This window comes from Pseudomonas sp. NFACC02 (assembly GCF_900110765.1).
Taxonomy (GTDB): domain Bacteria; phylum Pseudomonadota; class Gammaproteobacteria; order Pseudomonadales; family Pseudomonadaceae; genus Aquipseudomonas.
In genome coordinates, this window is sequence record NZ_FOEO01000012.1 from 57,672 (window position 1) to 113,323 (window position 55,652).

Sequence of the window (55,652 nt, forward strand, 5' to 3'; positions counted from 1 at the left end):
CGCCACTGCCGGTTTCCGCACTGGCGCTCCATACCGGCTGGCCGCTGCGGGCATCGAACATGCTAATGCGTACCACCACCACTTGCTCCTGATAGGTCCGGACAATCGGCACACTGGCGTAGCCGCCGTAACCGTTGCGGTAGCCGTTGTAGTAACCCAGACCGGCGCCGCCGTAATACGGGTCGTAATAATCGTCCCGGACTTGCCGGATGCGGGTTTCCGTTCGGGTGTCAGCGGTGACGCGCAAATCGGCAGTCTGGGGATTCTGCGAAGGCCGCAGACCGCGCTGATCCAGTCCATTGCTCACCGCTTCGGCCACTTGCGCCGAGTCAGCCCATGGCGTACCGGGCGGCAGCTGGCCGTTCAGCCAGGTCCAGTTGCGGTAACGCCCGAAGTCACGCGGCGCCGCCGGGTAGGCACTCATGTCGATTGCGTTGGCGGCTTGCGGTGGCGCTGGCGGGATGGCGGCGGACACGGCGCTATAGGGATTGGGGCTCTGACAGGCAGCGAGTCCCAGGCAGAGGGAAAGCAAAGCAAGGCGGCGTTTCATGATGGTCTCCGCAGATAGCCTCAGGCAGGTCGGCACATCCAGTGCAGATAACGTCCCAGTCCGGCGAAGCTCGGGTGACGTCGATGCGCGAGCTCCATTTCCAGTAAATCCGCGAGTTCGGCTTTCGCCTGAAACTCCACCGGCATGTAATCGTGGAAAACCCGAACGCCACTCTGGGTTTCGACCTGCCACCTACCTTCAAGTTGCGCCGCTAATTCGCGGGGATCAAGGGGTTGTTGCGGGGTCAGGCTCTGTTTTTCACCGGCCAGTGTGTTTCGGCGCATTTTCTTGAAATGGCCCTTGAGCAGATTGCGGTAGATCAGCGCGTCGCGGTTGTAAAACGCCAGCGACAACCAGCCATCGGCTTTGGTCAGTTGATGCAGTGCAGGCAGGATGGTGTGGGGCTCGGCCAGCCACTCCAGCACCGCATGGCAGAGCACCAGATCATAGGGCTCGTTCAACTGGCCGGGGAGGTCTTGCCATGGCGCCTGAATGAACGTGCCCGACTGGCCCGCGTCGGCGAAGCGCTGGCGAGCGCCCTCAAGCATGGGCTCGGCAGGTTCCGCCAGGGTGACGTCATGGCCACGCTCGGCCAGCCACAACGACATGTGGCCCAGCCCCGCGCCGATATCCAGTACACGCAAGGGCCGATCCGGCAGGCTTTCTTTAAGGTCCGCCTGCAATACCGCCAGACGAATCGCGCCCTTTGCGCCGCCGTAGATCTTCTCGGCAAAGCGCGTCGCCAACTGGTCGAAATGCCGATCACTCATTTGCTGAACCGCCGCTCGCTGTCCGCCAGTTTGGCGCGAACCACGTCGTTCATGTCCAGGCCCAGTTCGCTGCACATCAGCAGCAAATAAAGCACGATATCGCCGACTTCCTGACCCGCATGCTCAAGCTCGTCCGCTGACAGTTGCCGCGACTGATCTTCGGTTTTCCACTGGAATATTTCCACCAGCTCGGCCATCTCCACACTGGCCGCCATCGCCAGGTTCTTCGGGCTGTGAAATTGCCGCCAGTCGTTGTTATCGCGGATGCGGTGCAGGCGTTGAGTGAGTTCGTCGAGGTTCATGTGCGGGTCTCCTGAAGGTGCGTAGCTTCAGGGGGATGTCCGGCGGAATCAAGTGGAGCGGGTGTGAAACTGTAGGAGCGTGGCTTGTCCCGCGATCGGCGGGGAACCCGTCGCAAAACCATTCGGCTTGGCAACACCAGACAAGCCGCATTTACAGATTCGCGGCGGGGAGCCCACTGGTCGCGGGACAAGCCAAGCTCCTACAAAAATAACCCTCTCACTCCGACGCCGGCTGCCAACTCCCCACCATGTGTACGATGCCTTCCTTGCCCTCGACCTTCAGTTGCCCATGCGAGCCTGCCGCGCTGGCCGATAGCGTCAACTCGCTGGGTAAGCGCACCGGTTTCTGAAACTCCACGCAGATCTCCACATTCGACGCGGGCAAGTGGTCATCCAGTGCCGCCAGCGTCCGGCTTTTTATCCACAGGCCGTGGGCGATGGCCTTGGGGAAACCAAACAATTTTGCGCTGGTATCGCTCAAGTGAATCGGGTTGTAGTCGCCGCTGACCTTGGCGTACTGACGGCCAATGTCCGACGGTGCGTACCAGGTCGCCAGTTCGGTCATCGGCAACGGTGCAGGCTCATATGCGCCTTCCACTTCGCCTTCCAGGTGCACGCCTCGACAGAGCATGGTGCTGTCTTCTTCCCACAACAGCCCCAATGCGTCCTCGATCTGCGTAATCAGACTGAATGTCGCGCCCTTGGCATGGGGCTTGAGGTGGGCGACGCGCACGCTCACCTGAGCCTTGATCACGCTGCCCAGCGGGCGACGGATGCTGATGCGGTTTTGCAGGTGTACCAGTCCCAGCAACGGGAAAGGAAAATCCTTGTCGGTCAGCAGCTTCATTTGAAGTGGAAACGCGAGCACATGGGGATACGTCGGCGGTAACAGGCTGCTGGGGACAAACCCACAGACCTTGGAAAACGCATTCACCTTCTCGGGATCGACCGACACCCAGCAGCGCAAGCCCTGATCGGGCAGATGCGTGCCGCTGACCTTGCGTCGCAGAGCCGCCTGCACGAACAGACCAGGCAGCGCCGGTGGAGCGTCCAGATAACGCCAATGTGAACTCATTGAAACTCTCCCGTTTTCAGCACCGCGTGCGCATTCCCGTTGAGGCCGGTCAAGCCCCGCCAAGCATAGACGGCTCAGGCACCGATGACGCTCTGTCCACAGACGCGCAGCACCTGACCGCTGACCGAGCCTGTTCCGGGCTGGCTCAACCATGCGACTGCCTCGGCGACGTCCTGAGGCAGGCCGCCCTGGCCCAGCGAACTCATTCGCCGACCTGCTTCGCGCAGGGCGAAGGGCATGTGGGCTGTCATGCTGGTTTCGATGAACCCCGGCGCGACCGCATTAATGCTGATGCCACGCTCCTTCAGCGACGGTGCCCATGCACGGGCCAGGCCGATCAGACCGGCCTTGCTGGTGGTGTAGTTGGTTTGCCCACGATTGCCCGCCAGGCCGCTGATCGATGCCATGAGAATCACACGGCCGTTGTCGTGCAGCGCGCCAGCCTCGATCAAGGCTTGCGTCAGGACTTGCGGTGCATTGAGGTTGACGTTCAGCACCGAATCCCAGAAGTCCGGCGTCATGTTGGCCAGGGTTTTATCGCGCGTGATGCCCGCGTTGTGGACCACGATGTCGAGTCCGTCCGGAATCCGATCTATCAACTGGGCCGCGGCGTCGGGCGCGCAGATATCCAGCACCACGGCCTGACCGCCCAGACGTGCGGCCAGGGCTTCAAGGTCAGACTTGGCCTGTGGCACGTCCAGGAGCACGATGTCGGCGCCGTCGCGTGCAAGGGTCTCGGCGATGGCCGCACCAATCCCGCGTGCGGCCCCGGTGACCAGCGCCTTGCGTCCGGCCAGCGGACGACTCCAGTCCTGAACCTTGGCTTCACACGCGCTGAGGCGAATCACCTGCCCGGAAATGAACGCGCTTTTTGGCGACAGGAAGAACCGCAGCGCACCTTCCAGTTGGTCCTCGGCACCTTCCTCGACCTGCAGCAGCTGGACGGTACCGCCGTTGCGCATTTCCTTGGCCAGCGAGCGGCTGAACCCTTCGATGGCTTGTTGCGTGCTGGCGGCCAGCGGATCGCTCATTGAGTCCGGGGCACGCGCCAGGATCACCAGGTGCGCACTGTGATCCAGATGGCGCAGGACGGGCTGAAAGAACTCCCGAAGTTGACCCAGTTGATCGGTGTGCACCAGTGCGCTGGCGTCGAACACAACGGCTTTGATCCTCGAGCCTTGGTCGCTGGTCCACGGGTGCGCGCCACTGACGTCACTGCCGAAACTGAACAGCAGGTCGGTCATGCGTGGCGCAAATTCGCTGACGCGCTCGGCAAGGGGACCGCCACTCAACAGCAACGCGCCTTCGACCGGGCGCAAACGGCCCGCTTGCCAGCGCTCCAGCCGAACGGGTGCTGGCAGACCTACCGCTCCGATCAGACGGCGGCCGATGTCCGAGTTGGCGAAGTCAATGTAGCGATCAGATGCCATGGAACACTCTCCTTGAGTCGGGGTTCAAAGCAGTTGACCACACTCGCCTGCAGAAAGTCCTACGCTCTTCAGTTGAGCACCCACACCAGAAAGGGAGATTTCAATGAGTCAGACACGTCGCGTGGCCATCATCGGGGGGAATCGGATTCCGTTCGCCCGTTCCAACGGGGCGTACGCCACGGCCAGCAATCAGGACATGCTGACCGCCGCGCTGGAGGGCCTGATCGAGCGCTTCAACCTGCATGGCCTGCGCCTGGGGGAAGTGGCGGCGGGCGCGGTACTCAAACATTCCCGGGACTTCAACCTGACCCGCGAATGCGTGCTGGGCTCCCGGTTGTCCCCACAAACGCCAGCTTATGACATACAGCAGGCCTGCGGCACTGGCCTTGAAGCGGCATTACTGGTCGCCAACAAAATTGCGCTGGGACAAATCGAATGCGGCATCGCCGGAGGCGTCGATACAACCTCTGACGCGCCGATCGGGGTCAACGAAGATCTGCGGCAGATCCTGCTGCAGGTCAATCGCAGCAAAACCACGGCCGACAAGCTGAAGGCGTTGACGCAGTTGCGTCCGCATAACCTCAAACCCGAATTGCCGCGCAATGGTGAGCCTCGCACGGGATTGTCGATGGGGCAGCATTGCGAACTGATGGCGCAGACCTGGCAGATTCCCCGGGAGGCTCAGGATCAGTTGGCGCTGGAGAGCCATCAAAAGATGGCCGCCGCGTATGCGGAAGGTTGGCAGAGCGATCTGATCACCCCGTTTCTGGGACTGACCCGCGACAACAACCTGCGGGTCGATGCCAGCCTGGAAAAGCTTGCATCGCTCAAGCCTGCGTACGAACGCAGTGCCAAGGGCACTCTGACAGCTGGCAATTCCACGCCGCTGACAGACGGCGCATCGCTGGTCCTGCTGGCGAGTGAAGAGTGGGCGCGTGAACGCGGTCTTCCGGTCCTGGCGTACTGGCGCGATGGTGAGTCAGCGGCAGTGGATTTCGTGCGCGGAGAGGAAGGATTGTTGATGGCGCCGGTGTATGCGGTGCCGCGTCTCCTGGCCCGCAACGGACTGACCTTACAGGACTTCGATTACTACGAAATTCATGAAGCCTTCGCGGCACAGGTGCTGTGTACCTTGGAGGCGTGGGAAGACGCAGATTACTGCAAAACCCGGTTGGGACTCGATGCGCCACTCGGTTCGATTGATCGCAGCAAACTCAACGTCAAAGGCAGTTCGCTCGCGGCAGGGCATCCGTTTGCCGCCACTGGCGGACGCATTGTCGCCAACCTGGCGAAGCTGCTGAGTGTGGCCGGGCAGGGACGAGGGCTGATCTCGATTTGTGCCGCGGGCGGGCAGGGCGTCACGGCCATCATCGAGCGGTGATGATGGCTAGCGGTAGTTGCGCCTGCCGGGATTGAGGCAGGCGTGACTGGCAGGACGTCCGCGCTGCAACGTAAACTGCCGCTTCACGACACAAGGCGCGCTCATGCCGACCAACGGACATCGCCCATACCGCAACGCGAGCACCCAGCGCCTCATTCCGACGCTGACACATCTGCCCAGCCCGCTTTATGCGCGGGCCGAGAGTCTGAACGCAGGATCATGGACGCCGACGCATCGTCATGACTGGGTGCAATTCTCCTACGCGATCAGCGGCGTGCTGGGCGTACACACCGCGCAGGGCAGCTTCTTCGCACCGCCGCAGTGGGGCGTCTGGATTCCTGCGGGGCTGGATCATGAAGTGGTCACTTCGATGCGTGCGGAAATGCGCAGCCTGTACGTGCGCACGCAGGATGCTCAGTGGGCGCCGAACCGGTGTCGGGTCCTGGAGGTCACGCCGCTGGCCCGCGAGTTAATCAAGGCCTTCTGCCTGCTTCCCGCCGATTACCCCCAGCACGACAGCCAGGAATCACGCCTCGTCAACGTGTTGCTCGATCAGTTGGCGAGCTTGCCGGAAGTCGGCTTCTCCCTTCCGTTGCCGCGTCATGCCCGTTTGTTGGCGCTGTGCAATGAACTGGTGGATGACCCTGGGCAGCCTGTCACGCTGACCGAGTGGTCGTCTCGCCTGAACATGTCGGAAAAAACGCTGATGCGCCTGTTCCAGCGCGAGACAGGATTGAGCTTCCGGGGTTGGCGTCAGCGCGCCAGGCTGTTGGCTTCGCTCAACGCTTTGGAAGAGGGCGAAAGCGTGACGAGTACCGCGCTCAATTGTGGTTACGATTCTACGTCGGCATTCATTGCGGCTTTCAAGGGGCTGTTTGGCTTCACCCCGGGCGAACTGTTCAGAAACTGAGGGCCTCGGTCTCTCATTCGTCGGGCCGTTCGTCGATCTGTCCGAAAGGGGAATGCAGGCGACATTGAGGGCGCCGGGGTCATGCTGCGGCCCGGCATGAAAGGTGCTTGGATGAACGCGGGGAACGTATGGTTTGCAATTGAATCCATGACTGCATTCCAGATGCCCCTACTCGCTGGCAGAGGATTGCCGTATAACGAGCAACAATCGCGTGTTTGGCAACGAAGGACCCACAAAAAAAGCTGATGAAGACTCCAAAACGCATTGAACCCCTGATCGAAGACGGTCTGGTAGACGAGGTGCTGCGTCCGCTGATGAGCGGCAAAGAGGCAGCTGTTTATGTGGTGCGCTGTGGCAACGAGCTGCGGTGCGCGAAGGTTTACAAGGAGGCAAACAAACGTAGTTTCCGACAGGCTGCGGAGTACCAGGAAGGCCGTAAGGTCCGTAACAGTCGCCAGGCTCGCGCCATGGCAAAAGGCTCTAAATTCGGTCGCAAGGAAACCGAGGACGCCTGGCAGAACGCCGAGGTGGCGGCCTTGTTTCGGTTGGCCAATGCGGGAGTCAGGGTGCCCAAGCCGTACGACTTCCTTGAAGGCGTGCTGTTGATGGAGATGGTCTCTGACGAGTACGGCGATGCGGCGCCGCGTCTGAACGACGTCACGATGGAGCCCGATCAGGCCCGCGAGTATCACGCGTTCCTGATTCAGCAAATCGTGCTCATGTTGTGTACCGGACTGGTGCACGGTGACCTTTCCGAGTTCAACGTGCTGCTTTCGCCAGACGGCCCGGTCATCATCGACTTGCCTCAGGCGGTCGACGCGGCCGGTAACAATCACGCGTTCAGCATGCTGGAGCGTGACGTGGGCAACATGGCTTCCTATTTCGGTCGCTTCGCGCCGGAATTGAAGAAGACGCGCTATGCCAAAGAAATGTGGGCGTACTACGAGGCCGGCACTTTGTCGCCTGCCACGGTATTGACCGGCGAGTTCGCCGATCCGGACGACGTGGCCGATGTGAACAGCGTGTTGCGCGAAATCGAAGCGGCGCAACGGGATGAAGCACGACGCCAGGCTGCACGCACGGCAGACGATGCGCCGCCCAACAAGGCCGAAGAACCGCCTCCGCCCTGGATGCAGTGACCGGTTACACGGAAACCCGGCTCATGCCGGGTTTTCCGTTATTGGCGCCTGGGCTTAATGGCAACACCCACCCGATTCCAGATCCCTGAGAATCGGACAGTCCGGTCGGTCGTTGCCCTGACAGTGCGTGACCAGATCCTGCAAGGTATCCCTCAGTCCCGCCAGTTCTTCGATCTTCTGATTCAGCTCGATGATGTGTTTGTTCGCCAGCGCTTTCACATCGGCACTGGCGCGGCCTCGGTCCTGCCACAAGGTCAACAGTTTGCCGACTTCTTCCAGTGAAAAGCCCAGATCTCGTGAGCGTTTGATAAACGCCAACGTGTGCAGGTCGTTGGCGCTGTAGACGCGATAGCCGCTGTCGGTGCGGGTCGCGGCCTGCAGCAGGCCGATCGACTCGTAGTAACGAATCATCTTGGCGCTCAGGCCGCTGTTTTTTGCCGCTTGACCAATGTTCATTACGCGTCTCCCTGATCCATCGGATCCTCAGGCATTTTCCAGGTTTTCAACAGCAGGGCGTTGCTGACCACACTTACGCTCGACAGCGCCATGGCCGCGCCTGCCAGTACCGGATTCAACAGGCCGAACGCGGCCAGTGGAATGCCGATCAGGTTGTAGACGAACGCCCAGAACAGGTTCTGACGAATCTTGGCGTAAGTCCTGCGGCTGATGTCGAGTGCTGCGGGAATAAGGCGCGGATCGCCACGCATCAAGGTAATGCCCGAGGCGTGCATCGCCACATCGGTGCCCCCGCCCATTGCGATGCCGATGTCGGCGGCCGCGAGCGCAGGCGCGTCGTTGATGCCATCGCCGACCATCGCCACCACACCTGTTTTCTTCAGGGCGACAACGGCAGCGGCTTTGTCGGCGGGCAAGACTTCGGCGTGAACATCGGTGATGCCCAGCGTGTCGGCCACGGCGTTGGCACTGCCCCAGTTATCGCCGGTCAACAAGTGGCTGCTGATATGGCGCTTGCTCAGTTGCTCGATGGCGCGTGCTGCGCCTGGCTTGACGGTGTCGCCAAACGCAAGCAGGCCAACCACCTGCCGTTGCGGGGCCAGTTCGATCAACCACGACAGCGTGCGACCTTCGGCCTCCCACGCCATGGCCTTGTCAGCGAGCGATCCTGGATTCAGGCCGCTTTCTTCCAACAGGCGTCGGTTGCCTAGCGCCAGCTCCCGACCGTGAAGCGTACCGGCGATGCCACGCCCCGCCAGCGAGCGGCTGTGGGTCACGTCTTCGGGTGTCAGGCCGCGATCACTGCAAACGTCGAGTACGGCTTTTGCCAGCGGGTGTTCACTCCCACGCTGCAACGTGCCGGCCATCTGTAGCAACTCGCTTTCATCGCCATTGAGCGCCACCATGTGGGCGATCCGAGGTGTGCCTGAGGTTAGCGTGCCTGTTTTGTCGAATACGACGGTGGTGACTTCGTGAGCGCGTTCGAGGGCTTCAGCGTCTTTGATCAGGATGCCGTAGCGAGCCGCGACGCCGGTTCCGGCCATGATTGCGGTCGGGGTCGCCAGCCCCAGCGCACAAGGGCAGGCGATGACCAGTACCGCGACAGCGTTGATCAAAGCGACTTCCAGTGAGGCCCCGGCGAACAGCCATCCGGCCAGTGTCGCCATCGCGATCAGAAGGACGGCCGGTACAAATACCTGACTGACCTTATCCACCAGCTTCTGGATGGGCGCCTTGGCGGACTGAGCGTCTTCAACAAGGCGGATGATTCGCGCCAGCACGGTTTCCGCGCCTAGCGCCTGAGTGCTGACCAGCAGTCGGCCCTCGCCATTGATCGCGCCGCCGGTCACCTTGTCGCCCGGTTGTTTGGGGATCGGCAGGCTTTCGCCACTGATCAGGGCTTCGTCGGCATGGCTATGGCCTTCGACGACTTGTCCGTCGACCGGAAAACGTTCACCGGGTTTGACCCGTACAAGGTCGCCGACTTTCAGCGCGCTGATGGCGACGTCGTGTTCCTGCCCGTCAATGACCTGAATCGCGCGTTCGGGGCGCAACGCCTCGAGCGCCCGGATCGCGCTGGCGGTCTGGCGCTTGGCACTGCTTTCCAGGTATTTGCCGAGCAGTACGAGGGCGATGACCACCGCCGACGCCTCGAAGTACAAATGCGGCATGCTGCCCGGCGCGGCCGTCAGCCACTGATACACGCTCAAGCCATAGCCCGCACTGGTACCCAGGGCAACCAGCAGGTCCATGTTTCCGGCACCGGCGCGGACGGCCTTCCACGCCGCGACATAGAAGCGCGCACCCAGGAAAAACTGAACCGGTGTCGCCAGCAGAAACTGCGCCCACCCGGGCAGCATCCAGTGCACGCCCAGAGGCTGCAGCAACATCGGCAGCACCAGCGGCACCGCCAGCACGATGGCCAGCATCAAGCGCCAGCGTTCGCTGTCATGGCGTTTTTGCTGGTCGGCTTCCTGAACGGAAGTATCCTGCTCCAGACTCGCGCCATAACCGGCTTTGTCGACGGCGGCGATCAGCGTCGCCGGATCGATCGGCCCGGCGACTTCCACGTGAGCGCGTTCATTGGCGAGGTTAACGGTAGCGTTGGTAACGCCGGGGACTTTACGCAAGGCGCGTTCGACACGGCCTGAGCAGCTGGCGCAGGTCATGCCGGTGATCGGCAGGTCAAACGTATCGGGACTGGGCATGGTCGGGCACTCCTTGAAGGCGATTGCCAGCAAGGATCAACCTTGCCACGTTGGCAAGGTCAAGTCCTGAGTTGCATCAATAATTCAGATCGGCTTTTTTGAGATACATGCCGTTCGGGCCGGAGGCAATCCGGTATTTCAGGACATCGCCTGCATTGATATGAATGCGGGTATTGTTCTGCGCTTCAATGCCGGGCGAGCAACCTGGCGTCTGGCCAGGCAGCACGCGCAGACGCAGTGACACATCGCCTGCGGGCAGGTTGTAAGAGCGTGACTCTTCCTGGAACAGGCGACCGACCAGTTGATCCTGCATGTAAATGCCAATCTCGCAGGACGTGGCCACTTCCAGCCGCTCGCGGGAAATGATGAGTACGCCGTAGTCCTGATCGGCCTGAGCCCAGGATGCGGAAGCCAACAGGCCGATAAAACCTGCGATGCGAAAGGCTGACCAGCGCATTGCCGATTCTCCTGATGTTCGATGATGAAACACTTTGGCTCAGGACATCGCGGAACACCAGCCCGGCAGATGCACGAGAAACTTGACCTTGCCACGGTGGGAAGGTCGAACATGGCGACGTTCAGCTGTTTCACCCCGTGAGCAGCCACTCAACCGAGGAGTCATCACATGCAGGTATTCAACGTTCAAGGCATGACCTGTGGACACTGCGTCCGCGCCGTTACCAACGCGATCAAGGCTCAAGACCCGGCCGCCGACGTGCAGATCGACCTGGCCAAAGGCGAGGTCAAGGTGCAGAGCCAGTTGGCGAGCGAGCAGGTGATCGGGCTGATCGAGGAGGAAGGGTACAGCGCGAAGGTTGCATAAGGCTGCAGAGCAGCATTTGTAGGCGCGCGCTTGCCCGCGAAGGGGATCCATCATTCACCGATGATATGCCTGATCCAATGCATTCGTCGGAATGCCGCCCAGACCAAGCGCGCGCCTAAAAAATTGCGTTCCTAATAGTGATACCACTTCAACTCAAGCATCACTTCGTTCACGGGCGACGTCAGTTGGCTGAATTCCCGTTGTGCGCTGAGCCGCAGGCCCAGGTTTCGCGAAAGCTCCCACTGCTGATTCAAGCTGATGTTGCGACGGACTTCGCCGTTGATGAAGTAATCGCCTTTGGTTTCCAGGCTGAAATTGCCCAGTGGATTACGCCACAGAACCCCGGTATTGAAGCCGGCGGCGGGTGACACGAGCGCGTCGAAGTCATTATTGTGTTCGATCCGCACCGTGCCCAGCGCAAAGCCCAGCACGTCGTCCCCCAGCTTCCAGGTCCCGCCCGCGCCGCCGTTCACGTGGCTGACCAGATTCTCGTCGCCATGCTTGCCCAGCACACGCTCCAGACCGCCCGCCACTTGCCACGACCATGGCTGCAGCAGCTCGTTGCGAGGGGTCAACGAGCGAATGGTCGCCAGGTCCAGTTGCTGAACCTGCCAGCGACTGTCTTCGTACTGACGCAGCTTGAGCTGAAGGATCTCGATCTGCGCGCCCAACGGGAAGCCATAGGCATTGTCGTTGAGGTCGTGATACGCCATGCGCAAGCCATATTCGGCGAACGCTTTGTCATCCCGCGTGCCGGCGCCCAGTTGCCAGGTGCGCGATTCATGGCCGTCTTCCGGCAAGCCAGGGCGCTCGATTTCCAGTGCCGGCGGGGGATTGGTGCTGATTGCACGCAGCAGGTCATAGCTGCGCTGCGAGCGGACCGGGTCGCGTTCCAGGCCGTTGGCACGGTAGCGCTCCAGTCGATACGCCGCGTCCTGAATCAACGCCCGTCGCTCCTTCGGAACCTCCAGGTATTCAGGGCTCTGCATTTGCTGCTGATCCGCGCTGACCTTCAGCACCCATTGCTTTTCATCATGGTTCAGGGGCTCGGCGCGGCTGAGCAGTTCACGCTCCTTGGAAGGCCGATAATCGATTTTCTCCACCAACCCCGCGTCCTTGACGGCACGCACGGTATCGGTGGGGATCGCCGTCAGGCGGAATTGCGGCGTCAGGTTCAGGCTCGGCCGTGCAACCTGCAACAGTTCGAGAAGACGATAAGAGCAGTTTTCGTCGAAAAAGAAATAGCCGAAGCGAATCTGTTTGAGTTCCCACACGTGCTCGACCATGCGCCGGGTTTCTTCCGGCGTCAGGTTCAGCCGGTATTCCCACAGATCGCGGTTTTCCAGGCTGCGGTACTCAGAGAGTTTTTCCTGATAGGGCACCAGCGCGAACAGCCCCGGATAGCCGCCCATCAGGCCTTTCCAGGCGTACAGGATGCTGTTGTCGGAGCCTTCGATGTAGGCGCCGAAGTTGATCGCGTAGCTGAGCAAGGCGGTCTTGTTCGCCTCGACCCCGGCCTGATCGATGCGCAACAAGGTATGGCCGAACATCGACGACGGGCTGTTGAGGTACGCGGCGGGGAAAATCATCACCGTGCTGTCGGGCGCGACGTCGGAGAACCACTTGTTGAATTCCTTGCAGTCGACGGCGGGCAGGTCAGTCAGCTTCAGCTGATCACGTAAAAATCGCGTGCGAGAGGGGTAGACGCACTGTGGGTGTTCGTCTTCCTTGCCCTGGACGACGGGGCGATAGATCGCCTCGAGCGTGGCGGCCAGCTCGGCTTTGGGATCGTGGGCGCCGTTGACGGCGAGGAAGAATTTCGGGTCGTCGACATAGCTGCGCCAGCCACCGAGTTTCCCGGCTTCATAATGGCCTATCGCGACCCAGAATCTGGAATTGGCCAATTGCTGCAAACGATCATCATCGATGTGAGGCGCGGCATACAGCGGGGCGCAGACACAGAGCGCCAGCCAGGCAAGGCGTTTGAGCATAGATTGGCAACTAATCAGGTAGACGGAAGCTGAACGAGAGCAGTGGGAGCCTGCCTTCCGAAGAAGGCAGGTGAAGCGTATTTAAGCCTGAGTTGCGTATTTAGCCAACGTCGGATCGTTCTTCAGAACGTCGAGGGTGTTGGTGTGCACGTCTTCAGCGGTGGCGTCTGCCTTGTTGAAGATCTGCTGGTAGTGGTCATGGGTGACTGCGGCGAAATGCGCACGGTCTTCCGGTGCAACGCCCAGTACGACCGCATAGGTCGTCAGTGCCTCGCCTTGGCCCATCGCCATGTCTTTGGAAAGCTCGTCCATCATGCCGTTCATGGCAAACCAGGACTTACCGCCGTAAGTCAGGGCGCTGTTGGTGGAGCAGCCGTTGGTGCCTGAGGTCATGCCGAACGTGGCGTTACCGGAGGTGCCGTTGGTGGTGGAAGCGAGGAAGTGAGCGGGGGTACCGCGTTGACCTTCGAACAGCATGTTGCCCCAGCCGCAGTCTGGGCCGCCAGGCGCTTGAGCCATGGCGTTGATGGACACAGCGGCGAAGAGAGTACCAAGAAGAATCCGTTTCATAGCTTTAGTCTCTGTTTGTTTCAACCAAGGGTCGGATCCTGGCCGATACGGGCGCCAGGGAGGGCCGGTTATTTAATTTGTTACCGGCCGCGCAGCTTGGAGTTTAGGCACGATCTGAACGTTCCGTCAGCTATTACACTTTGTTGTATGCAGTTCGGGTCCGGAAAAGCTGTAGGAAAGTTCTCTGATCAAAAAAGGCACTCTGGTGGTTCTTGCCTTGCCAGTCTGGTGCGGCGAGCGCCAGAATGCGCCCATCTGCCCCGCCTGATGTAAGGATGTCCGATGCCCGATCCTGTTGCTGCCAGCTTGCGACTTGCGCCTGAGGCGCTGACCCGTCCCTTTTCCGCTGAACAGTTCAGCTTCACGACAACCAACGATCTGGAACCCTTTCGCGGCGTGCTCGGCCAGGAACGAGCCGTCGAGGCTTTACAGTTCGGGGTCGCCATGCCGCGCCCCGGTTACAATGTGTTTGTCATGGGAGAGCCCGGCACCGGCCGCTTCTCTTTCGTCAAGCGGTACCTCAAGGCCGAAGGCAAGCGCATGCAGACCCCGTCCGACTGGGTCTACGTCAATAATTTCGATGAGGCACGAGAGCCGCGGGCACTGGAGTTGCCGCCGGGCAGTGCCAGTGCGTTCATTGCTGACATCAACGGACTGATCGACAACTTGCTGTCGACCTTTCCTGCTGTGTTCGAGCATCCGTCCTACCAGCAGAAAAAAAGCGCCATCGACCGCGCCTTCAATCAGCGTTATGACCGGGCACTGGACGTGATCGAACGCCTTGCCCTGGAAAAAGACATTGCGCTGTACCGCGACAGCAGCAACATCGCGTTCACGCCCATGCTGGACGGCAAGGCGCTGGACGAGGCCGAATTTTCGCAGTTGCCAGAGGCTGACCGTGAACGCTTTCACACCGATATCTCGGCTCTGGAGGAGCGTCTCAACGAAGAGCTCGCCAGCCTGCCGCAGTGGAAGCGCGAGTCCAATAACCAGATGCGCCAGTTGAATGAAGAAACCATCATTCTGGCCTTGCAGCCCTTGCTGGCGCCGTTGTCCGAACAGTACGCGGAAAACGCCGCGGTCTGCGCGTATCTGCAGGCGATGCAGGTCAATCTGCTGAAAACCGTGGTCGAGCAGCTGGTCGATGACAGCAAGACCGACGCCCAGGCGCGCAAGCTCCTGGAAGAGCAATACTGCCCAAGCCTGGTGGTCGGCCACTCGGCCAGCGGCGGAGCGCCGGTGGTGTTCGAGCCTCACCCGACCTACGACAATCTGTTCGGCCGTATCGAATACAGCACCGATCAAGGTGCGCTGTACACCACGTATCGCCAACTGCGCCCAGGTGCGTTTCACCGGGCCAACGGTGGCTTCCTGATTCTGGAAGCTGAAAAAATGCTCAGTGAGCCGTTCGTATGGGACGCGCTTAAGCGTTCGCTGCAATCGCGCAAGCTGAAGATGGAGTCGCCGTTGGGCGAACTGGGCCGTATCGCCACGGTGACGCTGACGCCGCAGACCATCCCGTTGCACGTCAAAGTCATCATCATCGGCGCCCGTTCGCTGTACTACACGCTGCAGGACCTGGATCCGGACTTCCAGGAGATGTTTCGGGTGCTGGTCGATTTCGATGAAGACATTCCGATGGTCGACGAGAGCCTGGAGCAGTTTGCCCAGTTGCTCAAAACCCGGACTTCGGAAGAAGGCATGGCGCCGCTGACCGCCGATGCGGTGGCGCGTCTGGCGACCTACAGCGCGCGCCTGGCCGAACACCAGGGACGTCTGTCGGCCCGTATTGGCGATCTGTTCCAGTTGGTCAGCGAGGCAGACTTCATTCGCAGCCTGGCCAACGACGAGCGCACCGACGCCGGTCATATCGAGCGGGCGCTGAAAGCCAAGGCCACGCGCACCGGCCGCGTGTCGGCACGCATTCTGGACGACATGCTCGCCGGGATCATCCTGATCGACACCGCAGGCGCGGCGGTCGGCAAGTGCAACGGCCTGACGGTGCTGGAAGTCGGCGATTCGGCGTTCGGGGTCCCGGCGCGGATTTCTGCCACGGTGTACCCGGGTGGCAGCGGCATCGTCGACATCGAACGTGAGGTCAACCTCGGTCAGCCGATCCACTCCAAAGGCGTGATGATTCTCACGGGGTACCTGGGCAGTCGGTATGCACAGGAATTCCCGCTGGCGATTTCCGCTAGCATCGCGCTGGAGCAGTCCTACGGTTATGTGGATGGCGACAGTGCGTCGCTGGGTGAGGTCTGCACGTTGATTTCCGCGTTGTCAAAGACACCGCTCAAGCAGTGTTTCGCGATCACCGGTTCGATCAACCAGTTCGGTGAAGTCCAGGCAGTCGGCGGGGTCAACGAGAAGATCGAAGGTTTCTTCCGGCTGTGTGAAGCCCGTGGCCTGACCGGTGATCAGGGCGCGATCATTCCGCAGGCAAACGTCGCCACGTTGATGCTCGATGAAAAGGTCCTGCAGGCCGTGCGTGCCGGACAATTCCATGTCTATGCCGTGCGCCAGGTCGATGAGGCGTTGAGTCTGCTGGTCGGCGAACCGGTGGGTGAGGCGGACGAAGAGGGTCAATTCCCGGAAAACTCGGTCAACGGCCGGGTGGTGGACCGCCTTCGCGACATTGCTGAAATGCTCAGCGACGAGGACCTCAAGGAGCTCGAAAAAGAGGCGCCACAATTACAGCCTGAGCTGAAAAGTTGATGATTTGACGTCAACTAAACAGGGCGTCTGATGGCAAAATGACCATTCGGCGCCCTTTTTGTTTTCACCCTTTTCCTTAAGGGTATTTGTTCGATATTGTCGGGTTGCAGCAGTGGTCAAAGGGACTGACGCATTTCCGAAAAGCGGTTCGAGGGAATGAATACTGCAATCAATGAGGAGCTCGCCATGCCGCGCAGCCTCTGTCTTACTCGCCAATGCCTGGGTCTGGTGACCCGTATCGAATGTGTGATTCGCCCGCTGTCCGGCGATAACGGTATGTGGACCTTGCTGTTCGCTGCCGGGATGTCCGGTGAACAACCTTCTGCGCTCAAGGCTCAAGGGCCTTTCCATGGTCCGGTTGCCGCCGAGTCGGTACTGGATGCGATTGCCGAGAGTCTTGCGCTACACGGCTATCAGACCGCAGAAGAGTTACCGATCTGGAGCCTTCATCTGCAAGGTGAGTTACGACGCATCAATGGTGATTTATCCCACAGCCAGCGAACTTCCCCGGTTAGCTGAGCAAGCACCGTCGTCTCGACGAACGTCGCGTCTGTTTTCCTGGAGTCCAGAGGCGTAGCACGGCATTCGTCGAGGCTGTTTCATCGGGTTAATTGTTTCAAGTCTTGTCGTAAAGGGTTGTGCCGGAACGGCTTCGCCCTATACTCGCGAGCTTTCAATGACCTGTGAGCTTCAATGGAACGTTTTATCGAAAATGCCATGTACGCGTCGCGCTGGTTGCTGGCGCCGATCTACTTTGGCTTGTCTCTGGGATTGCTGGCGCTGGCGCTCAAGTTTTTCCAGGAAATCTTTCATGTCCTTCCCAACGTGTTTTCGCTGGCCGAGTCGGACCTGATTCTCGTCTTGCTGTCGCTGATCGACATGGCGCTGGTGGGCGGTCTGCTGGTGATGGTCATGATCTCCGGCTACGAAAACTTCGTCTCTCAGCTGGACATCGACGAAGACAAGGAAAAGCTCAACTGGCTGGGCAAAATGGACTCGTCTTCGTTGAAGATGAAAGTCGCCGCGTCCATCGTCGCGATTTCTTCCATTCATCTGCTACGGGTGTTCATGGACGCCAAGAACATCGAGCCGCAATACCTGATGTGGTATGTGATCATCCACATGACATTTGTGGTGTCGGCGTTTGCGATGGGCTATCTGGACAAGCTGACCAAGCATTGATATCGGCCGGGTAGTTTATGACTGCGTTTATCCGGTTGTGCTAGGCTGCTCGGCCTTTTAGATCAGGGCGCCCGCGGGCGCTCTTCAGCGGAGCAGCGTTATGTCCGAAGTCAATCTGTCCACCGACGAAACCCGCGTCAGCTACGGCATCGGCCGCCAGTTGGGCGACCAACTGCGCGACAACCCGCCGCCGGGCGTCAATCTGGATGCCATTCTGGCCGGTCTGACCGACGCTTTCGGTGGCCAGCCAAGCCGTGTTGGCCAGGAAGAAATGGCTGCCAGCTTCAAAGTCATTCGTGAAATCATGCAGGCCGAAGCCGCTGCCAAGGCCGAAGCCGCCGCGGGTGCGGGCAAGCAATACCTGGCCGAAAACGCCAAGCGCGAAGGTGTCACCACGCTGGAGTCGGGTTTGCAGTTCGAAGTCATCACAGCGGGCGAGGGCGCTCAGCCAACCCGCGAAAGCAACGTGCGCACCCATTACCACGGCATGCTGATCGACGGCACCGTGTTCGACAGCTCCTACGATCGCGGCGAACCTGCCGAGTTTCCGGTCGGTGGTGTGATTGCAGGCTGGACCGAAGCACTGCAACTGATGAAAGCCGGCAGCAAGTGGCGTCTGCACGTTCCTAGCGAACTGGCTTACGGCGCACAAGGCGTGGGCAGCATTCCACCGCACAGCGTTCTGGTATTCGACGTAGAACTGCTCGACGTTCTCTAAGGCTGTTGCCGTAGCCTCAAGCTTTAGGCTCAGGCAGATCGTTGCCGGGTGGACAATACGTGTCCACTCGGCAACGTCGGATTCAGGCGTGGCATCAGTGCAGTTCGCAGGCCGGGCGCAAGGCCCGGGCGTAGCAGAACAGAAACAGGCTGCGCACCATCTCCTTTTGAACACCGGGTTCACATGAGCTCAGGCTGTTGACGTCCAGATCCCCTTGATCCCGTAACTCGTCCAGCGCGTCTTCTTCCAGCACTGCACATACCTCGCCTGTCTCGCGATGCAGGATGCGCAGGTAAGGGTGTGGCCGATCCAGCCAGGCGTCGATCAAATAGGTCATGTTCGTTCTCCTTGAAAGTCTTCAATGAGAATAATTCTTATCTGTGAAATAGCAAGGATCTATTTGAGATTTATTCGCATTATGCGCCGCTGGCGCATCAAGGCCATACGCCTGTGGATAATCGCGGGCAACAAAAAACCCGTCACGCGGACGGGCTTTCGGTGTAGCGAGCTGCTGATCAGTGGGTGCGAGCGACCGCAAACTCACTCAGCTCGATCAGGGCGTCGCGGTATTCGCTAGGGGGCAGGGCGTCCAGGCAGGCGATGGCGCGTGCCACGTAGTCACGAGCCAGTTGAGCGGTGTAATCCAGTGACCCCGACTGTTCGACGGCATCACGGATACTCTCCAGATCCTCGAGGCCGCCCTTTTGAATGGCCTGACGCACTAGCGCCGCCTGTTCAGGCGTGCCTTCGCGCATCGTGTAGATCAGCGGAAGGGTAGGTTTGCCTTCTGCAAGGTCATCGCCGATGTTCTTGCCCATGGTTTCGGCGTCGCCACGGTAATCGAGCAGATCGTCGACCAGTTGGAATGCGATGCCGAGGTGATCGCCAAAGGTGCGCAGTGCTTCGCTCTGTTCCGTACCGGCCTTGGCCAGGGCGGCGGCACTGTGAGTCGAGGCTTCGAACAGCATGGCTGTCTTGCCGCGGATCACTTCCATGTACGTTTCTTCGGTGGTGCTGGCGTCACGAATTTTCGAGAGTTGTAGAACTTCGCCCTCGGCGATGACGCGGGTGGCCTTGGACAGGATCTGCATGACCGGCATCGAACCGAGCTCGACCATCATTTCGAACGAGCGCGAGTAAAGGAAATCACCCACCAGTACGCTCGGCGCGTTGCCCCACATGGCGTTCGCGGTCGAGCGGCCACGGCGCATGCCGGACATGTCGACCACGTCGTCGTGCAGCAGGGTCGCGGTGTGCAGGAATTCGATGGTGGCGGCCAGCAGACGAAGGTCGTCACCGCCGCTGCCCAGTGCCTTGCCGCACAGAAGCACCAGTAATGGACGCAGTCGTTTACCGCCGGCGGAGGTAATGTAGTCGCCGATTTTCGAGACCAGCGGCACGCGCGATGTCAGCTGCTTCTTGATAATGTGGTCGACGGCTGTAAAGTCGTCCGCCACAGCGCGGTAGAAGGCTTGGGGTTGCATCAGCGAGACGTGCTCCAGAAGGGTTGCGCGGCATGCTAGGTTGCAGGCCCCACCCTGTCAAGGCGTGAAGTAACGCCGCTTGCAAGGCGTTCGTGGCTTGCGTACAATCGCGCACCCTAACTTTCCTGGGCAGCACCTGCCTTACGCAATTGCACATGGGCCTTTCCAGCCCCGTGCAGCCATGCCAGCCAATACCTCTTCCTATAAAGAGCTGGGTGAGCAGGATTTTCGGAGAAATACCATGTCTTATGCAGTAATCGTTACTGGCGGCAAGCAATACAAGGTTGCCCCAGGTGAATACCTGAAGATCGAAAAGCTGGAAGTCGCTACTGGCGAATCCGTTACTTTTGATCGCGTTCTGTTGGTCGCCAATGGCGACGACGTGAACATCGGCGCTCCAGTTGTTGCCGGCGCTACCGTTGTGGCTGAAGTGATCTCCCAAGGTCGTCACGATAAAGTCCGCATCATCAAGTTCCGTCGCCGTAAGCACCACATGAAGCGTATGGGCCACCGCCAGTGGTACACCGAGATCAAAATCACCGGTATTCAGGCTTAATTTCAGCCTAATTCCTCACTAGGAGAATTGAACTCATGGCACACAAAAAAGCTGGTGGTAGTACTCGTAACGGTCGCGACTCAGAAGCCAAACGCCTTGGCGTGAAGATGTATGGCGGCCAGGTCATCGTTCCGGGCAACATCATCGTGCGTCAGCGCGGCACCCAGTTCCACGCTGGCTACGGCGTTGGCATGGGCAAAGATCACACTCTGTTCGCTAAAGTCGAAGGCGTGATCAAGTTCCAGGTTAAAGGCGCCTTCGGTCGCCGTTATGTAAGCATCGTGCCGAAAGCAGAAGTCGCGGCGTGATCTTGCGTTCAGGCTGTGTGAAGGCGTAGCGAAAGCCACGGCCTGCACATTGCCTGAGCTGAAAAGCCCTGTCGTTGACAGGGCTTTTTCGTTTGTAAAAGGTCTGGTTTTGGTGAGTCTCTTGCAAAGCTGTTTGTGTGGGCCGTTGTGGTGTGAAGTCGCTGGTTTTTGATCGGTATCGCAACGCTCATCTTTGCAAGAGCCTTATGAATTTATGTTGTTTGCTCGTCTTTGTGACGGGAGGCGTGCGTTATGAAATTTGTTGATGAAGTATCCATTCGGGTGAAGGCCGGTGACGGCGGAAACGGTTGCATGAGCTTCCGTCGCGAAAAATTCATCGAAAACGGTGGTCCTAACGGTGGTGATGGGGGGGACGGCGGCTCGATCTACATGATCGCCGACGAGAACCTCAACACCCTGGTCGATTATCGCTATACCCGTCACTTCGATGCCGAGCGTGGTTCCAATGGCGGCAGTACGGATTGCACTGGTCGCAAAGGCGAGGATCTGGTGTTGCGTGTGCCGGTCGGTACCACGGTGATCGATGCGAGCACTCAGGAAATCATCGGCGACCTGACCAAGGCCGGTCAGCGCCTGTTGGTGGCTCATGGCGGCTGGCATGGTCTGGGCAACACCCGGTTCAAATCCAGTACCAACCGTGCACCGCGTCAAACTACGCCAGGCAAGCCGGGTGAGCAGCGTGACCTGAAGCTGGAGCTGAAAGTGCTGGCTGACGTCGGTCTGCTGGGTTTGCCAAATGCTGGCAAGAGCACCTTCATTCGTTCCGTTTCGGCTGCCAAGCCGAAAGTTGCCGACTACCCGTTCACCACGCTGGTGCCCAACCTGGGTGTGGTGAGTGTCGATCGCTGGAAAAGCTTCGTCATTGCCGATATTCCGGGTCTGATCGAAGGCGCGTCGGACGGTGCCGGTCTGGGTATCCGTTTCCTCAAGCACCTGGCGCGTACTCGTCTGTTGCTGCACCTCGTCGATATGGCGCCGCTGGACGAAAGCAGTGCGCCGGATGCCGCCGAAGTCATCGTCAATGAGTTGATCAAGTTCAGCCCTGCGCTGGCGGATCGTGATCGCTGGCTGGTGCTGAACAAGTGCGACCAGATCCTGGAAGAAGAACACGAGCAGCGCAAGCAGGAGATCGTTGATCGCCTTGGCTGGACCGGTCCTGTCTACGTGATCTCGGCCATTGCAAAAGAAGGGACTGATCGCCTCAGTCACGACATCATGCGGTATCTGGAAGATCGTGCCGATCGTCTGGCGAGCGACCCGGCATATGCCGAGGAACTGGCCGAGCTGGATCAGCGTATCGAAGACGAGGCGCGTGCCCAGTTGCAGGCGCTGGACGATCAGCGTGCCCTGCGTCGCAGCGGTGTGAAGAGCGTGCATGACATCGGCGATGACGACTGGGATGAAGATGATGTGGACGATGAAGACGGTCCGGAAATCATTTACGTCCGTGAGTGATCGACTGAAGTAAACTACAACGCCGCTAAATTAGCGGCGTTTTAGTATCTTGAATGTGTACCTCTGGCTTAGGGTTGAACGATCATGCGGAGCAAGGTGACAGGTGCCCAGCGTTGGGTTGTGAAGATCGGAAGTGCGCTGCTGACGGCGGACGGCAAGGGTCTTGATCGCAACGCAATGGGTGTTTGGGTCGAGCAGATGGTGGCGCTGCATGAGGCGGGCGTCGAACTGGTTCTGGTTTCGTCCGGCGCAGTGGCTGCCGGCATGAGTCGCCTGGGCTGGACTGTGCGACCGAGCGCCATGCATGAGCTTCAAGCGGCGGCGGCGATTGGTCAGATGGGGTTGGTTCAGGCCTGGGAATCCAGTTTCGCGGAGCATGGTCGGCATACGGCGCAGATTCTGCTGACTCATGATGATCTGTCTGACCGCAAGCGCTACCTGAACGCCCGCAGTACATTGCGCACCCTCGTAGATCTGGGCGTAGTGCCGGTCATCAACGAAAACGACACCGTCGTGACGGATGAAATCCGTTTCGGCGATAACGACACCCTGGCGGCGTTGGTGGCAAACCTTGTGGAGGCCGATCTTCTGGTCATCCTCACCGATCGCGACGGCATGTTCGACGCTGACCCGCGTAATAACCCTGAAGCTCAACTGATTTATGAAGCCCGTGCCGACGATCCGGCGCTGGACGCTGTGGCGGGTGGTACCGGCGGCGCCTTGGGGCGTGGTGGCATGCAGACCAAGTTGCGTGCGGCACGTCTGGCGGCGCGTTCTGGCGCACATACCGTGATTGTGGGTGGTCGCATCGAGCGTGTACTGGCGCGTCTGAAGGCGGGTGAGCGACTTGGAACGTTGCTCTCGCCTGAGCGCGGCATGCTGGCGGCCCGCAAGCAGTGGCTGGCAGGGCATCTGCAGACGCGCGGCACACTCGTGCTGGATGATGGAGCAGTAAAAGCACTGACCGAGAGCAATAAGAGCCTGCTACCGGTAGGTGTAAAGCTCGTCCAGGGCAGCTTTCGTCGTGGGGAGATGGTGGTGTGTGTGGCAGCAAACGGTCGCGAAGTGGCGCGGGGGCTCAGCAACTACAGTGCACTTGAAGCGCAGAAGATCATTGGTCAGCCCTCCGACGCGATCGTGAAGGAGTTGGGCTACATGGCTGAACCTGAACTGGTTCATCGCGATAATCTGATCCTGGTCTGATTTCGGGCAGGGTCGGTTTTTTCTTATAAGGAAGCACAGATGCGCGTTCTGAAAGGCATTCTGGGGGCGGCGTTGATGTTGCCTCTGCTGGCTTCGGCTGAAGAGATTGGTCAGGTGTCGACGGTGTTCAAATTCGTCGGCCCCAATGACCGGATCGTCGTCGAGGCGTTCGATGATCCAAAGGTGGACGGCGTCACCTGCTATCTGTCACGGGCCAAGACCGGTGGTTTGAAGGGTGGTTTGGGTCTGGCGGAGGACCGTGCCGAGGCTTCCATCGCGTGTCGTCAGGTAGGGCCGATCCATTTCAAGGAAGAGCTGAAGGATGGCGACGAGGTTTTCAGGGAGCGTACTTCGTTGGTGTTCAAGACCATGCAGGTGGTTCGCTTCCTGGACAAGAAGCGCAACACCTTGGTGTATCTGGTTTACAGCGATCGCGTGATTGAAGGCAGTCCGCAGAATGCGGTAACGGCTATCCCGATTTTGCCGTGGGCGCCAGCACCGTCTCCCGGCCCTTGATGGGCCGCACCAAGCGAAATTGCAGGCAATAAAAAACCGACCCTGGGGTCGGTTTTTTAACAAGCGGGTCGCTTAGGCTGCAGCAGCAAGGTTCAGAGCCTTGATGTGGCCATTCAGGCGGCCTTTATGGCGAGCAGCTTTGTTCTTATGGATGATGCCTTTATCGGCCATACGGTCGATAACTGGCACAGCCAGAACATAAGCAGCTTGCGCTTTTTCAGCGTCTTTTGCGTCGATGGCTTTCACTACGTTCTTGATGTAGGTACGAACCATGGAACGCAGGCTGGCGTTGTGGCTGCGACGCTTCTCAGCCTGTTTTGCACGTTTTTTGGCGGAAGGTGAGTTGGCCACCGTCGAGCTCCTCGAAAGACTTGGGAAATAGCTAACAAAATAGGCCGCGAATCATGCCGATGAGTTTGACGCTTGTCAAGGGCAGTTGATGCGTTCCGCTGAGTGGTCGCCGTGTGATGCCGTGGTTATTTCATTCCGGCGTGCGACCTGTAAACTCGCGGGTTTTGGCTCTGAGCTGTTTTGCGGCGCGGAGTATCGCATAAATGGATCGCGCTTTGGCGCTTCCTTTGGTCAGGCGCACACACTTTAGATGAACCTACTCAAATCGCTTGCCGCCGTCAGCTCTATCACCATGCTGTCGCGGGTCCTGGGTTTTATCCGTGACACCATCATCGCCCGCGCATTTGGTGCCGGAATGGCAACGGATGCCTTCTTCATTGCGTTCAAACTGCCCAATCTGTTGCGAAGAATCTTCGCAGAAGGCGCCTTCTCCCAGGCCTTCGTGCCAATCCTGGCGGAATATAAAAGCCAGCAAGGCGAGGAGGCGACACGCACCTTTGTCGCCTATGTCACCGGGCTGCTGACGCTGGCGTTGGCGGTGGTCACTGTTCTTGGCATCCTTTTCGCGCCATGGGTCATCTGGGCCACGGCCCCAGGCTTCGCCGATACGCCGGAAAAATTCCAGCTGACCTCTGACCTGCTGCGGGTGACCTTTCCTTATATATTGCTGATTTCGCTGTCCTCGCTGGCGGGCGCCATTCTCAATACCTGGAACCGTTTCTCCGTGCCGGCCTTCGTGCCGACGCTGCTCAACCTCGCGATGATTTTTTTCGCGCTGTTCCTCACGCCGTACTTCAATCCGCCGGTCATGGCGCTGGGTTGGGCCGTGCTGGCAGGTGGTTTGCTGCAACTGCTGTATCAACTGCCACACCTGAAAAAAATCGGCATGCTGGTGTTGCCGCGGCTGAATCTGCGGGATACCGGCGTCTGGCGGGTGATGAGGCAGATGCTGCCCGCGATGTTGGGCGTTTCGGTCAGTCAGATCTCGCTGATCATTAACACCATATTTGCTTCTTTTCTGGCAGCGGGCTCGGTGTCGTGGATGTACTACGCCGACCGGTTGATGGAACTGCCCTCGGGCGTGCTCGGCGTTGCGCTGGGGACAATTCTGCTGCCGATCCTGTCGAAAACCTACGCCAGCAAGGATCGCCACGAATATTCACGCATTCTCGACTGGGGTCTGCGGCTCTGCTTTGTACTGGTCCTGCCCTGCACATTGGCCCTTGGGCTGCTGGCGGAGCCGTTGACGGTCTCTCTGTTTCAGTACGGCAAGTTTGATGCGACTGATGCTGTGAAGACACAAGGCGCTTTGGTCGGCTATGCCGTGGGGCTGTTGGGCATCATCGTCATCAAGGTGCTGGCGCCCGGCTTCTATGCGCAACAGAATATTCGTACCCCGGTGAAAATCGCGGTGTTCACCCTCGTCGTGACTCAGTTGTTCAACGTGCTGTTCGTCTACGTCGTGCACCTGGCCCATGTGGGGTTGGCGCTGGCGATCAGCATGGGTGCCTGTCTGAATGCGCTGCTTCTGTTCTGGCAACTGCGTAAACAGGATCTTTATCAGCCTCAACCTGGCTGGCCGGTGTTTCTGACCAAGTTGCTGGTGTCTGTGGCGGTGATGTCAGGTGTGCTGTTGGGCTTGATGCACGTGATGCCGGCCTGGTCCGACGGGCAGATGCTTGAGCGCTTCATCCGGCTAGGGGGGCTGGTCGTGGCCGGGGTGGTGGCGTATTTCGGGATGTTGCTGTTGCTGGGCTTCCGCCTGAGAGATTTCGCCCGCAAGGCGATCATGTAGGATCAGTCGTCGGTTTTTGCCGGTTACCGCCGATTGTTGCGCTTTGCCTCACTGTGTCGCCTGTCGTTGAAGGCAGTGTGTGGTTATAATCGGCCACTTTATGAGCAAGAAGCGCGTTATGCAGCTGGTTCGAGGCCTTCAAAATCTGCGCCCCCAGCATCGGGGCTGCGTCGCCACCATTGGCAATTTCGACGGTGTTCACCGTGGTCACCAGGCTATCCTGGCGCGACTGCGTGAGCGTGCCGTCGAGTTGGGCCTGCCCAGCTGTGTGGTGATTTTCGAACCGCAGCCGCGCGAGTTCTTTGCCCCGGAAACCGCTCCGGCCCGGCTGGCACGTCTGCGCGACAAGCTTGATCTGCTGGCCAGCGAGGGTATAGATCTGGTGCTCTGCCTGGCGTTCAACCAGCGCCTGAGCCACCTGAGCGCCGCCGGATTTGTCGACACCGTGTTGGTCGAAGGGCTTGGCGTTAAACACCTTGAGGTCGGTGACGATTTCCGTTTCGGTTGTGACCGGATGGGTGACTTCGACTTTCTTCAGAAAGTCGGCGCAGAAAAAGGATTCTCGGTAGAGGCTGCGCAGACCGTGGAAATCAACGGCGTACGCGTCAGCAGCACCAAGGTGCGCGATGCTCTGGCCAATAGTGATTTCGCCTTGGCCGAGCACTTGTTGGGTCGGCCCTTCGCGATTTCTGGACGCGTTCTGCATGGTCAGAAGCTGGCCCGTCAGTTGGGAACGCCCACCGCCAACGTGCAACTCAAACGTCGTCGCGTGCCATTGACCGGTGTCTATCTGGTCAGTGCCGAGATCGATGGCAAGGTATGGCCTGGCGTCGCCAACATCGGCGTACGACCGACCGTGGCGGGCGATGGGCGTCCGCACCTTGAGATTCACCTCCTGGATTTTGCCGGCGATATCTATGGCCGGCGTTTGACGGTGGTATTCCACCAAAAGCTGCGTGATGAGCAGCGTTTCGCCTCTCTTGAGGCGCTTAAGACGGCGATCGATGCGGATGTCGCTGCCGCCCGTGCCCATTGGGGCATGGTCAACCGCTAACTTAGAGCCTGAAATGACCGACTACAAAGCCACGCTTAATCTTCCGGACACCGCCTTCCCGATGAAGGCCGGCCTGCCCCAGCGCGAGCCGCAAACTCTGCAGCGCTGGGACAGCATTGGCCTGTACCAGAAGCTGCGCGAAATTGGCAAGGATCGTCCAAAGTTCGTTCTGCACGACGGTCCTCCGTACGCCAACGGCAATATTCACATCGGTCATGCGGTCAACAAGATTCTCAAGGACATGATCGTCCGTTCGAAGACCCTGTCGGGCTTCGACGCGCCTTATGTTCCGGGCTGGGACTGCCACGGTCTGCCGATCGAGCACAAGGTCGAGGTTACCCACGGCAAGAACCTGCCTGCGGACAAGACCCGCGAGCTGTGCCGTGCCTATGCGGCCGAGCAGATCGAAGGTCAGAAAGCCGAATTCATTCGTCTGGGTGTGCTGGGCGACTGGGCCAATCCGTACCGGACCATGGACTTCGCCAACGAAGCCGGAGAAATCCGTGCGCTGGCGGAAATGGTCAAGAACGGTTTCGTGTTCAAGGGCCTGAAGCCGGTCAACTGGTGTTTCGATTGCGGCTCGGCCCTGGCGGAAGCGGAAGTCGAATACCAGGACAAGAAGTCGTCGACCATCGACGTCGCCTTCCCTGTGGCTGACGCCGACAAACTGGCCGCAGCTTTCAGCCTGCCGAGCCTGAGCAAACCTGCAGCGATCGTGATCTGGACCACCACCCCGTGGACCATCCCGGCGAACCAGGCGCTCAACGTTCACCCGGAATTCAATTACGCGCTGGTAGACACCGGCGACCGCCTGCTGGTCCTCGCTGAAGAGCTGGTCGAGGCATGCCTCCAGCGCTGGAATCTCGAAGGTTCGGTGCTGGCCACCGTCCCTGGTTCGGCGCTTGAGCTGATCAACTTCCGTCACCCGTTCTATGACCGTATGTCGCCGGTTTATCTGGCCGAGTACGTCGAGCTGGGCGCCGGTACGGGCGTGGTTCACTCCGCGCCAGCCTATGGCGAAGACGACTTCGTGACCTGCAAGCGCTATGGCATGGTCAACGACGACATCCTCACCCCGGTTCAGAGCAACGGTGTGTACGCCCAGTCGCTGGAGTTCTTCGGTGGCCAGTTCATCTGGAAAGCCAACCCGGCCATCGTCGACAAGCTGCAGGAAGTCGGTGCGCTGCTGCACACCGAAACCATCACTCACAGCTACATGCATTGCTGGCGTCACAAGACGCCGCTGATCTACCGCGCCACGGCGCAGTGGTTCGTGGGCATGGACAAGCAGCCAGCCGCTGGCAATACCCTGCGCAACCGCGCGATCAAAGCCATCGAAGACACTAAGTTCGTCCCTGCCTGGGGCCAAGCGCGTCTGCACTCGATGATCGCCAATCGTCCTGACTGGTGCATCTCCCGTCAGCGTAACTGGGGCGTGCCGATCCCGTTCTTCCTGAACAAGGAAAGCGGAGAGTTGCACCCACGCACCGTCGAGCTGATGGAAGAGGTTGCACTGCGCGTCGAGAAAGAAGGCATCGAAGCCTGGTTCAAGATGGACGCGGCTGAGCTGCTGGGCGACGAAGCGCCGCAGTACGACAAGATCTCCGACACGCTGGATGTCTGGTTCGACTCGGGTACCACGCACTGGCACGTTCTGCGCGGCTCTCACCCGATGGGCCATGAAACCGGTCCGCGCGCCGACCTGTACCTGGAAGGCTCCGACCAGCACCGTGGCTGGTTCCACTCCTCGCTGCTCACCGGCTGCGCGATCGATAATCACGCGCCGTACCGCGAGCTGCTGACCCACGGTTTCACCGTGGACGAGAATGGCCGCAAGATGTCCAAATCGTTGGGCAACGTCATCGCGCCGCAGAAAGTCAACGACACCCTGGGCGCCGACATCATGCGTCTGTGGGTTTCCGCCACCGATTACTCGGGCGAGATGGCCGTTTCGGAAACCATCCTGCAGCGCAGCGCCGATGCTTACCGCCGTATCCGCAACACCGCGCGTTTCCTGCTCTCCAACCTGAGCGGCTTCAACCCGGCCACCGACCTCCTGCCTGCTGATGAAATGCTGGCGCTGGACCGTTGGGCCGTGGATCGCACGCTGTTGCTGCAGCGTGAGCTGGAAGAGCATTACGGTGAGTACCGCTTCTGGAACGTCTACTCCAAGGTGCATAACTTCTGCGTGCAGGAGCTGGGCGGTTTCTACCTGGACATCATCAAGGATCGCCAGTACACCACCGGCGCCAACAGCAAGGCACGCCGTTCCTGCCAGACCGCGCTGTTTCACATCTCCGAAGCGCTGGTTCGCTGGATCGCGCCGATCCTGGCGTTCACGGCAGACGAGCTGTGGCAGTACATGCCGGGCGAGCGTAACGAGTCGGTGATGCTCAATACCTGGTACGAAGGTCTGAGCGAGCTGCCGGAAGGCTTCGAGCTCGACCGCGCCTACTGGGAGCGGATCATGGCGGTCAAGACGGCCGTCAACAAGGAACTGGAGAACCAGCGTGCGGCGAAAGCCATCGGTGGCAACCTGCAGGCCGAAGTGACGCTGTACACCGAAGACGATCTGACCGGCGACTTGAACAAGCTCGGCGATGAGCTGCGTTTTGTGCTGATCACGTCCAAAGCAGGTCTGGCGCCGTTCGCCAGCGCGCCTGCCGATGCCGTGGTCACTGAAGTCGCGGGCCTCAAGCTGAAAGTGGTGAAGTCCGGCTACACCAAGTGCGCACGTTGCTGGCACTTCCGCGAAGACGTCGGCGTGCACGCTGAGCATCCGGAAATCTGCGGTCGTTGTGTCGATAACATCAGCGGCGCGGGCGAGGTTCGTCACTATGCCTAATGCGTCGGCTGGTCGTATGGGTCGTCTTGGCTGGCTGTGGTTGAGCGTGCTGGTCGTGGTCATTGACCAGGCCAGCAAGTTCTACTTCGAGAACGCGTTGAGCCTGTATCAACAGATCGTGGTCATCCCCAGCTATTTCAGCTGGACGCTGGCCTACAACACGGGCGCGGCGTTCAGCTTCCTGGCTGACAGCTCCGGCTGGCAGCGCTGGCTGTTTGCGTTGATCGCCGTGGTGGTCAGCGCGGTGCTGGTGGTCTGGCTCAAGCGCCTTGGGCGCAATGAGACCTGGCTCGCGGTTGCCCTGGCACTCGTGCTGGGTGGCGCGCTAGGCAACCTGTACGACCGCATCGCGATTGGCCACGTGATCGACTTCATTCTGGTGCACTGGGACACTCGCTGGTATTTCCCGGCGTTCAATTTTGCCGACAGTGCGATCACTGTAGGCGCGATCATGCTTGCTCTGGATATGTTCAAGAGCAAGAAAACCGGAGAGCCCGTTCATGACTGAACACGCTACATCGGAAACACGCATCGGTCAGAACACGGAAGTCACCCTGCATTTCGCGTTGCATCTGGAGAACGGCGACACTGTCGACAGCACGTTCGATAAAGCCCCGGCGACCTTCAAGGTGGGCGACGGCAGTTTGTTGCCCGGTTTTGAAGCGCTGATTTTTGGCTTCAAGGCGGGCGATAAGCGCACCCTCCAGGTGCCACCGGAAAATGCGTTCGGACAGCCCAACCCGCAGAACGTGCAGATCATGCCGCGCTCGCAGTTCCAGAACATGGAGTTGGCGGAGGGCTTGCTGGTGATCTTCAACGATGCGGCCAATACTGAGCTGCCAGGCGTGGTGAAGGCGTTTGACGACGATCAGGTGACCGTCGATTTCAACCACCCGTTGTCCGGTAAAACGTTGACCTTTGAAGTCGAAATCTTCGAGGTGAAGGCGCTCTGAGCGATCGGATAACCCGTGGCCCCGACATGGCTCGGGGCCTTTTCGTTTTTATGTTTCATTGCACGTAGACACGAGGCACATCATGCAAATCAAACTCGCCAACCCACGTGGCTTCTGCGCCGGGGTGGACCGTGCGATCGAAATCGTCAATCGCGCGCTGGAAGTGTTTGGCCCGCCGATCTACGTGCGCCATGAAGTGGTTCATAACAAATTCGTCGTCGAAGACCTGCGCAGTCGCGGTGCGATCTTCGTCGAAGAGCTGGATCAGGTCCCCGACGACGTCATCGTCATTTTCAGTGCTCACGGCGTTTCACAAGCCGTGCGTACCGAAGCCGCCGGTCGCGGTTTGAAAGTGTTCGACGCGACCTGCCCGCTGGTGACCAAGGTCCATATCGAAGTCGCACGTTACAGCCGCGACGGGCGTGAATGCATCCTGATCGGCCATGAAGGTCACCCGGAAGTCGAAGGTACGATGGGCCAGTACGACGCCAGCAATGGCGGCGCCATCTACCTGGTCGAAGACGAGGAGGACGTGGCTAACCTGCAGGTCCAGAACCCGGAAAAACTGGCGTTCGTGACGCAAACGACCTTGTCCATGGACGACACCAGCCGGGTCATCGACGCCTTGCGTTCGCGCTTTCCCGCCATCGGTGGCCCTCGTAAGGACGACATCTGCTACGCCACCCAAAACCGTCAGGACGCCGTCAAACAGCTGGCCGACGAGTGTGATGTGGTCCTGGTTGTAGGCAGCCCGAACAGCTCGAACTCCAATCGTCTTCGTGAACTGGCCGAGCGCATGGCGACCCCGGCCTATCTGATTGATGGCGCCGAAGACATGCAACGCAGCTGGTTCGACGGGGTTGAACGAATTGGCATCACTGCGGGGGCTTCGGCGCCAGAAGTCCTGGTTCGTGGCGTGATTCAGCAGTTGCAGGCCTGGGGTGCTATCGGCGCCGACGAGTTGGCGGGGCGGGAAGAAAACATCACCTTTTCGATGCCCAAGGAACTGCGCGTCAAACAGGTCGAGTAACCCGTCTCATGCGCACGGTTCCGTGCCGAAGCCTTCGCGTCGAAGGCTGACGCGTCCCGTGACCGCGATTGCGACTTGAGCGTGGCTGGCGGGTGAGTCTTTAAGGCACACCGCCAGCGTGCCGTTGCCGTTGTTGATCAGCCTGCCCGTGCTGTCAAAACCGACGCGGGCCGCGACTCGCGTATTGCCCACCACCCTGATGTTTCGATGACCGCTGCGTTCGGCAAGGATCGGTTCGTCGTCGTCTCGAAACTGATTCCGGTTGATGTCCACGAAAACATTCCACCCTCGACCCCAGCCGCCATCCAGGGCCTGCATGATTACCGGTTGACCTCTCAAGATCGCTTCTACGCGCGCCAGCCTCAGGCCGCTGATCAATTGCTGAGCGGTGTCCTGACGGCGTTGCGAGTCAATCAGGGCGCCAAACGCCGGCACTGCCATTGCCGCGATGACCCCGATCAATACGATTCCCGCCAGCAGCTCTATGAGCGTCAATCCCTTCTGCCTCACTCTGGTGCTCCCGATCCGAATGCCCGCTAGCAGACCTGTCTGAGGAGAAGCTGGCAAGGGCGCCGATTGTCAGCCGATATGTCCGCAAGGTGCGGTTACACACCCGTCTGGCAGGCTTTTGGTTATGGGCTTCAATGGTCCCTGCACATGGATTTGCGGAGAGGCTGGATGGATACGAAATGGGGGCAGGCAGGGATAACGCTGATCGAAGTGTTGGTCGCCCTGGTGGTGTTTTCCATTGGCGCGCTGGGCGTGGCCATGTTGCAGCTCAACGCGCTGAAGCACACCGACAGCGCCATGCGCAGTACACAAGCAAGCTTTATCGCGCAGGATTTGCTGGAGCGCATCCGCGCCAATCCCGGCGCGAACTATGCGCTGTCCTCCTTAAGTCAGGCGCCGACGTCCGGCAATCCCGATAACCCCAGAGATCAGGACCTGTTCGATTTCGCCGACCAGCTTCGGCGCAGTGTGGGAGAGGATGCTGAGGCCAGCGTCTCGGTCGTCGGTGCTCACGTCACCCTGGCGCTGGAGTGGGATGACTCACGCGCAGAAGGTGATACCGGGCACCGGCAAACGCTCACGCTGAGCAGCCTCACTCAAGCCCTTCGACCATGAAGCGCAGGGTGAGGGGGTTTGGCCTTGTGGAAATCATGCTTGCCTTGGCCCTTGGACTGGTGATGTCGCATGCATTGATGCAGATTTTTATCAGCAGCAAAAACACGTACTTGAGTCAGTCATCGGCGGCGGGCCTGCAAGAAGATGCGCGTTTCGTCCTCAGCAAGGTGGTTCAGGAAGTTCGCCTGGCAGGTATGGCTGGCTGTCTGGCGACGGTTCGTGACGCTAGCGCAGGTGGACAGTTCTCATCGGTCGCTCGGACACCTGTGGAGTGGGACGCGCAGCAACAGTCACTGACATTGATGACGGCAGGCGTAGGGCAGGGCGGATCCTGGCACAACTGGGAGATTCACACCGATTGCCTGTCCTCCGCCACCGCATGGACCCGGGGCCGGGCGCCGCGTCTTGCCGAGGGCGAAATGATGCTGCCGATCCACAAGCAGGTGTATCGCTTCAATCCGGGGCGTAGCGAGCTGGCGCTCAACGGACAGCCACTGATCAGCAACGTCCGCGCATTCAGCGTGCTCTTCGGCGTCGCGGAGGGTGTCGGCAAGCCCGGGATTGCGCGGTACACCGATCAACCCGACCCCACGCTGATCCGCAGCGTGCGGCTGACACTGACGCTCTTCGACCCGGCAGACCGTACGCAGGAGCAGACCTTTAATGTGGTCGCTGCCATTCGTAACCGGCTTGAGTGAGGAGACACCGATGAACGCCCAACGCGGGGTGGTGCTGATTGTCAGTCTGGTGTTCCTCCTCCTGCTGACCCTGCTAGCCACCTCTTCCATGCAAAACGCCACCCTTCAGGAGAAAGTGTCAGGCAGCCTGACGCTGCGCCACCAGTCGTTCCAGAAAGCCGAAACAGTGCTCAGGGCCGCAGAGGCAACTGTCCTTGAGCCCGGCTTCTTTCTCCCTGAATGCGCGAGCCCGACGTTATGCCTGCCGCCGAAGGACGCGCTGACGCGATCTACGGCTGGCTCTGGTGGTCAGTCTGGCGTGATCTGGGTGGCCAGCCCCGGCGGGCTCTTTGGCGTTCAGCATCTGGGGCAAACCGATGATCCGGCAGGCGCAGCCGAGCGGAGCGGGTTTCGCCGGCTATACCGCGTCACGGCCATCGGCCTTCAGGGCAGCGCCCGGACAGTGCTGGAAAGTATCCACACCGAAGAGCGGCGAATCATGTGGCGGCAACGGTTATGAATGGACGACCACTCCCGAGGCACACCAAGGGATTTACCCTGATCGAATTGCTGATCGCCATCGCCGTTGTCGCGATCCTGGCCGCGATCGCATACCCGACATACACCGAGCACACGAAGAAAACCCGCCGCTCGGAAATCGCCGGCGTGCTGGTCGAAGAGGCGCAAAGGCTGGAGCGTTTTTATTCCCGCGCAGGGCAATACTCAGACACGGCCAGACCACCCGTTCGGGAACATGAAGTCTCCGTCGGGAATGCCTTTTACGCGATCAGTGCCGAGCGTTCGGAGCAGGCGTTCGTTCTGACGGCTTTGCCTGTCGCCGGAACGCCGATGAGCGGCGACAGGTGTGGTGGGTTTGTGCTGGATCACACTGGCAGGCACGACAATGTAGGGATGTCGGGTGGCGCCAGTGTTCAGGTGTGTTGGGGGCGGTAGGGGTTGATAAGAAAATGAGTGATCCCATTCATCGATAGCGGGCGCTCATCCAGCAAAAACTACCACACATCTTTCTTACAAAATTCGACACAATCTGCTGCGTTATAGTCTCCGTGTTAAGGAGACATTAAATGCCCAGACAGTATCGGGGTTTTACGCTGGTCGAATTGTTGGTCACCGTCACCCTCATAGGGATCATCGCTGTCATTGCAGTACCCAATTTCAGCGCAACCATACAGAAGTCAAAAGCCGACACTGAAATAAGCGATCTGCAGCGGGCGTTCAATTATGCGCGGCTTGAGGCCATTACCCGTGGTGTCAACACGAGTATTCAGCCCAGTATCGCCAACGCCGCCTGGACTACGGCGCTCAATGTCGTATTGACGTCTGACGGCACGGTCCTCAGGGTCATTCCCGCTATGAACACTGGCGCTACCCTGGATATTCCAAGCTCAGTCACATCGATATCCTTTAACAATCTGGGTGGCCTGACGACGCCGTCGTCCTCGTTGACCATCACCTACAGCCGGGGCACGAATACCCGGACGCTGGCTATCTGCCTGAATGGAAGAATCGTATTGAATGGAGTCTGCAATGCGACTTGATGGTTCGCGACGCCAATCTGGCATGACATTGATAGAGGTTTTAGTCTCGGTATTGATTTTAGGGATAGGGCTGCTAGGCGCTGCTGCTATTCAGTTAAATGCGTTGAAATACACTGACAGTTCGACTATGGCGAGCCAGGCAACTTTCATCGCCTACGACATGATGGACAGAATTCGAGCGAACGTTGATGGCAACGCTTCCTCCAACGGTGTGACTGACGTGCTGTCCACCTACGCTATTTCGGCTACCGATGCAGCGCCCGTCGCCAGTATGAACAATGCGCGAAATCAGGACCTGGCAGATTTCAAAGCCAATATCCTTACGTTTGGAGGCTCCAGTGCGACCGGCAGCATTGTCGTGGCGAAGCCAGTGGTCACGATCACTATTACGTGGGACGACACCCGAGCAATCACGGGTAATGATTCGGTGCGCGCCTCCAATCCTGGGTCTTCAATGCGCACGTTTAGTATCAGTTCGCGCATAGGCGTTAATGCGGTGACCCCATGAATAAACAATCCAGAGGTTTTGGACTGATTGAAATCATGGTAGCGCTGGTACTGGGGCTGATTGTGGTCGCAGGCATCATTCAGATATTTATTTCGACCAAGACCACGTTTCAGAGCCAGAACAATGCCGCCCGTATGCAAGAGGATGCCCGGTTTGCGCTCAGTAAGCTGATTCAGGAAATCCGGATGACCGGTATGTATGGTTGCCTCAAGCTCGATACGACCCCGGTCGCGGGGGCTATCGCTGCCCCGCCCAATCTGACAAATCCCATCCGTTGGGACGCCGCAAGGGCCCAGTTGACGCTGGTAACGGCGGATATCGGTACCAGTGGCACAAACCCAACCTGGACCATTATTTCCGATTGCCAGACGTTTTCCCAACTGTACGCAGGTGCCAGGACCCCCGGCGACGCGACCAAACAGACCGCATTTCCACTGCGCCAGCTTGTGTACACGCTAACCGGAACGCAACTGACGCTCACAGACGGTTTGACGGGCGCGGCGCAGATACTGGTGGAAAATGTCAGTGCGTTCAACGTGTCGTTTGGTATGGCGGGTTCACCGATGAGTTACAGCACTACTTTAACGGATGCCTCTTCTACCTCGGTGCGGAGCGTGAGATTGAGCCTAACGCTGACTGATCCTGCGGGCAAAGTTGGCCCTCAGACGTACAACGTCGTTGCCGCCTTGAGGAATAGGTTTTGAACCGGATGATCAGGCCTGCGATGTGTACTTTCAACGGGTATCCGGGAGGACCAAAAAAGCAGTCCGGCATGGCGTTGATCGTAAGTCTGGTGTTCTTGTTGCTATTGACCTTCCTGGGCATTTCTTCGATGCAGAGCGCGAATTTACAGGAAAAAATGGCGGGCAGTTTAGCAATGCGCAATCAGTCATTTCAGGCGGCGGAAGCCGTGCTGCGGTTGGGCGAATCTTCAATTCAAAAGAGTGATTTCACATTGGCTGCCTGTACGTATTGCCTGCCTCCTCCTGAGTCGGGGAAGGTGAAGGCGGCGGGAATCTATTCAGGGACAGGGCAAAGTTCCGGTTTGGCTTGGCTCGCAGCGGGTACAGGTTTCTATTTGATCCAAAATCTGGGCGCGAAAGGTACGCCAGTCACCACCCCGTTGTCATGCCAGGCCGCCACGTCATTTACCTTGTATCGAGTCACCGCTGTTGCAAGCCAGGGAACATCGTCGACTGTGCTGGAGAGCATTTATGCGAAATGCGGTTCATAGTTTCCTTCGCGCAAGCCTCAAGCTCCTTTTGGGGTGTGTCCTGACGTTGTACGTTGCTGCACCGACTTACGCGTTTACCCCCGCTCAGTTTCCGTTGCTGAGCGCCTCTGCTGTTGCGCCGAACCTCATGCTGCTCGTGGATAACTCTGGCAGCATGAATCACGTGCTCAGAGATGCCGCCTATAACAATGCCAATAATTATGGCAGCGTTTATAACGTTGATTACCGGTGCGGTTTATTTTCATGTACTTACTTTCAAAGTGATCAAATTGTTGGAGAGAATATCTATGTTTCCAGTTTTTCACGTGGTAGCTGCAACAACGGCTACTACATGTTCTATACCAATTCGTCCACCAGTTACTGTCTGAAGCTTCCTACGCCTTCAGGCACTTCAACCCTCTACAGCTCAAACTATCTGGCGTATCTGATTTCCATTACAGGGGCGCTGAGAGTCAAGGATTTTACCACCAGCACTATCCCTCAACAGTCCCGAATCTCGGCTGCCATAGACGTTGCCACCGACCTTATTACTAATAATCGGGCCATACGTACTGGCTTGGCCGTGCTGAACCCTACCAGTGGAAGTGTCATCAGCTACCCGGTCAGCGATATTTCTACCACGGACACGACTGGTAATTTCAATAAGCTCAAAACCGCCATCAGCGGACTGACTGCCAACGGCGGCACACCCCTAGCTGAAACGTATTACGATATCACCCGATATTTTCGGGGCATGACTTCGTTCTATACACGGAATACTCAGTACACCAGTCCCATCCAGTATCGATGTCAAAAAAACTATGGAGTGGTCATTACGGACGGACTACCGTCTACGGACTCTACGTTTCCAACCGCAGGTCAGGACCCGGCCGACCCCACTGGCCGCCTGCCCAACTGGGACGGCAATCTGGCAAATGACGGTCCCAGAACCGGTTCGAATGCGGACGGGGATACCCTCTATCTGGATGACCTTGCGTTATTTGCCTACGACATCGATATGCGCACCAACACCAGCACGCCCGCGCTCGACAATGCGGGTAAGAGTTGGGACAACGCGGGCTTCCCCAAGCAGAACATGGTGACCTATACCGTCGGCTATACGGTTTCCAATCAAATGCTTATCGATGCGGCGGCTTACGGTCATGGTGCGTATTATCAGGCCAACGGCAGCGACGCTCTCAGCGATGCTTTGAACGCGGCATTGAATGACATCAACTCCAAGGCAGGCTCCGGTGGTGGAGGCGCCGCAAGTTCCACAATACTTCAGGCAGGCACCCGTTTTTACCAGACGTTGTATGACCCTACTGACTGGCACGGGACGATTCGAGCCTATTCGCTGGACGCCACGACGGGGGCGCTGGGCAGCCAGCTGTTGTGGAATACCGATACCAAAATTACCAACAGTGCAACCGCGCCTGTTTACGAGTCTTACAACACAAACGGCAATGGATCCGTTGTCCCGCTCAGTTTTACCAATCTCTCTGCGGCCCAACAGTTGGTGCTCACTAATAGCGCTCCGACGACGCCCGCAGGTATTACCGGTGCCGATCTGGTTCAGTGGACCAAGGGCATCAATAAGACAGGCCTGCGCACCCGAACGTTGCTTCTGGGCGACATTATCAATTCTCCATTGGCAACTGCATTTCCTGGGGCTCAGACGGCTACGGATCTTCAAGGCGACAGTACCTACACGGGCTACCTGGCTTTCAAAGCCACCAATATGAACTCAAGCCTGTTGGCAAATGGTAACGACGGCTTTGTACATGTAATCGATGCCGGTAACGGCACTCAGCGCTACGCCTATATGCCTTCGCTGGTGCTTCCGTCTATCTCAACCATCGCGGCTACCGACTACGGCGTATCGAAGCACAAGTTCACGGTCGACGGTCAGATCTCGGTGTTTGATACGCAGAAGACCGCCGGTGGTGCATGGCAAACGATGGCGATTGGAGGTCTGGGCGCGGGCGGCAAGTCCTTTTACGCCCTGCAGTTGTTTGACGATAGCGGCTCCAACACGATCAAGGCGTTGTGGGAGATTCGTGCCCCCGACACCAATACCCCGGCCAACGATTTTAACGACTTGGGTTTTGCCTATTCCAAACCCGAGGTCGCTCGCATGGCTGGTGGTGCAGGTATTGTCGTCGTCGGTAACGGTTACGGCAGCTTCAACGGCACGGCTGCATTGTTCGTGCTGAATGCCCAGACTGGCGCACTGATAAGGAAAATAACGGTACCCGTTGCATCCGGAGAAACCGATAACGGATTGTCCTCAGTCAAGCTGCTGGTCAACTCTCAGAACATCGTGCAAGCGGCTTATGCGGGAGACCTTAAAGGGCACCTCTGGAAATTCGATCTCAGCGCAGCAAGCCCCACCGCTTGGGGTGTCGCATTCGGCGGCAAGCCTCTGTTCACTGCTCCCCGTGGTGCTGTTACCACTACCGTCAACGGAGTCACGACCACGAGCAACCAGCAGCCTATTACCGTGCAGCCGCTGCTGCTTGATCACCCCCTGAACGGAAAGCTGGTTTATTTCGGGACGGGCAAGTTCAATGAAACAGCGGACAAAACCACCACAGCTCAGCAGGATTTTTACGCCGTCTGGGATGGGAGCGCAGGCACGGGCGGCATTGTGGAGGCGGATCTGCAGCAACAGCTCGTCGGTGGTGCGGTCATTTCTGGCGGCAGCACTTACTACACCTCAAGCAACAACGATGTAGATTGGGCGACCAAAAAAGGATGGTATTTGCCGCTTGCGACAACTGCCCCCTACCTCGGCGAGCGGATTATTTATCCTGCGCAGACCAGTCGCGGCAGGATCATTTTCACGACTGCGGCGGTGAACTCCAGCGACCCTTGCGAAAGTACCGGTACTGGCCGTCTTTTTGAACTCGACGCGGCTACGGGTAGCATTCTCAGCTATCCGGTTCTGGATACGAACGCTGATGGCGATATCACTTCGAGCGATAAGCCAGTCAGCGGTTTAGCCATTGGCACAGGTATTCCAACGCTTGCGTCCGTTGTAAACGGAACGAATGGTGCCAATGACAATAAATACGTGCTCGACTCGAGCGGCGGTACGCCTACCAAGTTATTGGAAAAAGGCGGTAGCGTCAGCGGTTATCAACGCATCATGTGGCGACAGATTCAGTAGAGAAGACTTATGCATAAAAAATTGGCAGGTTTTACGCTCATCGAATTAATGATCACGGTCGCCATCATCGGCATTCTTGCTGCGATTGCTTACCCCAGTTATACCGAGTACGTGAAGAAGACAAGAAGAGCCGAAATCGCAGGACTGTTGTCTGAGCAGACGCAGACGCTTGAGCGCAGCTATTCGAGAAACGGCGGTACGTATGCGGGCACAACGGGCCTTTCTGCGGGCAACGCGTATTACACCATCACCTCCACCGTCAACGCACAGGACTTCACGCTGACGGCTGCACCTGTCGCAACAGGGATGATGAATGGAGATAAATGCGGGAGCTTCGTCATTACCAATACAGGTGCTAGAAGCAATACCGGAACGGCATCGACCACGACCTGTTGGGGCCGCTGATTCAACCTACTCTGGAACCTGTGATCCATGTCCAAGCAACACGTAGTCATCGTCGGCGGCGGCGTCATCGGTTTGTTGACGGCCTTCAACCTCGCCTCAAAAGTTCAGAGTGTGGTGCTGCTCGAGCGTTCGGGTGTGGGGCAAGAATCTTCATGGGCCGGCGGTGGCATCGTTTCGCCGCTGTACCCTTGGCGCTACAGCCCGGCCGTGACGGCGTTGGCGCATTGGTCGCAGGATTTCTATCCACAACTGGCCGAACGTCTGCTCGGTGCCACGGGCATCGATCCCGAAGTGCACAAGACCGGTCTCTACTGGCTTGACCTTGACGACGAGAAGGAAGCGCTGGCGTGGGCGCAACGGTTGAATCGCCCGTTGTCCTCCGTTGACATCTCCCAGGTACACGATGCCGTGCCGGTGATGGGGGGCGGCTATTCGCGCGCGATCTACATGCCCGACATCGCTAACGTGCGTAATCCTCGTCTCGTCAAATCGCTCAAGGCGGCGTTGCTGGCCATGCCGAACGTGATGATTCATGAGCAGTGTGAAGTCAGTGGCTTTGTGCGCGATGGCCATCGGGTCATTGGCGTGAGCACTGCCGCCGGTGATGTGCTTGCCGATAGCGTCGTGCTGGCGGCTGGGGCATGGAGCGGCGACTTGCTCGGCACCCTTGGCCTTGAGTTGCCGGTCGAGCCGGTGAAGGGGCAGATGATTCTGTTCAAATGTGCGTCGGATTTCCTCCCCAGCATGATCCTCGCCAAAGGTCGCTATGCAATCCCGCGTCGTGACGGGCACATTTTGGTTGGCAGCACGCTGGAATATGAAGGCTACGACAAGACACCGACCGACACGGCGCTTGAAAGTCTGAGGGCGTCAGCGGTCGAACTGATCCCCGCATTGGCGGATGCCGAAGTAGTGGGGCATTGGGCAGGTTTGCGACCAGGCTCTCCGGAGGGGATTCCATTCATTGGCCCGGTACCGAACCATGATGGGCTGTGGCTGAACTGCGGCCATTTCCGAAACGGACTGGTGCTGGCGCCCGCGTCCTGTCAGTTACTGAGCGATTTGCTGGTGGGCGAGGCGCCGATTATCGATCCTGTGCCGTATGCGCCAGAAGGAAGAATCCAGCGCTAAGCCGTCACTGCCTTCTGTACCAATCGGTGCAGGGACTCCGTACTGGCCAGCAGTTCTTTGAGCAGAGGCTCATCGATATCCATATACCCTTCGTACTCGGCAAGGTTGCGGCGTTCGTGGCAGAGGCCAAACAGACGGACCTGCACTTTGTCGAGGGCAATGGTATGGGGCAAACACTGGAAAACGAGGTATCGCCGGTCCGAGCGATACCCCATCAAGCGCATCGCGGCGAGAGCCAACGCATGTGCAGCGTTATAGCCCAGGTCGAAGCGGCTGGCGTAAGAAAGGGTCGAGTTGTGCGCATCCTTGAGGCGATCTGCAGCGGAGCGGATCAGTCCAGCGCATTCCTTGGAGTCGTAAGGTTCAAGCTTTAAACCACCACTGCGCACAAGGTTATCCAGATTGTCGTTGCTGCCCATTCCTTGGCGTACTCCGCATTTGCTTCAAATGATCTTGATCTTGTCCTGCTCGTTCACGCGCAGCACGAAGCTGTTTCCTGCTTTGAGCTTCGCCACCCAATCAGCGGGCGAATAAAGCGTCGGGTTGATGGTTCTGCCCAGTAATTCCTCGAGCGGGATCATACGCTCCATCACTTCGCTGTAACTCACTCCTTCGCCTATTAGCATCAAGTCAATGTCACTGGATGTGTTTGCGGTGCCTTTCGCGATTGATCCATAGATGAAGGCTTGCTGAAGACGGTCCGAGAACGGCATCAATGCCGCCCGCAAATGATCGGCGATGCCGAAAGTCTTACGCACGATAGCGACCAATTCCAGGAAAACGGGATTGTCGGGGTTGGCCTGGTAGTGAATCTGATTCCCCTGTCGGCTCGCCGTGACCAGGCCGGCGGAGTGCAGTTTCTCCAGTTCGCGGACCATGCTTCCCCTGCCAACCTGAGCCCATCGCCCGATTTCATTGGTGTAAAAGCTTCGCTCTGGATGGCCATATAGGAGACCAAGCAGCCGTTGTTGGGTTGTAGTGAAAAGTGCGTCGCCGATAGACATAAGCGCCCGATGCGATAAGTCCCAAAAAGGGAACGATAGGTCCCTTTTTGGGACTTATCAAGTGAGCAGACTTTTTCTGGCTACTCCAACCCCAACTTCTTCAACCGATAGCGCATTGATCTGAACGTCAGGTTCAATCGCTGCGCTGCGGCGGTCCGGTTCCAGCGCGTTTCTTCGAGTGCCTGGAGGATCAGCTTGCGTTCGATGCTTTCGAGGTAGTCTTCCAGATTGTCGATATTGGCCAGGCTCGGACCGTCTTCCTCGCTGGCGCTGACAGGCTCTGCCAGGCGCAGGTCGTCGGCGTCGATCTGGTCGTTTTCGCACAGCGTGTACGCACGCTCGAGCATATTCTCCAGTTCACGGACGTTGCCTGGAAAACGGTAGCCCTTCAGCGCGTTCAGGGCTTGGGAGGTCAGGCGCGCAGATGGTAGGTCAGTGCCTTCACCGAGGCGGCGAAGCACGTTGCTGGCGATTTCTTCGATGTCTTCGCGCCGCTCGCGCAGCGGTGGTACGCGCAGCTCGATGACATTGAGGCGGTAATACAAATCCTGGCGGAAACGTTGGGCGGCCACTTCGACACCGAGGTCTTTATGCGTGGCGCACAGGATGCGGACATCCACCACGTGTTCCTGCTGGCCGCCAACGGCACGCACCGACTTTTCCTGGATGGCCCGCAGCAGCTTGACCTGCATCGGCAGCGGCAGGTCGGCGACTTCGTCGAGGAAGAGCGTGCCGCCATTGGCGGCCTGAAACAGCCCGGGTTTGTCTTCATGGGCACCGGTGAAGCTGCCTTTTCGGTGGCCGAAAAACTCGCTTTCCATGAGTTCCGTCGGGATAGCCCCGCAATTGACCGGCACAAACGGCTTGTCGGCCCGCGGTCCTTGTTCGTGAATCAGCCGCGCGACCAATTCTTTACCGCTGCCTGATTCGCCGCTGATATAGATTGGCGCCTGACTGCGGGCCAGTTTGCCGATCTGCTTGCGTAAGGCCTGCATGGGCGGTGAATTGCCGAGCAGGCGATGGTCGATGCTGTTTTCGTTGGAAGGCGAGGCGTGCAGGCGCAATGCACTGCCCACTAACTCGCGCAGACGGCCTAAATCCACCGGTTTGGTGAGGAAATCGAACGCCCCTGCTTTCAGGGCATGGATGGCCGTGTCAACGCTCCCATGGGCAGTGATCATCGCCACGGGCACCTGAGTGTGGCGCTTCTGAATATGCTGCACGAGTTCGAGGCCGTTCCCGTCGGGCAGGCGCATGTCAGTCAGGCACAGGTCGAAAGGCTCCCGCGCCAGCCAGTCCTGAGCTTCTTTGACATTGCGCGCACTGCGCGTGTCCAGCTTCATTCGCCCCAGCGTGATCTCCAGCAATTCGCGAATGTCCGGTTCATCGTCGACGATCAGGATCTTTTGCCGTTGGCTCATTGTTCAACTCAATTTGAACGGATGGGCGAAGGTGATCCGCATGCAGCTGCCGCCACCTTCCCGTGGTGTGTAATCCAGATTTGCCTGATTGCTTTCGCACAATTCACGCGAGAGGTACAGGCCCAAGCCGGTTCCTTTGCTTTCGGTGGTGAAAAAAGGCTCGAAAATCTTCGTCAGGTGTTCGGTGGCGACACCAGGGCCATCGTCCAGCACTTCCAGGCTGGGCAACTCGCTGTGCGGATCATGGAACAATCTGAGCCAGACCTGAGCTTTTTCGTGCAGTTGCCCGCTGTAGCGCAAGCCGTTCTGCACCAGATTGGTCATGATCTGTTGCAACTGCTCGGCGTCCATGCGCGTGGTCAGGGTACCGCTGCCGGTTTCCAGATGCACAGACTGGCCGGCGGGCAGCCGACTGCGCAGGTCGTGGACGAAATGTTCGAGCCACAGCTTGAGGTCGAGCAGATGGGGTTCGGTCTGCCGTCGGCGGGACAGCTGCAAGACGTTCTCGATCACCAGATTCATCCGTTGCGATTGATCTTGAATGATTTCACTGAGACGCCGGTCCGGCCGGCTCAGTTCCTCCGATTCATGGAGCAACTGGGCCGCATGACTGATGGCCCCCAGCGGATTGCGGATCTCGTGGGCGATGCCCGCCGTCAGCCTGCCCAGCGCCGCAAGCTTGAGTTGTTGGGCTTGTTGGGAGATTTGCGAAAGGTCATCAAGAAATACCAGCGTGTGCCGGTGACTGCCGCGGGTCAGGGCAATGAAGCCCGGGCGCAGTACGGGGCCGATCGCTGACGTGGTCATGCTGCGCGGCGCCATGGAGGGGTTGATCAGCCATTGGCGCAAGCGCTCGACCAATTGGGGGGAATACGGATCGATGACTTCCCCGAGCAGGTGTTCATGCCCCAGCAAGGTCAACGCGCTCTGGTTGGCGAGCAGGACCTGACGGTTCGAGTCGAGTACCAGAATGCCTGTACGCATGCGCTGCAGAATCAGGGCGTTGAGCTGCTCCAGATTGTCGACGTCGGCCGCCCGCTTCTCGGCGATGTCTTCGCTGACCTGAAGCCGGCGAGCCAGCGTCTGTACCAGCAGCGCTGCGGCGAAGCACAAGGCGCCGAGTGAGCCCGCCTGGACGAAGTGATTGGCCGCCGCGGGTTGGTGGTAACTGATGAAGAAGGTCAGGTAGATGATGCCGATGGCTGAAACGGCAGCAATCAGCAGCCCGGTGCGCTTGCGCAAGAGCACGTTGCTGATGGCGACCGACGCCACAATCAGGTTACCGATGCCGCTCGGGGCGCCACCTCCGGCATAGAACAGTGCGCACAGCGTCAGTGCGTCGGCCATCGCCAGCGCGAACAGTTGCCCCTGACGACTGGGCCGTTCAAGCAGGACAACGACGAGGATGTTGAAGACCAGGTACAGCCAGCAACCCGTGCGGAACAGTTCGATGTCGGCGAGCTCGAGCAGTTCGGCATCGAGGCTGCTGGAAATCAACAGCACCAGCAGAATGCCGATGCTCAGACGGTACAGGTGATACAGCCGCAGAATGCGCTGGGCCTGTGGTGTGGCCAGCGACAGGGTTTCAGCGGTCACGTGCAGCAGGGCCCTGCAGGCGATGCGCTTCGGTGCAATACCATTGCTGACCCTGGCTGAGCGCCCGGTCGCGCGGAACATGTACGCCACACTGCGCGCAACGCACCATTGGCGCGGCCTCGACCTCGGGCGCCGCAGGTTTTTGGCGCGCCGAGGGGCCCTTGGTCACGCGTTTGTACAACCAGATGACCGCCATGATCAGGGCGATCCACATAATCAAGCGAATCATGTCTACCAGCTTATGAAGTGAAGATGCCGCAGTGTAGCCAAGGCGCTGTCTGCCGCACAGTGATCTGCGCCGATCCAGGCTGTCGGAAAACTGACTGAAATAAAAAAGAGGCCTCAAAGGGCCTCTTTTCCAGTAGCGCTCATACCGCGACGTTGATCAGTCGAAGAGACCGAACGTCATGTAGCTGAAGATCGAGCGGCTTTTTGGCGTGCCGTCATCATCTTCGTTTTTCTTGTCGGCTTCGTCGGGCTGGTTCTCAGGCAACAGGTCGGCCGGGATCGCTTCCTTGGCGTCCTGATACTGCTTGATCACGTCCTGGTTGGCGCGGGTTTCTCCCGGCGGCAACGGCGGACGGCTTTCGATCAGGCCCAGCGTCGCTTTCGACAGCCACGAGCGGTTGTCCGGATCGGGTGTACGCGGTTCGAACTTGCCATCGACCAGTTGCGGGAAGTCCGGGTAGTTGGCTTTCAGGACTTCCAGACTGGTGTCGGCCAGATCGTTCAGTTGCAGGCGCTGGTACGCCTCGACCATGACCGCAAGACCGTCCGGAACCGATGGCGTCTCCTGGAAGTTTTCAACCACGTAGCGGCCACGGTTCGCCGCCGCCACGTAGGCCTGGCGCGTCAGGTAGTAGTCGGCCACATGAATTTCGTACGCCGCCAGCAGGTTGCGCAGATAAATCATGCGCTGCTTGGCATCCGGCGCGTAGCGGCTGTTCGGAAAACGGCTGGTCAACTGGGCGAACTCGTTGTACGAGTCGCGCGCAGCCCCCGGGTCACGCTTGGTCTGATCCAGCGGCAGGAAGCGCGCGATGATGCCCACGTCCTGGTCGAACGACGTCAGGCCTTTCAGGTAGTAGGCGTAGTCGACGTTCGGGTGCTGCGGGTGCAGACGAATGAAGCGCTCGGCAGCGGTCTTCGCGGCTTCGGGCTCGCCGTTCTTGTAGTTGGCGTAGATCAGCTCCAGCTGCGCCTGGTCAGCATAGCGACCGAACGGGTAGCGGGATTCCAGCGCCTTGAGTTTTTCGGTTGCGCTGTTGTAGCTGTTGTTGTCCAGGTCGGCCTGCGCCTGCTGGTACAGCTCGACTTCACTGAGGTTTTCGTCGATGACTTCTTTCTTCGAAGAACAGGCAGCGGTAAGTCCGAGGATGGCTATCAGCAGCAGGTGTTTCACTTGCATGGCGGCTTGCGTCCCTATAACGGCCTGCTGTCTTGCGCAGGACCGTCCTGTTATGATGGGCGCCCCGTGGAACCCCCGGGACAAAAGACGCCGTATTTAACCACAAGCGCACAGCCGAAACCAAAGGCCAGTGCCACCTCCTAGTTTGAGCATGTCTGAGATCATAGAACTCCGCGCAGAGGTGCCGTCCGAATTGGGCGGTCAACGCCTCGACCAAGTCGCCGCCCAACTCTTCGACGAGCACTCGCGCTCGCGCCTTTCCGCCTGGATCAAAGACGGCCGCCTGACTGTGGACGGAGGCGTTCTGCGCCCGCGTGACATCGTGCACGGCGGTGCCGTACTGGTCCTCAAGGCCGAGCAAGAGGCTCAGGGTGAATGGGTCGCGCAGGACATCGAACTGGACATCGTTTATGAAGACGACCAGATTCTGGTGATCAACAAGCCGGCCGGACTGGTTGTCCACCCGGCCGCCGGTCACGCCGATGGCACGCTGCTCAATGCCTTGCTGCATCACGTGCCGGACATCATCAACGTCCCGCGTGCCGGCATCGTGCACCGTCTGGACAAGGACACTACCGGATTGATGGTGGTCGCCAAGACCATCCAGGCGCAGACCCAGTTGGTCACTCAGCTGCAGAATCGTAGCGTCAGCCGTATTTATGAATGCATCGTGATCGGTGTCGTGACGGCCGGTGGCAAGATCAACGCGCCGATCGGCCGTCATGGTCAGCAACGTCAGCGCATGGCGGTGATGGAAGGCGGCAAGCCTGCGGTCAGTCACTATCGCGTTCTTGAGCGTTTCCGTTCCCATACGCATGTCCGGGTCAAACTGGAAACCGGCCGTACGCACCAGATTCGTGTGCACATGGCGCACATCAACTTTCCGCTGGTGGGCGATCCGGCCTACGGCGGTCGTTTCCGCATTCCGCCAGCGGCCAGCGCCACGATGGTCGAGTCGCTGAAACATTTCCCGCGTCAGGCGCTGCATGCGCGTTTCCTTGAGCTGGATCATCCGACGACCGGTCAGCGCATGAGCTGGGAATCGCCGTTGCCGGATGATTTTGTCTGGCTTCTGTCGCTGCTCAAGCAGGACCGTGAGGCATTTGTCGGATGAGTGACGTCGTGGCGGACTGGCTGATTCCTGACTGGCCTGCGCCGGGCAGTATCAAATCGTGCGTCACGACTCGTGCGGGCGGCATCAGCGTTGCCCCGTTCGACAGCTTCAATCTGGGTGATCACGTTGACGACGATCCTGCAGCCGTTGCGCATAACCGTTCGCTGCTGACGTCGTGTCTGCACATCCAGCCCGCCTGGCTCAAGCAGGTCCACGGCATCAACGTCGTCGAAGCATCCCCCTCCGACGTGTTGCAGGCCGACGCCAGCTGGAGCCAGACGCCGGGCGTTGCCTGCACCATCATGACGGCTGACTGCCTGCCTGCTCTGTTCTGTAATCGCCAAGGCACTCAGGTGGCGGCGGCACATGCCGGATGGCGAGGGTTGGCTGCGGGCGTGCTGGAAGCGGCGGTCGACAGTTTTGCCGATGCGCCCTCACAAATTCTGGTCTGGCTGGGCCCGGCGATAGGCCCGCAGGCTTTCGAAGTGGGGCCGGAAGTCCGTGATGCCTTTATCGCCACGCACCCTGAGGCTATCGAAGCCTTTGTGCCCAGCGTCAACGCGGGCAAATTGATGGCCGATATCTACCAACTGGCGCGTCTGCGTCTGGCGGCGCATGGCGTGACGGCGGTGTACGGAGGCGGTTTGTCGACTTATAACGACGAACGCTTCTTCTCCTACCGCCGTGGAGCGCGCACCGGGCGGTTTGCGTCGTTGGTGTGGATTGACGCAGTCTGAAATGCCCGTTGTAGGAGCGTGGCTTGTCCCGCGAACGGCTGCGAAGCAGTCGTAAATCCGGCCAATGTGCTAGATCAATAGGCCCGCAGGCTCAGGATTTACTGCCGCTTCGCGCCAGATCGCGGGACAAGCCACGCTCCTACTGTTCGTCGCATTGCCCTTTCGCATTTTCTCCCGCTAATCCCCCTCAACAAGCTAATGTTGATCTGTGTCAAGCATCCACCGCTTGAATCCTGTGCAATTGGCCACATCTAAAGGGCTATCTGGCAGGTTTTCTTCATTCAGGTGTGTTCATTGCTCCGGCCTGCCCATTAGGAAGGTGACCAATGCGTATTGACCGTTTAACCAGCAAATTACAGCTCGCTTTATCTGATTCTCAGTCCCTGGCGGTGGGTATGGACCATCCCGCCATCGAGCCTGCGCACCTCATGCAGGCATTGCTTGAACAGCAGGGTGGGTCGATCAAACCCCTGTTGCTGCAAGTCGGCTTCGACATCAACAGCCTGCGCAAGGCGTTGAGCAAGGAGCTTGATCAACTGCCAAAAATTCAGAACCCGACCGGCGACGTGAACATGTCGCAGGACCTGGCGCGCCTGCTCAATCAGGCCGACCGGCTGGCGCAGCAAAAAGGCGATCAGTTCATCTCCAGCGAACTGGTGCTGCTCGCGGCGATGGATGAAAACAGCAAGCTGGGCAAGTTGCTGCTGGGGCAGGGCGTCAGCAAGAAAGCCTTGGAAAATGCCATCAGCAACCTGCGAGGCGGCGATGCTGTCAACGACCCGAACGCCGAAGAGTCCCGTCAGGCCCTGGACAAATACACCGTCGACCTGACCAAGCGGGCGGAAGAGGGCAAGCTCGATCCTGTGATCGGTCGTGACGACGAAATCCGTCGGACCATTCAGGTACTGCAGCGCCGGACCAAGAACAACCCGGTGCTGATCGGTGAGCCCGGGGTCGGTAAAACCGCCATCGCCGAAGGCCTGGCTCAGCGCATCATCAATGGCGAAGTACCGGACGGCCTGAAAGGCAAGCGCCTGTTGTCGCTGGACATGGGCGCGCTGATTGCGGGTGCCAAGTTCCGGGGCGAGTTTGAAGAGCGATTGAAAGCGTTGCTCAACGAACTGTCCAAGCAGGAAGGCCAGGTCATCCTGTTTATCGACGAATTGCACACCATGGTCGGCGCAGGCAAGGCCGAAGGTTCGATGGATGCCGGCAACATGCTCAAGCCCGCCCTGGCGCGCGGCGAGTTGCACTGCGTGGGTGCCACGACGCTCAACGAGTACCGCCAGTACATAGAGAAGGACGCAGCCCTTGAGCGCCGCTTCCAGAAAGTGCTGGTGGATGAGCCGAGCGAAGAGGACACCATTGCGATCCTGCGTGGCCTGAAAGAGCGCTACGAAGTTCACCACAAAGTGGCGATCACGGACGGCGCGATCATTGCGGCGGCCAAACTCAGCCATCGTTACATCACGGATCGGCAACTGCCGGACAAGGCCATCGACCTGATCGACGAAGCTGCCAGCCGCATTCGCATGGAAATCGATTCCAAGCCTGAAGTGCTGGATCGCCTCGAGCGTCGCTTGATTCAACTGAAGGTTGAGTCCCAGGCGCTTAAAAAGGAAGACGACGAGGCGGCGATCAAGCGCCTTGAGAAACTTCAGGAAGAAATCGAGCGTCTGGAGCGCGAATACGCCGATCTGGAAGAAATCTGGACCTCGGAAAAAGCCGAAGTGACCGGTTCTGCGCAGATTCAGCAAAAGATCGAGCAATCGCGCCAGGAACTGGAAGCGGCGCGTCGTCGAGGCGACCTGAACCGCATGGCCGAACTGCAATACGGTGTGATTCCGGACCTGGAGCGCAGCCTGCAAATGGTCGATCAGCATGGCAAGCCCGAGAACCAGTTGCTGCGCAATAAGGTGACCGAGGAAGAAATCGCTGAAGTGGTTTCCAAGTGGACCGGTATTCCTGTGTCGAAAATGCTCGAAGGCGAGCGCGACAAGCTGTTGAAAATGGAAAGCCTGCTGCACGAGCGGGTGATCGGCCAGGACGAAGCGGTGGTGGCCGTGGCCAACGCGGTCCGTCGTTCGCGAGCCGGGTTGTCCGACCCGAATCGTCCGAGCGGTTCGTTCATGTTCCTTGGCCCGACCGGTGTGGGTAAGACCGAGTTGTGCAAGGCGCTGGCCGAATTTCTGTTCGACACCGAAGAGGCGATGGTCCGCATCGACATGTCCGAGTTCATGGAGAAGCATTCCGTGGCGCGTCTGATCGGTGCGCCTCCGGGATACGTCGGTTATGAAGAGGGTGGGTACCTGACCGAAGCCGTGCGCCGCAAGCCTTACTCGGTGATCCTGCTGGATGAAGTCGAGAAGGCGCACCCGGATGTCTTCAATATCCTGCTGCAAGTGCTGGAAGACGGTCGCCTGACCGACAGCCACGGACGTACGGTCGACTTCCGTAACACGGTCATCGTCATGACCTCGAACCTGGGGTCGGCGCGGATTCAGGAGCTGGTGGGTGATCGCGAGGCTCAGCGTGCTGCGGTGATGGATGCCCTGACTTCGCATTTCCGTCCGGAGTTCATCAACCGGGTCGATGAAGTGGTGATCTTCGAGCCGCTGGCCCGCGAGCAGATCGCCGGCATCACGGAGATCCAGTTGGGTCGCCTGCGTCAACGTCTGGCGGAGCGGGACCTGCGTCTGGAACTGGCGCCTGAAGCGATGGACAAGCTGATTGCAGTGGGCTATGACCCCGTGTACGGCGCACGGCCGTTGAAGCGGGCAATTCAGCGCTGGATCGAGAACCCGTTGGCTCAATTGATTCTGTCCGGCAGCTTCATGCCGGGTACCAGCATCAAGGGCACCGTGGTTGACGACGAGATCGTTTTTGTCTGATCTGCTGCCTTCTATATAGAAGCTGTAAGAGGGCGCTCCTGGTGAGCGCCCTTTTTTATGCGCGGGTGATGGTGTATCTCGAACGCCTGATTTTCGGGATCGGAGGGTGTTCTCGAAAAAAAGTTGCAAATCATTGTCTTAAAAGCAATTTGGAGGGTTGACAGGTGTTTCTGGAAATGTAGAATAGCGCGCCTCAGAGACGTGAACGCAGCGATGCAGACAGGTCAAAGAGGCTGAAAATGCAGGAGATTCAGGGTGGTATGTGCGGGATTCTTCTCGCAAAGATGTACTGAATTTGTTGTATTGAAGCGCGTCAAACGCTGCATCTGAAATTGATAGATTTGAAAAGATCGTTCCGTGATAGCTCAGTCGGTAGAGCAAATGACTGTTAATCATTGGGTCCCAGGTTCGAGTCCTGGTCACGGAGCCAATTTCAAGAAGTAGTACCGTCGGGGTATAGCGCAGTCCGGTAGCGCGCCTGCTTTGGGAGCAGGATGTCAGGAGTTCGAATCCCCTTACCCCGACCATTATTTGGGTCGTTAGCTCAGTTGGTAGAGCAGTTGGCTTTTAACCAATTGGTCGTAGGTTCGAATCCTACACGACCCACCATTTTTGACCTGGCTTCATCGGGTTGAATCTTAGGGAGTGACGTCAGTTGCGTCACCCGCTCTGGAAACGCCTTACGAGGTGTTTCTTTGTTTCAACGGGGTATAGCGCAGTCCGGTAGCGCGCCTGCTTTGGGAGCAGGATGTCAGGAGTTCGAATCCCCTTACCCCGACCATTTTCGCCCAGGCAGTATCCGGGTAGAAAATAAGGTTCAAGCGCCATCCGCGCTGGGCCAACAAAAAAGGCGTCCTTCGGGACGCCTTTTTTCGTTTCCGTGTTCCTGCTGTCCAGCTTTCTCCCATCCCATCCCGTCGCTGCGATGCAGGTGCCAGCAGAGCGGCACCTGCGGATGCGATTTGGGGCCGAGCCTGGTTTCTACTGCGCCTTGGGTGCATCGCCCCAATAGGCTTCGATCTGGGTTTTCAGCTCGGTCGGGATCGGTGCGAAGTCCAGTGAGCGGGCTTGTTGCTGGCCGCTTTCGAGTGTCCAGCGGAAGAAGTCTTGCACAGTCTTCTGGCGGTCGGCGTTCTTCGGCTGCCTGTAGAGCACGATGAACGTCGCGGCCGTGATCGGGTAAGCATTTTCACCCGGTGCGTTGAGCATCGACAGGTCGAAGTCCTTGGCATTTTTCCAGTCTGCGGTCGCGGCTGCCGCCTGGAAGGATTCAGTGCTCGGCACCACAAAATTTCCGGCGGTGTTCTGCAACAGCCCGAAGTTCAAGCCCTGCTGCTTGATGTACGCGTATTCGACGTAGCCGATCGAGTTCGGCATCTTCTTCACGTACGACGCCACACCTTCGCTGCCTTTGCTGCCAATGCCCACCGGCCATTTGACCGACGTCCCGGCACCCACGTTGCTTTTCCACTCGGCACTGACTTTCGACAGGTAGCTCGCCCAGTTGAACGTGGTACCCGAATCGTCCGAGCGATACACCACATTGATTTTCTGCGCGGGCAGTTTCACGTCGGGGTTAAGCGCCACCAGCGCCGGATCGTTCCATTGGGTGATCTTGCCCAGGTAGATATTCGCCAGCACCGGGCCGCTGAATTTGAGGGTGCCGGGCTTGATCGAAGCAATGTTGATCACCGGCACCACGCCGCCAATCACCGAGGGGAACTGCTGCAAGCCGGACGCCTGAAGCTCGCTCGAGCTCATGGGCATGTCGGTCGCGCCGAAATCCACGGCGCCTTCCTTGATCTGCGCAATGCCTGCGCCGGAGCCGATGCTTTGGTAGTTCACTTTTACGCCGGTCTTCTGGTCGTAATCGGTCGCCCACTTGTACAGCACAGGGTAGATGAAAGTGGAGCCGGCGCCGGTCACTTCTTGTGCAGCGCTGGCGCCGTCCAGCAGCGACAAGTTGAGTGCAATGCCCAGGCCTGCGGCCAGCATCATTCGGGAAAGCTGAAACATGGATGACTTCCTGTAATCGAGCGACATCGGGGTGTGATGCCTTAATGGGATCACAGTAATCAGCACGTTTTTATGACAGGAAGTAACCGAAGCGGATTGATTGCGTTTGTGTGCCGAACGATCTGTGGGCGTGAGCGTGCTCACGAAGACTGAGGTTCAGACGCTGCAGAACGGCTTGTTCAAGACCATTTTGAATTCCCCACAGTGATCGGCGTTGTCTTGATATCTCAGTACGTGCGCGATGGCGTCGTGGTGTTTTCAGGTTCGCGGTAACGTGCCAGATTCTCCCTCGCGGCCTGGCGCAACAGGCTGATATCGATGCCCACTGCCACGAACTGGCATCCCCAACTCATGTAGCGGCGGGCGTCTTCTTCCGCCGGAGCGAGAATGCCGCAGACCTTGCCGGCCGCCAGCGTGGCGTCGACAGCGTGGCGAATCTGTTTCTGCACGTCCGGGTGCGACGGATTGCCAATGTGTCCCAACCCGGTGGATAAATCCGCAGGACCGATGAACACTGCATCGACCCCTTCAACGGCAGCAATCGCTTCCACGTTCTCCACGCCCAGGCGCGACTCCACCTGCACGATCAGGCAAAGCGCCTCATGGGCAGTATTCAGGTAATCAGGCACGGCGTCCCAGCGCGTGGCACGTGTCAGTCCGCCGCCCACGCCGCGAACACCATGGGGCGGGTAGCGCATGGCCTGCACCAGCGCGCGGGCCTGTTCGGCGGTCTCCACCATCGGCACCATCAAGGTCTGTACGCCGATGTCCAGCAACTGCTTGATCAACACCGTATCGCCGGTCACGGCACGGACAACCGGCGCGGTGCTGTAGGGCATCACGGCCTGCAGCTGCGACAGAATGCTCGGCACGGTGTTGGGGGCGTGCTCGCCGTCGATGAGCATCCAGTCATAACCCAGGCCCGCAACGATTTCAGAGGCATACCCGGTGGCAAAACCGGCCCAGATGCCATATTGAGGCTCGCGTTTGGCCAAGGCGGCCTTGAACGCGTTGTGAGGCATTTTCATCAGCGGCTCCGTCAGGTGCGTGTCAGTGGGTGTAAGGCCGGTGCAGTGGGCACTCGGGATTGAGCGTCACACCAAAGCCCGGCTGGTCGAGTCTAGACAACCGCATGCGACCGTTTTCCGGCACAGGTTCGCCCAGCAACTGTGGATGGAACATCGGCACCACCTCGTCGGCTTTTGGCGCCATCATCAGAAACTCTGCAAACGGGCTGTTGGTGCGTGTGGCGACGAAGTGGTAGCTGTAAACGGACGATCCGTGGGGCACGACCAGTGCGTTGTGGGCGTCCGTCAACGCAGAGATCTTGATCAGCTCAGTGATGCCGCCGCACCAGCCCACATCTGGCTGGATGATGTCGCAGCAGCCCATTTCCAGCAGCATGCGGAACCCCCAACGGGTGGCTTCGTGCTCCCCCGTGGTGACCAGCATGCCCTTGGGGACGCTTTTGCGCAGGTCGGCATAACCCCAGTAGTCGTCGGGGGACAACGCTTCTTCGATCCATTTCAAGCCGAACTCCTGGGCGCCATGGGCGAGCCTGGTGGCGTAGTTCAGATCCAGGCTCATCCAGCAGTCGAGCATCAGCCAGAAGTCCTTGCCGACGCGCTCGCGCATCACCGCGAGCTCTTCAAGGTTCTTGCGCAGGCCTTCTTCGCCTTCGGACGGGCTGTGATGGAGCGGAAGTTTGCCGCCGATGAAACCCATTTTCTGTGCCAGATCCGGCCGCGCGCCCGTGGCGTAAAACTGCAACTCGTCACGAACCGCGCCGCCGAGCAGTTGGTGCACCGGCTCCTGACGGACTTTGCCGAGCAGGTCCCAGAGCGCCAGGTCGATGCCCGAGATCGTATTGATCACCAGCCCTTTG

At 59.0% G+C, this 55,652-nt stretch carries 56 protein-coding genes and 4 tRNA genes (2 of these 60 cut by a window edge); 37 read left to right on the forward strand and 23 right to left on the reverse strand.

The window, feature by feature from the left end:
- The 5 genes from BMY73_RS12670 to BMY73_RS12690 all read right to left on the reverse strand — a co-directional run.
- Positions 1-550, reverse strand: partial view of a DUF4136 domain-containing protein gene (locus BMY73_RS12670; RefSeq protein WP_092407443.1) — the 5' portion only. The gene continues 74 nt to the left of window position 1, outside the view; 550 of the gene's 624 nt are visible here — the first part of the coding sequence; the start codon lies at positions 548-550; its stop codon lies off the left edge, out of view.
- A 20-nt stretch (positions 551-570) separates the two neighbouring features.
- On the reverse strand, positions 571-1,320 hold the full coding sequence (locus tag BMY73_RS12675) for a methyltransferase domain-containing protein (RefSeq protein ID WP_092407445.1): 750 nt from the start codon (positions 1,318-1,320) through the stop codon (positions 571-573).
- A complete protein-coding gene (locus BMY73_RS12680) occupies positions 1,317-1,622 on the reverse strand; it encodes a nucleotide pyrophosphohydrolase (RefSeq protein WP_092407447.1) in 306 nt (101 codons plus the stop codon). Before BMY73_RS12680 ends, BMY73_RS12675 begins: the two co-directional genes overlap by 4 nt.
- A gap of 217 nt (positions 1,623-1,839) precedes the next feature.
- Positions 1,840-2,697, reverse strand: coding sequence for a MaoC family dehydratase (locus BMY73_RS12685; protein ID WP_092407449.1), 858 nt, complete (start codon positions 2,695-2,697; stop codon positions 1,840-1,842).
- Between the two features lie 74 nt (positions 2,698-2,771).
- Entirely contained in the window at positions 2,772-4,127 is a 1,356-nt protein-coding gene (locus BMY73_RS12690) for a 3-oxoacyl-ACP reductase (RefSeq protein ID WP_092407451.1), read from the reverse strand.
- Positions 4,128-4,230: 103 nt separating this feature from the next.
- Here BMY73_RS12690 and BMY73_RS12695 point away from each other — a divergent pair, with 103 nt between their 5' ends.
- The 3 genes from BMY73_RS12695 (at position 4,231) to BMY73_RS12705 (ending at position 7,557) form a co-directional block, all read left to right on the forward strand.
- A complete protein-coding gene (locus tag BMY73_RS12695; protein ID WP_092407453.1) occupies positions 4,231-5,508 on the forward strand; it encodes an acetyl-CoA C-acetyltransferase in 1,278 nt (425 codons plus the stop codon).
- A 103-nt stretch (positions 5,509-5,611) separates the two neighbouring features.
- Entirely contained in the window at positions 5,612-6,418 is an 807-nt protein-coding gene (locus BMY73_RS12700; RefSeq protein ID WP_092407455.1) for an AraC family transcriptional regulator, read from the forward strand.
- A gap of 245 nt (positions 6,419-6,663) precedes the next feature.
- A complete protein-coding gene (locus BMY73_RS12705) occupies positions 6,664-7,557 on the forward strand; it encodes a PA4780 family RIO1-like protein kinase (protein WP_092407457.1) in 894 nt (297 codons plus the stop codon).
- A 54-nt stretch (positions 7,558-7,611) separates the two neighbouring features.
- On the opposite strand, the gene cueR is transcribed toward BMY73_RS12705, so the two are convergent.
- The 3 genes from cueR to BMY73_RS12720 all read right to left on the reverse strand — a co-directional run bounded on the left by cueR (position 7,612) and on the right by BMY73_RS12720 (position 10,677).
- On the reverse strand, positions 7,612-8,013 hold the full coding sequence (gene cueR, locus BMY73_RS12710) for a Cu(I)-responsive transcriptional regulator (RefSeq protein WP_062378815.1): 402 nt from the start codon (positions 8,011-8,013) through the stop codon (positions 7,612-7,614).
- Entirely contained in the window at positions 8,013-10,220 is a 2,208-nt protein-coding gene (locus tag BMY73_RS12715; protein WP_092407459.1) for a heavy metal translocating P-type ATPase, read from the reverse strand. Before BMY73_RS12715 ends, cueR begins: the two co-directional genes overlap by 1 nt.
- A gap of 76 nt (positions 10,221-10,296) precedes the next feature.
- On the reverse strand, positions 10,297-10,677 hold the full coding sequence (locus tag BMY73_RS12720) for a hypothetical protein (protein ID WP_092407461.1): 381 nt from the start codon (positions 10,675-10,677) through the stop codon (positions 10,297-10,299).
- A 168-nt stretch (positions 10,678-10,845) separates the two neighbouring features.
- Here BMY73_RS12720 and BMY73_RS12725 point away from each other — a divergent pair, with 168 nt between their 5' ends.
- Entirely contained in the window at positions 10,846-11,043 is a 198-nt protein-coding gene (locus BMY73_RS12725; protein WP_062378810.1) for a heavy-metal-associated domain-containing protein, read from the forward strand.
- Between the two features lie 131 nt (positions 11,044-11,174).
- Here the strand turns inward: BMY73_RS12725 and BMY73_RS12730 are convergent, their stop codons facing one another.
- On the reverse strand, positions 11,175-13,034 hold the full coding sequence (locus tag BMY73_RS12730) for an Lnb N-terminal periplasmic domain-containing protein (protein WP_092407463.1): 1,860 nt from the start codon (positions 13,032-13,034) through the stop codon (positions 11,175-11,177).
- Between the two features lie 81 nt (positions 13,035-13,115).
- Positions 13,116-13,604 (reverse strand): DUF3015 domain-containing protein, encoded by a 489-nt coding sequence (locus BMY73_RS12735; protein ID WP_062378806.1) that lies wholly within the window; start codon positions 13,602-13,604, stop codon positions 13,116-13,118.
- A 282-nt stretch (positions 13,605-13,886) separates the two neighbouring features.
- Between BMY73_RS12735 and BMY73_RS12740 the strand changes: the two genes are divergently transcribed.
- The 4 genes from BMY73_RS12740 to BMY73_RS12755 all read left to right on the forward strand — a co-directional run bounded on the left by BMY73_RS12740 (position 13,887) and on the right by BMY73_RS12755 (position 18,219).
- Positions 13,887-16,319, forward strand: coding sequence for a Lon protease family protein (locus tag BMY73_RS12740; protein ID WP_092407465.1), 2,433 nt, complete (start codon positions 13,887-13,889; stop codon positions 16,317-16,319).
- Positions 16,320-16,505: 186 nt separating this feature from the next.
- Positions 16,506-16,838: a PA4575 family protein gene (locus tag BMY73_RS12745; protein ID WP_062378803.1), complete on the forward strand. Its 333-nt coding sequence runs from the start codon at positions 16,506-16,508 to the stop codon at positions 16,836-16,838.
- A gap of 174 nt (positions 16,839-17,012) precedes the next feature.
- The gene (locus BMY73_RS12750; protein WP_092407467.1) at positions 17,013-17,501 is read left to right on the forward strand and encodes a TIGR00645 family protein; all 489 of its coding nucleotides are present in this window, start codon (positions 17,013-17,015) and stop codon (positions 17,499-17,501) included.
- Positions 17,502-17,601: 100 nt separating this feature from the next.
- On the forward strand, positions 17,602-18,219 hold the full coding sequence (locus tag BMY73_RS12755) for a BamJ family beta-barrel-assembly machinery protein (protein WP_062378801.1): 618 nt from the start codon (positions 17,602-17,604) through the stop codon (positions 18,217-18,219).
- Positions 18,220-18,313: 94 nt separating this feature from the next.
- On the opposite strand, the gene BMY73_RS12760 is transcribed toward BMY73_RS12755, so the two are convergent.
- The gene (locus BMY73_RS12760; protein ID WP_062378799.1) at positions 18,314-18,556 is read right to left on the reverse strand and encodes a PA4570 family protein; all 243 of its coding nucleotides are present in this window, start codon (positions 18,554-18,556) and stop codon (positions 18,314-18,316) included.
- Between the two features lie 178 nt (positions 18,557-18,734).
- Entirely contained in the window at positions 18,735-19,703 is a 969-nt protein-coding gene (locus BMY73_RS12765) for a polyprenyl synthetase family protein (RefSeq protein ID WP_062378793.1), read from the reverse strand.
- 241 nt (positions 19,704-19,944) lie between these two features.
- Here BMY73_RS12765 and rplU point away from each other — a divergent pair, with 241 nt between their 5' ends.
- From rplU to BMY73_RS12790, 5 genes are all read left to right on the forward strand, one after another.
- Positions 19,945-20,259 (forward strand): 50S ribosomal protein L21, encoded by a 315-nt coding sequence (rplU, locus tag BMY73_RS12770; RefSeq protein ID WP_007950961.1) that lies wholly within the window; start codon positions 19,945-19,947, stop codon positions 20,257-20,259.
- Positions 20,260-20,294: 35 nt separating this feature from the next.
- Complete coding sequence (rpmA, locus tag BMY73_RS12775) at positions 20,295-20,567, forward strand: 50S ribosomal protein L27 (protein WP_062378791.1); 273 nt, start codon at positions 20,295-20,297, stop codon at positions 20,565-20,567.
- 252 nt (positions 20,568-20,819) lie between these two features.
- A complete protein-coding gene (cgtA, locus tag BMY73_RS12780; protein WP_062378789.1) occupies positions 20,820-22,043 on the forward strand; it encodes an Obg family GTPase CgtA in 1,224 nt (407 codons plus the stop codon).
- Positions 22,044-22,127: 84 nt separating this feature from the next.
- Entirely contained in the window at positions 22,128-23,246 is a 1,119-nt protein-coding gene (gene proB, locus BMY73_RS12785) for a glutamate 5-kinase (RefSeq protein WP_062378788.1), read from the forward strand.
- Positions 23,247-23,285: 39 nt separating this feature from the next.
- Positions 23,286-23,762 (forward strand): CreA family protein, encoded by a 477-nt coding sequence (locus BMY73_RS12790; RefSeq protein ID WP_092407469.1) that lies wholly within the window; start codon positions 23,286-23,288, stop codon positions 23,760-23,762.
- Between the two features lie 72 nt (positions 23,763-23,834).
- Here the strand turns inward: BMY73_RS12790 and rpsT are convergent, their stop codons facing one another.
- On the reverse strand, positions 23,835-24,113 hold the full coding sequence (gene rpsT / locus BMY73_RS12795; RefSeq protein WP_007924739.1) for a 30S ribosomal protein S20: 279 nt from the start codon (positions 24,111-24,113) through the stop codon (positions 23,835-23,837).
- A 250-nt stretch (positions 24,114-24,363) separates the two neighbouring features.
- On the opposite strand from rpsT, the gene murJ reads away from it, so the two are divergent.
- The 6 genes from murJ (at position 24,364) to ispH (ending at position 31,790) form a co-directional block, all read left to right on the forward strand.
- Positions 24,364-25,908: a murein biosynthesis integral membrane protein MurJ gene (murJ, locus tag BMY73_RS12800; protein WP_092407472.1), complete on the forward strand. Its 1,545-nt coding sequence runs from the start codon at positions 24,364-24,366 to the stop codon at positions 25,906-25,908.
- Between the two features lie 118 nt (positions 25,909-26,026).
- A complete protein-coding gene (gene ribF, locus BMY73_RS12805) occupies positions 26,027-26,962 on the forward strand; it encodes a bifunctional riboflavin kinase/FAD synthetase (RefSeq protein ID WP_062378783.1) in 936 nt (311 codons plus the stop codon).
- 13 nt (positions 26,963-26,975) lie between these two features.
- On the forward strand, positions 26,976-29,807 hold the full coding sequence (gene ileS / locus BMY73_RS12810) for an isoleucine--tRNA ligase (RefSeq protein WP_092407474.1): 2,832 nt from the start codon (positions 26,976-26,978) through the stop codon (positions 29,805-29,807).
- Positions 29,800-30,315 (forward strand): signal peptidase II, encoded by a 516-nt coding sequence (gene lspA / locus BMY73_RS12815; RefSeq protein WP_062378779.1) that lies wholly within the window; start codon positions 29,800-29,802, stop codon positions 30,313-30,315. Before ileS ends, lspA begins: the two co-directional genes overlap by 8 nt.
- Positions 30,308-30,760, forward strand: coding sequence for an FKBP-type peptidyl-prolyl cis-trans isomerase (fkpB, locus tag BMY73_RS12820; protein ID WP_062378778.1), 453 nt, complete (start codon positions 30,308-30,310; stop codon positions 30,758-30,760). The genes lspA and fkpB overlap by 8 nt, the downstream gene beginning before the upstream one ends.
- 82 nt (positions 30,761-30,842) lie before the next feature.
- Entirely contained in the window at positions 30,843-31,790 is a 948-nt protein-coding gene (ispH, locus tag BMY73_RS12825; RefSeq protein WP_062378776.1) for a 4-hydroxy-3-methylbut-2-enyl diphosphate reductase, read from the forward strand.
- Positions 31,791-31,796: 6 nt separating this feature from the next.
- On the opposite strand, the gene BMY73_RS12830 is transcribed toward ispH, so the two are convergent.
- Entirely contained in the window at positions 31,797-32,300 is a 504-nt protein-coding gene (locus tag BMY73_RS12830) for a GspH/FimT family pseudopilin (protein WP_175500176.1), read from the reverse strand.
- A 168-nt stretch (positions 32,301-32,468) separates the two neighbouring features.
- Here BMY73_RS12830 and pilV (BMY73_RS12835) point away from each other — a divergent pair, with 168 nt between their 5' ends.
- From pilV (BMY73_RS12835) to thiO, 11 genes are all read left to right on the forward strand, one after another.
- Positions 32,469-32,915 carry a type IV pilus modification protein PilV gene (pilV, locus tag BMY73_RS12835; protein ID WP_092407478.1) on the forward strand — a complete coding sequence of 149 codons (447 nt, stop codon included), beginning with the start codon at positions 32,469-32,471 and terminating at the stop codon, positions 32,913-32,915.
- Complete coding sequence (locus tag BMY73_RS12840) at positions 32,912-33,613, forward strand: PilW family protein (protein WP_092407480.1); 702 nt, start codon at positions 32,912-32,914, stop codon at positions 33,611-33,613. The genes pilV (BMY73_RS12835) and BMY73_RS12840 overlap by 4 nt, the downstream gene beginning before the upstream one ends.
- A gap of 10 nt (positions 33,614-33,623) precedes the next feature.
- Complete coding sequence (locus tag BMY73_RS12845) at positions 33,624-34,112, forward strand: pilus assembly PilX family protein (RefSeq protein ID WP_092407482.1); 489 nt, start codon at positions 33,624-33,626, stop codon at positions 34,110-34,112.
- Positions 34,109-34,546: a type IV pilin protein gene (locus BMY73_RS12850; protein WP_092407484.1), complete on the forward strand. Its 438-nt coding sequence runs from the start codon at positions 34,109-34,111 to the stop codon at positions 34,544-34,546. The genes BMY73_RS12845 and BMY73_RS12850 overlap by 4 nt, the downstream gene beginning before the upstream one ends.
- Before the next feature lie 131 nt (positions 34,547-34,677).
- Positions 34,678-35,151: a GspH/FimT family pseudopilin gene (locus tag BMY73_RS12855; RefSeq protein WP_092407486.1), complete on the forward strand. Its 474-nt coding sequence runs from the start codon at positions 34,678-34,680 to the stop codon at positions 35,149-35,151.
- Entirely contained in the window at positions 35,141-35,659 is a 519-nt protein-coding gene (pilV, locus tag BMY73_RS12860) for a type IV pilus modification protein PilV (RefSeq protein WP_092407488.1), read from the forward strand. The genes BMY73_RS12855 and pilV (BMY73_RS12860) overlap by 11 nt, the downstream gene beginning before the upstream one ends.
- The gene (locus BMY73_RS12865) at positions 35,656-36,363 is read left to right on the forward strand and encodes a PilW family protein (RefSeq protein WP_092407490.1); all 708 of its coding nucleotides are present in this window, start codon (positions 35,656-35,658) and stop codon (positions 36,361-36,363) included. The genes pilV (BMY73_RS12860) and BMY73_RS12865 overlap by 4 nt, the downstream gene beginning before the upstream one ends.
- Positions 36,364-36,368: 5 nt before the next feature.
- Positions 36,369-36,893: a pilus assembly PilX family protein gene (locus BMY73_RS12870; protein ID WP_256571176.1), complete on the forward strand. Its 525-nt coding sequence runs from the start codon at positions 36,369-36,371 to the stop codon at positions 36,891-36,893.
- Complete coding sequence (locus BMY73_RS12875; protein WP_092407492.1) at positions 36,874-40,044, forward strand: pilus assembly protein; 3,171 nt, start codon at positions 36,874-36,876, stop codon at positions 40,042-40,044. The genes BMY73_RS12870 and BMY73_RS12875 overlap by 20 nt, the downstream gene beginning before the upstream one ends.
- A 9-nt stretch (positions 40,045-40,053) precedes the next feature.
- Positions 40,054-40,449, forward strand: coding sequence for a type IV pilin protein (locus BMY73_RS12880; protein ID WP_092407494.1), 396 nt, complete (start codon positions 40,054-40,056; stop codon positions 40,447-40,449).
- Positions 40,450-40,476: 27 nt separating this feature from the next.
- On the forward strand, positions 40,477-41,580 hold the full coding sequence (thiO, locus tag BMY73_RS12885) for a glycine oxidase ThiO (RefSeq protein ID WP_092407496.1): 1,104 nt from the start codon (positions 40,477-40,479) through the stop codon (positions 41,578-41,580).
- Here thiO and BMY73_RS12890 read toward each other — a convergent pair.
- The 6 genes from BMY73_RS12890 to BMY73_RS12915 all read right to left on the reverse strand — a co-directional run bounded on the left by BMY73_RS12890 (position 41,577) and on the right by BMY73_RS12915 (position 47,009).
- The gene (locus BMY73_RS12890) at positions 41,577-41,999 is read right to left on the reverse strand and encodes a hypothetical protein (RefSeq protein WP_092407498.1); all 423 of its coding nucleotides are present in this window, start codon (positions 41,997-41,999) and stop codon (positions 41,577-41,579) included. The two genes, thiO and BMY73_RS12890, sit on opposite strands and share 4 nt — an antisense overlap.
- Positions 42,000-42,023: 24 nt before the next feature.
- Entirely contained in the window at positions 42,024-42,458 is a 435-nt protein-coding gene (locus BMY73_RS12895) for a nucleotidyltransferase domain-containing protein (protein WP_371914974.1), read from the reverse strand.
- 206 nt (positions 42,459-42,664) lie between these two features.
- Positions 42,665-44,005, reverse strand: coding sequence for a sigma-54-dependent transcriptional regulator (locus tag BMY73_RS12900; protein ID WP_092407502.1), 1,341 nt, complete (start codon positions 44,003-44,005; stop codon positions 42,665-42,667).
- Positions 44,006-44,008: 3 nt separating this feature from the next.
- Positions 44,009-45,601 (reverse strand): sensor histidine kinase, encoded by a 1,593-nt coding sequence (locus BMY73_RS12905; RefSeq protein WP_092407504.1) that lies wholly within the window; start codon positions 45,599-45,601, stop codon positions 44,009-44,011.
- Positions 45,591-45,830, reverse strand: a complete 240-nt coding sequence (locus tag BMY73_RS12910) for a PP0621 family protein (RefSeq protein WP_092407506.1) — start codon at positions 45,828-45,830, stop codon at positions 45,591-45,593. Before BMY73_RS12910 ends, BMY73_RS12905 begins: the two co-directional genes overlap by 11 nt.
- 156 nt (positions 45,831-45,986) lie before the next feature.
- Positions 45,987-47,009 (reverse strand): outer membrane protein assembly factor BamD, encoded by a 1,023-nt coding sequence (locus BMY73_RS12915; protein WP_062378748.1) that lies wholly within the window; start codon positions 47,007-47,009, stop codon positions 45,987-45,989.
- 151 nt (positions 47,010-47,160) lie between these two features.
- Between BMY73_RS12915 and rluD the strand changes: the two genes are divergently transcribed.
- The 7 genes from rluD to BMY73_RS12950 all read left to right on the forward strand — a co-directional run bounded on the left by rluD (position 47,161) and on the right by BMY73_RS12950 (position 52,532).
- Positions 47,161-48,123 (forward strand): 23S rRNA pseudouridine(1911/1915/1917) synthase RluD, encoded by a 963-nt coding sequence (gene rluD / locus BMY73_RS12920; protein ID WP_092407508.1) that lies wholly within the window; start codon positions 47,161-47,163, stop codon positions 48,121-48,123.
- Positions 48,124-48,131: 8 nt separating this feature from the next.
- Positions 48,132-48,860 (forward strand): peptidoglycan editing factor PgeF, encoded by a 729-nt coding sequence (gene pgeF / locus BMY73_RS12925; protein ID WP_092407566.1) that lies wholly within the window; start codon positions 48,132-48,134, stop codon positions 48,858-48,860.
- 326 nt (positions 48,861-49,186) lie between these two features.
- Entirely contained in the window at positions 49,187-51,751 is a 2,565-nt protein-coding gene (clpB, locus tag BMY73_RS12930) for an ATP-dependent chaperone ClpB (RefSeq protein WP_062378745.1), read from the forward strand.
- A 354-nt stretch (positions 51,752-52,105) separates the two neighbouring features.
- Positions 52,106-52,181, forward strand: a tRNA-Asn gene (locus BMY73_RS12935).
- A 20-nt stretch (positions 52,182-52,201) separates the two neighbouring features.
- Positions 52,202-52,278, forward strand: a tRNA-Pro gene (locus BMY73_RS12940).
- 6 nt (positions 52,279-52,284) lie between these two features.
- Positions 52,285-52,360, forward strand: a tRNA-Lys gene (locus BMY73_RS12945).
- 95 nt (positions 52,361-52,455) lie between these two features.
- Positions 52,456-52,532, forward strand: a tRNA-Pro gene (locus tag BMY73_RS12950).
- 200 nt (positions 52,533-52,732) lie between these two features.
- Here the strand turns inward: BMY73_RS12950 and pstS are convergent.
- The 3 genes from pstS to rhmD form a co-directional block, all read right to left on the reverse strand.
- Positions 52,733-53,767 carry a phosphate ABC transporter substrate-binding protein PstS gene (gene pstS, locus BMY73_RS12955; RefSeq protein ID WP_092407510.1) on the reverse strand — a complete coding sequence of 345 codons (1,035 nt, stop codon included), beginning with the start codon at positions 53,765-53,767 and terminating at the stop codon, positions 52,733-52,735.
- A gap of 227 nt (positions 53,768-53,994) precedes the next feature.
- Positions 53,995-54,795 carry an aldolase/citrate lyase family protein gene (locus BMY73_RS12960; protein WP_092407512.1) on the reverse strand — a complete coding sequence of 267 codons (801 nt, stop codon included), beginning with the start codon at positions 54,793-54,795 and terminating at the stop codon, positions 53,995-53,997.
- 22 nt (positions 54,796-54,817) lie between these two features.
- Positions 54,818-55,652: the 3' portion of an L-rhamnonate dehydratase gene (rhmD, locus tag BMY73_RS12965; protein ID WP_092407514.1), read on the reverse strand. 350 nt of this gene lie beyond the right edge of the window; the window shows 835 of its 1,185 coding nt (coding positions 351-1,185); its start codon lies beyond the right edge, outside the window; the stop codon is at positions 54,818-54,820.

What these genes read in the sequence shown, in the direction of transcription:
- BMY73_RS12755 (WP_062378801.1), top strand. Translation starts at nt 17,602, where the DNA reads ATGTCCGAAGTCAATCTGTCCACCGACGAAACCCGCGTCAGCTACGGC.
- BMY73_RS12840 (WP_092407480.1), top strand. Translation starts at nt 32,912, where the DNA reads ATGAAGCGCAGGGTGAGGGGGTTTGGCCTTGTGGAAATCATGCTTGCC.
- thiO (WP_092407496.1), top strand. Translation starts at nt 40,477, where the DNA reads ATGTCCAAGCAACACGTAGTCATCGTCGGCGGCGGCGTCATCGGTTTG.
- BMY73_RS12865 (WP_092407490.1), top strand. Translation starts at nt 35,656, where the DNA reads ATGAATAAACAATCCAGAGGTTTTGGACTGATTGAAATCATGGTAGCG.
- pilV (WP_092407478.1), top strand. Translation starts at nt 32,469, where the DNA reads ATGGATACGAAATGGGGGCAGGCAGGGATAACGCTGATCGAAGTGTTG.
- BMY73_RS12685 (WP_092407449.1), bottom strand. Translation starts at nt 2,697, where the DNA reads ATGAGTTCACATTGGCGTTATCTGGACGCTCCACCGGCGCTGCCTGGT.
- BMY73_RS12890 (WP_092407498.1), bottom strand. Translation starts at nt 41,999, where the DNA reads ATGGGCAGCAACGACAATCTGGATAACCTTGTGCGCAGTGGTGGTTTA.
- BMY73_RS12715 (WP_092407459.1), bottom strand. Translation starts at nt 10,220, where the DNA reads ATGCCCAGTCCCGATACGTTTGACCTGCCGATCACCGGCATGACCTGC.
- rpmA (WP_062378791.1), top strand. Translation starts at nt 20,295, where the DNA reads ATGGCACACAAAAAAGCTGGTGGTAGTACTCGTAACGGTCGCGACTCA.
- BMY73_RS12735 (WP_062378806.1), bottom strand. Translation starts at nt 13,604, where the DNA reads ATGAAACGGATTCTTCTTGGTACTCTCTTCGCCGCTGTGTCCATCAAC.
- BMY73_RS12870 (WP_256571176.1), top strand. Translation starts at nt 36,369, where the DNA reads ATGATCAGGCCTGCGATGTGTACTTTCAACGGGTATCCGGGAGGACCA.
- BMY73_RS12765 (WP_062378793.1), bottom strand. Translation starts at nt 19,703, where the DNA reads ATGCAACCCCAAGCCTTCTACCGCGCTGTGGCGGACGACTTTACAGCC.
- murJ (WP_092407472.1), top strand. Translation starts at nt 24,364, where the DNA reads ATGAACCTACTCAAATCGCTTGCCGCCGTCAGCTCTATCACCATGCTG.
- BMY73_RS12675 (WP_092407445.1), bottom strand. Translation starts at nt 1,320, where the DNA reads ATGAGTGATCGGCATTTCGACCAGTTGGCGACGCGCTTTGCCGAGAAG.
- BMY73_RS12690 (WP_092407451.1), bottom strand. Translation starts at nt 4,127, where the DNA reads ATGGCATCTGATCGCTACATTGACTTCGCCAACTCGGACATCGGCCGC.
- rluD (WP_092407508.1), top strand. Translation starts at nt 47,161, where the DNA reads ATGTCTGAGATCATAGAACTCCGCGCAGAGGTGCCGTCCGAATTGGGC.
- BMY73_RS12875 (WP_092407492.1), top strand. Translation starts at nt 36,874, where the DNA reads ATGCGAAATGCGGTTCATAGTTTCCTTCGCGCAAGCCTCAAGCTCCTT.
- cueR (WP_062378815.1), bottom strand. Translation starts at nt 8,013, where the DNA reads ATGAACATTGGTCAAGCGGCAAAAAACAGCGGCCTGAGCGCCAAGATG.
- BMY73_RS12895 (WP_371914974.1), bottom strand. Translation starts at nt 42,458, where the DNA reads ATGGTCCGCGAACTGGAGAAACTGCACTCCGCCGGCCTGGTCACGGCG.
- BMY73_RS12960 (WP_092407512.1), bottom strand. Translation starts at nt 54,795, where the DNA reads ATGAAAATGCCTCACAACGCGTTCAAGGCCGCCTTGGCCAAACGCGAG.
- BMY73_RS12740 (WP_092407465.1), top strand. Translation starts at nt 13,887, where the DNA reads ATGCCCGATCCTGTTGCTGCCAGCTTGCGACTTGCGCCTGAGGCGCTG.
- BMY73_RS12855 (WP_092407486.1), top strand. Translation starts at nt 34,678, where the DNA reads ATGCCCAGACAGTATCGGGGTTTTACGCTGGTCGAATTGTTGGTCACC.
- BMY73_RS12760 (WP_062378799.1), bottom strand. Translation starts at nt 18,556, where the DNA reads ATGACCTATTTGATCGACGCCTGGCTGGATCGGCCACACCCTTACCTG.
- BMY73_RS12845 (WP_092407482.1), top strand. Translation starts at nt 33,624, where the DNA reads ATGAACGCCCAACGCGGGGTGGTGCTGATTGTCAGTCTGGTGTTCCTC.
- proB (WP_062378788.1), top strand. Translation starts at nt 22,128, where the DNA reads ATGCGGAGCAAGGTGACAGGTGCCCAGCGTTGGGTTGTGAAGATCGGA.
- ispH (WP_062378776.1), top strand. Translation starts at nt 30,843, where the DNA reads ATGCAAATCAAACTCGCCAACCCACGTGGCTTCTGCGCCGGGGTGGAC.
- BMY73_RS12725 (WP_062378810.1), top strand. Translation starts at nt 10,846, where the DNA reads ATGCAGGTATTCAACGTTCAAGGCATGACCTGTGGACACTGCGTCCGC.
- BMY73_RS12730 (WP_092407463.1), bottom strand. Translation starts at nt 13,034, where the DNA reads ATGCTCAAACGCCTTGCCTGGCTGGCGCTCTGTGTCTGCGCCCCGCTG.
- BMY73_RS12695 (WP_092407453.1), top strand. Translation starts at nt 4,231, where the DNA reads ATGAGTCAGACACGTCGCGTGGCCATCATCGGGGGGAATCGGATTCCG.
- rplU (WP_007950961.1), top strand. Translation starts at nt 19,945, where the DNA reads ATGTCTTATGCAGTAATCGTTACTGGCGGCAAGCAATACAAGGTTGCC.
- BMY73_RS12790 (WP_092407469.1), top strand. Translation starts at nt 23,286, where the DNA reads ATGCGCGTTCTGAAAGGCATTCTGGGGGCGGCGTTGATGTTGCCTCTG.
- BMY73_RS12910 (WP_092407506.1), bottom strand. Translation starts at nt 45,830, where the DNA reads ATGATTCGCTTGATTATGTGGATCGCCCTGATCATGGCGGTCATCTGG.
- pilV (WP_092407488.1), top strand. Translation starts at nt 35,141, where the DNA reads ATGCGACTTGATGGTTCGCGACGCCAATCTGGCATGACATTGATAGAG.
- BMY73_RS12900 (WP_092407502.1), bottom strand. Translation starts at nt 44,005, where the DNA reads ATGAGCCAACGGCAAAAGATCCTGATCGTCGACGATGAACCGGACATT.
- BMY73_RS12705 (WP_092407457.1), top strand. Translation starts at nt 6,664, where the DNA reads ATGAAGACTCCAAAACGCATTGAACCCCTGATCGAAGACGGTCTGGTA.
- lspA (WP_062378779.1), top strand. Translation starts at nt 29,800, where the DNA reads ATGCCTAATGCGTCGGCTGGTCGTATGGGTCGTCTTGGCTGGCTGTGG.
- BMY73_RS12750 (WP_092407467.1), top strand. Translation starts at nt 17,013, where the DNA reads ATGGAACGTTTTATCGAAAATGCCATGTACGCGTCGCGCTGGTTGCTG.
- clpB (WP_062378745.1), top strand. Translation starts at nt 49,187, where the DNA reads ATGCGTATTGACCGTTTAACCAGCAAATTACAGCTCGCTTTATCTGAT.
- fkpB (WP_062378778.1), top strand. Translation starts at nt 30,308, where the DNA reads ATGACTGAACACGCTACATCGGAAACACGCATCGGTCAGAACACGGAA.
- BMY73_RS12880 (WP_092407494.1), top strand. Translation starts at nt 40,054, where the DNA reads ATGCATAAAAAATTGGCAGGTTTTACGCTCATCGAATTAATGATCACG.
- ileS (WP_092407474.1), top strand. Translation starts at nt 26,976, where the DNA reads ATGACCGACTACAAAGCCACGCTTAATCTTCCGGACACCGCCTTCCCG.
- BMY73_RS12850 (WP_092407484.1), top strand. Translation starts at nt 34,109, where the DNA reads ATGAATGGACGACCACTCCCGAGGCACACCAAGGGATTTACCCTGATC.
- ribF (WP_062378783.1), top strand. Translation starts at nt 26,027, where the DNA reads ATGCAGCTGGTTCGAGGCCTTCAAAATCTGCGCCCCCAGCATCGGGGC.
- pstS (WP_092407510.1), bottom strand. Translation starts at nt 53,767, where the DNA reads ATGTTTCAGCTTTCCCGAATGATGCTGGCCGCAGGCCTGGGCATTGCA.
- BMY73_RS12680 (WP_092407447.1), bottom strand. Translation starts at nt 1,622, where the DNA reads ATGAACCTCGACGAACTCACTCAACGCCTGCACCGCATCCGCGATAAC.
- BMY73_RS12745 (WP_062378803.1), top strand. Translation starts at nt 16,506, where the DNA reads ATGCCGCGCAGCCTCTGTCTTACTCGCCAATGCCTGGGTCTGGTGACC.
- BMY73_RS12915 (WP_062378748.1), bottom strand. Translation starts at nt 47,009, where the DNA reads ATGCAAGTGAAACACCTGCTGCTGATAGCCATCCTCGGACTTACCGCT.
- BMY73_RS12700 (WP_092407455.1), top strand. Translation starts at nt 5,612, where the DNA reads ATGCCGACCAACGGACATCGCCCATACCGCAACGCGAGCACCCAGCGC.
- cgtA (WP_062378789.1), top strand. Translation starts at nt 20,820, where the DNA reads ATGAAATTTGTTGATGAAGTATCCATTCGGGTGAAGGCCGGTGACGGC.
- BMY73_RS12720 (WP_092407461.1), bottom strand. Translation starts at nt 10,677, where the DNA reads ATGCGCTGGTCAGCCTTTCGCATCGCAGGTTTTATCGGCCTGTTGGCT.